The sequence below is a fragment of the Mesorhizobium sp. M1338 genome, assembly GCF_040318045.1.
Taxonomy (GTDB): Bacteria; Pseudomonadota; Alphaproteobacteria; order Rhizobiales; family Rhizobiaceae; genus Mesorhizobium.
Genome location: NZ_JAMYLL010000002.1, coordinates 169,874 through 225,946 on the forward strand (window position 1 = coordinate 169,874; position 56,073 = coordinate 225,946).

The window sequence follows — 56,073 nt, forward strand, 5'->3', positions numbered from 1 at the left end:
TCCTGACCCGCACAAGGCTTGGCCGCTCGATCCGCGCTACATCGGAGGACCCGGACACTGCCGGCCTGGTCGGCGTCGATGCACGCCGCGCCAATGCCATCGCCGCTGCCATCGCCATGGTCACGGTCGGCCTTGCCGGAGCGTTCCTTGGCATGCGCGCCACCTTCGATCCCTATGCCGGCGCGCCGCAATTGCTGTTCGCCTTCGAGGCCGCGGTGATCGGCGGCGCCGGTTCGCTGTGGGGAACGCTGATCGGCGGCATCGTGCTGGCGCTTGCCCAGACGCTCGGTGCGCAGGTGCATCCGCAAGGGTTTCTGATCGGCGGCCATGTCGCATTCCTGATCGTCCTGTTCGTGCGGCTCTCCACGTCGAGCCTCGGCCTGCGCGGCCTGTTACGCCTGCCATCCCGGAGCGCGTTATGAGCGCCGTCTCGGCCTCACCGGTCATCAAGCGCGGCACAGCGACGTCGCGGATCGCCGCGATTGCGGTCGCGCTGGTCATCGCGCTGCTAGCGATTGCACCACAGTTCCTGTCGAACGGCGCTGTCGACCGGATGACCGCGCTGTTCATCTATGTGATCCTGGCGGCTATGTGGAACGCGCTGGCCGGCTTCGGCGGCCTGGTCTCGGTCGGTCAGCAGGTGTTCTTCGGGCTCGGCGCCTATTTCGCCATCCGGCTCGCCGATGCCGGCCTCAACCCGTTCCTCGCGCTCTTCGCCTCTGGAATTGTCGTTGGCGCCGTCTCCTGGCCGCTCTCGCTGTTCATGCTGCGGCTGAGGAATGGCGAGTTCGCTATCGGCATGTGGGTGATCGCGGCGCTGACGCATCTTCTGGTCAATCTCGACCGGCTGGTGCAGGGCGAAACCGGCACATCGCTGATCTCGCTCAACGCCTACGACGCGGGTGCCAGGCGGGCAGCGATCTACTGGCTGGCGCTGGCCTCGATGACCGCCCTGCTCGCCATCCTGTTTGGCCTGCTGCGCGGCAGCACAGGTGCCGCCATCCGGGCGATCCGCGACAATGAGGATGCCGCCGCATCGGTCGGCGTGCGCGTCACCGGCACCAAGCGGCTGCTGTTCGTGCTTGCCGCCTTCGGCATCGGCATTGCCGGCGCGCTGTGGCTGGCGACCTCGATCACCTTCCAGCCGAAGACCTATTTCAACGTTCAGTGGACCGCCTACATGATTTTCATGGTGCTGGTCGGCGGCATCGGCACTTTCGAGGGCGCCATTTTAGGCGCGCTGCTGTTCTTCCTCATCGAGACCTGGTTCGGCGGCACCGGCGTCTGGTACCTGATCGGGCTTGGCGCCACCGCCGTGCTGTTCTCGCTTTTCCTGCCGCGCGGACTGTGGGGGACGATCGAGGAGCGCTTTGGGCTCCGCCTGCTGCCGGTCGGCTATCGCGTCAGGCTCTCAACCGATGGCGATGCGACGCCTGCGCCACAACAAGCCACGACACATCGGGAGAAGGCATGACCATGCTTTTCGGCAAGACGATCCTCATCACCGGCGTCGCCTCAGGCATCGGCGCGCGCACGGCGGAACTTGCCGGCCAGCTCGGCGCCGACGTGATCGGCGTCGATGTTCGAGAACCAGCCGCAGCGGTCGGCAGCTTCGTCAAGGCCGACATCTCGTCGAAGGCGGGCGTCGATGATCTCATCGCGCGTCTGCCGCAGCGCCTCGACGCGCTCTGCAATGTCGCCGGCCTCTCCGGCAACACTGGCGCGGCGTCGACGCTGGCCGTCAACTTCTTCGGGCTGCGGGCACTTTCGGAAGGCCTCGCGCCAAAAATCCGCGAGGGCGGTGCCATCGTCAACGTCGCCTCCATCGCCGGCTATGGCTGGCGCGCCAATCTCAATCGCGCCGCCTCGATGGTCGGCATCGAAGGCTTCCCTGATGTCGCCAAGGTCGTCGCCAACCACCAGGTGAAGAACGAGGAAGGCTATCCCGTTTCAAAGGAACTGCTCTTGCTGTGGACTTTCCGCGCCGCGCATCAGGATCTGTTCAAGAGCCGTGGCATCCGCGTCAATGCGGTGAGCCCGGGGCCTGTCGAAACGCCGATCCTGAAGCAGTTCCGCACCGTGCTCGGCGACGCCCGCGTCGACAGCGACATTGCAAGGGTCGGGCGCGCCGGCACATCGGGCGATATCGCCCCAGTGGTGCTGTTCCTGTGCTCGGACGGAGCGCGCTGGGTCAACGGCGCCAATGTGCCGGTCGATGGCGGCCTCGAAGCATCGATCAATGCCGAAGTGCTGGGCTTCTAAACCTCAATCAGCAGCTCCAATCGGAGCAGTGGAGACTCCAATGGATATCGGACTTCTGATCGACGGTGGCGAACGGGCAGCCTCGGGTGCGGCGTCCTACGAGCGCATGGACCCGTTCACCGGCAAACTGGCGACGCGTGCCGCGGCAGCGAGCATTGCCGATGCCAATGCCGCGGTCGAAGCCGCCGCGGCCGCCTTTCCGGCGTGGTCGAAAACCGGGCCCGGCGAGCGCCGCGCCTTGCTGTCGAAGGCTGCTGACGTCATGGCCTCCAAGGTCGGCGAGTTCACCCGGCTGATGATGGAAGAGACGGGAGCGACTGGTCCCTGGGCCGGATTCAACGTCATGCTGGCGGTCAACATGCTGCGTGAGGCGGCGGCGATGACGACGCAGATCTCGGGCGAGATCATTCCGTCCGACAAGCCGGGCACGCTGGCCATGGCGATCCGCCAGCCCGCCGGCGTGTGCCTCGGCATCGCGCCGTGGAACGCACCGGTCATACTCGGCACCCGCGCCATCGCGATGCCGATCGCCTGCGGCAACACCGTTGTGCTGAAAGCATCCGAAATGTGCCCCGGCACGCACCGGCTGATCGGCCAGGTGCTGGTCGAGGCCGGCCTGCCCAAGGGCGTCATCAATGTCGTCACCAACGATCCCAGGGATGCCGCCGGCATTGTCGAGGCGCTGGTCGCGCATCCCTCGGTCAAGCGTGTCAATTTCACCGGTTCGACCAAGGTAGGCAGGATCATCGCCGAACTCGCCGGCCGGCACCTGAAGCCGGCGCTGCTCGAACTCGGCGGCAAGGCACCGCTGCTGGTGCTGGACGATGCCGACATCGACGCCGCGGTCAACGCGGCCACCTTCGGCGCCTTCATGCATCAGGGTCAGATCTGCATGTCGACCGAGCGCCTGATCGTCGATGAGAAGGTCGCCGATGAATTCGTTTCCAAGCTGGCGGCCCGCGCCTCACAACTGCCGGCGGGTGACCCGCGCGGCCATGTCGTGCTGGGCTCGCTGATCAGCAGCCAGGCCGCCGACAAGATGGAGGAGTTGGTCGCCGACGCGGTCGGCAAAGGCGCCAAACTGGTGGCTGGCGGCAAGCGCACCGGCACCGTGGTCGAAGCGACGCTGCTCGACCACGTCACGCCGGCCATGCGCGTCTATTCGGAAGAGTCCTTCGGGCCGGTCAAGCCGGTGATCCGGGTCAAGAGCGAGGACGAAGCCGTGCGTGTCGCCAACGACACCGAGTACGGCCTGTCGTCAGCCGTGTTCAGCCGCGACATCAAGCGTGCCATGGCGGTTGCCGCGCGCATCGAGGCCGGCATCTGCCACATCAACGGTCCGACCGTCGGCGACGAGGCACAGATGCCGTTCGGCGGCGTCAAGGGTTCGGGCTATGGCCGCTTCGGCGGCAAGGCCTCGATCGCCGAATTCACCGATTTGCGCTGGGTGACGATCGAGGATCCGGGCCAGCACTACCCATTCTGATCCGGCCTCGCATTGGGCGGTTCGACATGGGCGATCAGACCGCCTGCGACGGCGTGAAGCGAACGCTTGCGGATCGCATCTGCCCGGGTGCCAGCACGATGCATCCGGTATCGATGCCCGCGTCACCCCTGCAGTTGAAGGCGTCGGTGATGTTGCTGACCGGCTCGGCGCAAAAGAACGGCTCGCCGGGCGGCGTAGAGGACGAGGAAATCGAGTGGGGCCTCGGCCTCGATGTCCAGCTGCCGCCCATGCTCCGGCCAGGAAATCCGAGCGTGGCGCGCCCATCCGGTGAAGACCGTGTCGAGGTCCGTCTCCGACACGCCGAAGCCCGTGGTCGGGTTGGAGCCAGCGGGAGGCAGGACGTGCCGGGTGGGCAGGATTTCCGCATCGGTCTCCCACATGCCGGACACCCGCGCCTGGACATGCGTCCACGGTGTCGACGGGAAATAGGGATGCAGCCCGAAGCCTGCCGGCATCGGCATGTCCGAGAGGTTGCGCAGCGAAAGGGCAATAACCAGCCCGCCATCGACCAGCGAGATCGCTTGCCTTGCTTCATAGCTCCACGGCCAGGAATCGGCGGCATGGCGATAGGATAGGACTGTGGTGCTGGCTTCGTGCCGCACGACCGTCCATGGCCGACGCCAGCCATGGCCATGCTCATGGTGCGGATCGTCGGAGCTGGTCGGCAGCTCGACGGTGCGGCCCGCGAATGCGAACCGGCCGCCCCTTATGCGATTGGAGTAGGGAACCAGCGGGAAGCAGGCCATGGCGCCGGCATCGCGGCTGTTGATCGCCGCCTGATCCGAGGGGCGCAGCCAGTCCACGACGGATCCTTTTTGCCGCCAGCGATAAAAATCTTTCAGCACAGCACGAACGTCAAGGGTCACGTCGGCGGCGCGATCCTGGCCTTCGCCCTGTCGTTCGACGATGATCACCATCCTGGTCACCGGCACCCAAAGCACATTGCCGGTCAGGCTGTGGGCGATGATGCGGCTTGGCTTCTCACCCGACATCAATGCGCTGGTGGCGCTGATCCTGATGTTCACCGTGCTGCTCTGCGTGCTTGCCGCCCGCTTTCTCATCCCCAGGCAAGTCGCGACGGAACGGACCTGAGTTACCGGGCAATCGTCATCGGGAGAAGGCGGTTGGGTTGAGGTCGAAGACCCGTCCCGGATTGAGGATGTTTCTGGGGTCGAGTGCTGCCTTCAGCCGCCGCATCGTGGCGATCTCGGCGTCACTTCGGACCAGATGCAGCCACTTCTTCTTGTCGAGACCGATACCATGTTCGGCCGAAACGCCGCCGCCGGCCGACGCGACGCCGCGATAGACGATCTCATATGCCGCCGCAGGATCGACCGTGCGGACCTGGTAGTGCAGATTGCCGTCGCCGAGATGGCCGAAGACATAGATATCGGCGTTGGGGTCGACGGCATGGATGGCGGCGTCCGCCGCTTGCAGGAACGCTCCCATGCGGGCCAGCGGGATGCTGATGTCGACGCCGATCAGACCCTTGATCGAGAACAGGATGCGATTGGCGTCTTCCCGCACGTCCCACAGCGCCCGGAATTCGCGCGGCGACTGCGAGACGACCACATCGTCGATGACACCGTCCTCGACCGCCTGCATCAACACCTCGGCGAAGCGCTCGCCGTCGCGCTCGGGCTCGCTGCCCTGGATTTCGGCCAGCACATAGACGGACGAGCCCACCGGCAGCGGCACCGGCATGGCCATGCTGGCGACCATGACGTCATAGAGCGGTGCGAAGTTGACTTCATAGGCGGACAGCAGTGGGCCGAGCTTTTGCCGCAGCAGGCCAAGCAGCGCGATCGCCGCATCGAGCGAGGAGAGCGCGCAGAAAGCGTTGACCTCGGACGCCGGTTTGGGATGCAGCCTGAGCGCGGCGCGCGTGACGACGCCGAGGGTTCCTTCCGAGCCGATGAAGAGCTGGCCGAGATCGTAGCCGGAATTGTCCTTGGGCAGGCCCTTGAGCGAAGTCAGCACGCTGCCATCGGCAAGCACGGCTTCCACGCCCAGAACCTGAGCGCGGTACATGCCATAACGCAGCACACGGATGCCGCCGGCATTGGTGGCGATGTTGCCGCCGATCGTCGCGGAGCCGCGCGCGCCGATATCGACGCCGAACATCAGCCCGGCGCCGTCGGCCGCCTCCTGCACCGCCTGCAGCGTCGCGCCCGCTTCGGCAACGATGCTGGCAGCCTGGCGATCCGGAACTGCGAGGCCGGTCATGCGCTCCAGCGACAGCACGACCTCGCTCGGCTGAACACGCGCGGCGCCCGCCAGGCTGGTGCGTCCGCCCTGCACCACAACCGGCTGGCCGAGATCGTTGCATGCGGCGAGTGCCGCCGCCACACCCTGGGTGTCGCGCGGGCGCAGCACCGCTTCGGGAAGCGTGCCGAGCTTGCCGTCGGGATCGTCGCGATAGCGCTGATCCACATCCGGGCCGGCGAGCACGCCGCCCGCACCCAGCCGGTCGCCGAGCGCAGATAGGAGCTGTTGGATTTCAGGCGACATCGGCCGATCCTATCCATGATCGCCTGCCGGTCAAACGCTCGCCCACGCAAAGCGACGTCGTCCGTATCCGTGGGTAATGCAGAACAGGACAATCGTCCGGTATCGATCACGATGAGGTCGTGATCGATACCGGAAAATAGGGTTGTCTTACTGAAGTTTCGCCTGCAGGGCGTTGACATCGTCGGTGGTCATTTCCCCGTCGGTCGTTACCTTGCCGTCGACGATCTTCCACAGCCGGAACGGGCCGGTGATGTCGCCATATTTGTCGAAGGCGACAGGGCCGATGACGCCTTCGTAGCGGATCGGCTTGCCGTCCTTGATCAGGCCGAGCGCCTTGGCGAACTCTTCCTTGCCTGCAAAGATCGGCGTGCCGGCCGGATCGACCGCCTTGTACATCGCGTCCTTGATCTTGGCCGGGTCCTCCGAGCCGGCAATGGCGATGGCAAGGCCAACGATGGCGCCCGCATCATAGGAACGGTCAGCCGCCGGATTGGACGGTTCGATGCCGGAGAATTCCTTGTAGTTCTTGGTGAAATACTCCGTCGAGGCGGTCGGGCTGGTGCCGGATGACGTGCCGTAAGCTTCCTTCAGATAATCGGCGCCTACCGACTCGATGAAGTCCGGGCTGTTCATGCCGTCATTGAGCAGGAACTTCTGCACGCCGCCTTGCGAAATCCAGGTGCGGGCAACCGTTGCGCCGTCGACCGGCGTGCTGACGAGATAGAGCCCGTCCGGTTCGCCTGCCATCGCCGCCGTGACTTCCGAGGCATAGCTCGACTGCTTCTCGTTGTAAGGCGTGTCGGAGACGATGGTGCCGCCGAGCGCTTTGTAGGCACGCGAGAATTCGGCCACCATGTTGACGCCGAAATCGTTGTTGACGTGGATGACCGACAGCTTCTTAAAACCCTTGTCGACGGCGTATTTGGCGGCGGCGACGCCCTGCAGCGCATCCGAGGTGATGGTGCGGAAGAAGATGCCGTTGGTCTTGCCATCGCGGCCGAGCGCCGTCAGCGTCGGCGAGGAGGACGCGGGCGACACCTGGACGATCTTGGCGGGTGCGGTCACAGAGGTCAGGATCGGGATCGACACCGACGAGATGATGCCGCCGATGATCACAGGCACTTTCTTGACCTGAACCAGCTGGGTGGCGGCGTCGACCGCGATGTTGCCCTGGCTCTGGCTGTCGCGCGTGTCGGTGACGAGATCGCAGCCGCGCACACCGCCGGCGTCGTTGATGTCGCGGAAGGCCATCTCGACCGACTTGGCGCCAGCCTGGCCGTATTCGCCGGCCGGGCCGGTCAGCTCCATGACGAGGCCGACGGTGATCTTGCAATCCGCGGCCTGTGCCGCACCCGCCATCGTCACGAGAGCAAGTGCCGTGGTGAGTTGAAGTATCGTCTTTGTCATTGTTGTTCCCCTTTCGTTACTCAACTGTATTTGATCTCTGGAGCCTGTTTCAGCGTTCCGGCACCTGCAGCCAGGTTTCATGCAGATGTCGCCATTCGACCCCGTTGGGCGCCGATGAACTGGTGGTGAAGACGGCACTCGACTGGCGGCGGCTGTGCTTGCCGCCGCGCAGCTGTGCCTCGACGTAAAGGACGACGATCGTGTCCGCGTCCTGCCAGCCGGGCCGGATGTCCTCGATCGAAATGGCAAAACCGTCGTCGCAAGAGGCGCGGCTTGAGCGGACATGGTCGACGATCGCTTCGCGATCGAGGACCTGCCCGTTCGGTGCCACCATGCTGAGGTCTTCGCCCATGGCGCGTTCGAAGCGGCCGAAGTCCACCGTGTTGGCTCGCGCGGCGACGAACCAGTCGACGAAGAAGCGATGCAGGTCGATGACCTCGGCGCTGGCGCGTGAAAACAGGGAGGGTTCGCCGCTCATTTCTTCCCCGCATTGAGGTTGTAGTGCATGATCGAGCCGTGGCGGCCGTGACGGTCGCGCTCCAGCGTGTAGACGTCTCCCTCGAGGCCGGTGCCTTGTGCGATGACGGTAGCAATCCGTGCCCGGTCATCGGCGTCGAGCGCAACGTCCATGATTTTCGCATTGGCCAGCGCATGCGCCTGGTTGCGGGCGCCGACGATGACAGCCGCCACTTGCGGCTGCTCCAGCACCCAGGCGCTGGCGATGGTGGCGATGTCAACGCCGTGGCGGTCGCCAACGGCCTTCAGCGCCTGAAGCAGGTGCTGGAATAGGTCCCAGCCGCCGAAATCGTCGATGATCAGCTTGTATTTGACCAGCGAACGGTTTTCGAGCGGCGTGGCGGGCTCGGCCGCACCGAGCCATTTGTCGCTGAGGAAGCCGCCGGCGACGGAGCCGTAGCAGAGGAAGCTGACGCCGTTCTGTTTTGCCAGTGCCGCCAGGCTGTTGCCCGGCCGCTGATCGAGCACAGAATATTGCAGTTGCTGGCTGACCAGCGGGATGCCGGCGGCGAGGATTTCGGCAAGCCGCGGCGTGTCGAAATTGGTGGTGCCGAGATTGCGCACCTTGCCTTCCAGCCGAAGCTCGTCGAGCCAGCCCATCGCCTCGACATAGCGGGGCTGGTCATAGTCCCACCAGTGGAACTGCACGAGATCGAGCCGCTCGGTCTTGAGCCGCCGCAGCGATTGGTCGACGATCCCCCTGATATAGTCTCGGCTGATGCTGGCCAGCCGTTCGAGGTCGGGCACCAGCTTGGTGTGCACCTTCATCCTGGCCGCGACGTCGAGGCCGCGCTCGCTGGCCAGCCGCAGGCGCGCCACGCCAATGAGCTCCTCGACACCGGTGTAGATGTCGGCGCAATCATAGGTCCAGATGCCGGCATCGAAGGTGGCGATCAGATCGGCAACTGCTTGGCCGCGGTCGATGGCGCCGTGGCCGCCGGCCAGCTGCCAGCCGCCGCGGATGACGCGCGAGATTGTATAGCCGGGGCCGAGTTCGAAGGACTTGGCGATCATGTCAGGTCATCCTCCTTCGGCAGCGGCACGGCCGTGGTCTCGGCATGGCTGAACCGCCGCTTGGCCACCCTGACGATCCGGAGCCGGCTGGCGCAATTGGGGTCGGGACAAGCGATCTCGGCGTCAGAGGTCATCCAGTCGTTCGCGTGGGTAGGGCGCTGCTTCGCCGCCAGCAGCGGCAGCACGGCGGCGAGCGAATAGATCGAAAATCCCTGCCCTGCCGGCATCGACAGCATCTCGCCCTTGAGCTCGAAATAGTCGCCGGCCTTGGCGCCGCAATAGATCGGTTTGCCCTCAGGAATGACCGCCTCGACGCGAAGGTCGAACAGCTCGAAACTGTCGTCGGCCATTTCAGGCCTCCACCAGGCTGAAGGTGACGTCGCAGGCGCCATTGCGCCGGATCACCCCACATGCGGCGGCGAACTGATCACGCTCTTCGGCGCGCACTTGCGCCACCACGCTGCCGGCGAGCCAGCCGATCGGAAACAGCAGCCGCGCGCCCTGCCCGTAGTAGAGGCCGATGTCGAAGATCGCGTTGGGGTTGCCGCCCCACATGCGCGGCGGCACATAGGACAACACGATGTCGCCGGGCTGCGGTGTCAGCGTGGCGTTCTCGGCCGGCAACGGCCTGGCATAGGCCTGGCCCTCGAGATCGGCCGCCGGAACCGGACAGGAGATTTCCGGCCCTGTCCACATCGCATGGATGCCAGGGACGACACGTGGCGTGCCGAGGTACGCCGAGAGGAAGGCGGCGTTCTCCGGCGCCTTCTCGGGCAGCAGGAGCGCAGTCACGGAAAGCTGCGAGCGCGGCTCGGTGATCCTGATGGAGGTCATGTCTGGTCTTTCGCGGCGACAGCCTGCAGCTTGCTGCGCAGGAAGGTGAAGGGTCGGCTGATGTCGGCGACCAGCGATTCACGCGCCGCCTGCGCATCCTGCGTGGACAGCGCCGTGACGATGCGGCGGTGATACTGGGCGGTGTCGACCTCGCCGGCTTCCGAGAAGGCGTAGATGGCGACACGGATGCAGGGGCCCGATTGCAGCCACAGGCTCTCGATCATCGGGATCAGCACGGCCGAGCCGCAGGAGCGGTAGATCTCGAAGTGAAAGCTCTGGTTGAGCGTCACTTCGCGATCGACGTCCTTCTTGTGTTTCAGCGCCCGCATCTCGTCCCATTCGCCGAGAATGGTTTCGATGGTGGCGATCTGGCGCGGACCCATGCGGGCGGCTGCCAGCGCGATCGCCTCGCCCTCGATCAGGATGCGGGCGCGCAAGAGATCGTCGAGGCGCTCCAGCGTGATCGGCGGCACGCGCACCGAGCGGTTGGGCAGCGCCTCCAGCGCCTTTTCCGTGATCAGCCGGCCGAGCGCCTCGCGCACCGGCATGGTCGAGGTGACCAGCGCATCGGCCAGGCCACGGATGGTCAGCACCTGGCTTGGTTCGAACAGGCCGCCAATCAGGGCACGGCGCAGTTCGGAATAGACACGATCCTGCACCGTTTCGCGGCCGACCGGCGCCAGTTGAGCCGCGATCGCCTCGTTGTTCTTTTCGGTGGCAGTCTTTTGCATGGAATCCCGTTTTTAGCCGGTTTTCGGCTTGCGGACGAAATTAAAGCCGAATAGCGTGATCAAAGCAAGTGTGATCACAAATCAATAATCAGGAGACGGCAACGATCGTCTTCGGCCAGAGGATTTGATGAGCGAGGCAACCAGACGGCAAGGGCAAGAAACCCGCGCTCCGGTTCTGACGGCAAGGAACGTCGTCAGGCGGTTCGGCGGCCTCGTCGCCGTCAACGATGTCTCGTTCGACGTCAGGGCTGGAGAAATCCTCGGTCTCATCGGCCCGAACGGCGCCGGCAAGACGACGATGTTCGATCTGCTCGCCGGCAGCATCCTGCCGACCGGCGGCGAGATCCTGCTCAATGGCACGCCTGTCTCGGGCGAAGCCGCGCATCTGCGCATCGGTCGAGGCCTTGGCCGCACATTTCAGATCCCGCGCCCGCTGCCCAACCTGACGCTGATCGAAAACATCATGCTGGCGGCACAGGGCCAGGCCGGCGAAAGGCTGCTCGCCAATTTCGTCACCCCATGGCGCGTGGCGGCGCAGGAACGGGCAGCCAGGACAAAGGCGCTCGAACTGCTGGAGCTCGTCACCCTCACCCATCTCGCGCATGAGCCGGCGCGCGTGCTTTCCGGCGGCCAGCGCAAGCTGCTCGAACTCGCCCGCGTCATGATGGCCGATCCGGCGATCATTCTGCTCGACGAACCGGCGGCGGGTGTCAACGCAACGCTGCTCGAAGTCATCATCGACCGCATCCGCGATATCAATGCGCGAGGCATCACCTTCCTACTCATCGAGCACAACATCGACATGGTGACACGGCTCTGCCATCGCGTCCTGGTCATGGCGAGCGGCCAGTTGCTCAGCGAAGGCACGGCGGAACAGGTCGCCCGCGACCCACGCGTCATCGAGGTCTATCTCGGAGGCACCGCATGAGCGCGACCGTCCTCGATGTCCGCGATCTCGAAGCCGGCTACGAGCCCGGCGTGCCGATCGTGCGCGGCGCCTCGATCACCGTCGGCAAGGGCGAGATCGTCGTCGTGCTCGGCCCCAACGGCGCCGGCAAGTCGAGCTTCATCAAGGCGATCGCCGGCCTCGTCCCGATCACTCGTGGCACCGTGCTTCTGGACGGCAAGGACATCACTGCCGCGCCGGCCCACACCATGGTGCGGCTCGGCCTGGCGTTCGTACCACAGACCGAAAACATCTTCCCGCTGATGTCGGTCGAGGACAATCTGAAAGTCGCCTGCGGCATCCTCGAGCGGCGCGAAATCCCCGCCCGCATCGAGGAGATGTATGCGGCCTTCCCTGACCTCATCCGCCAGCGGCGGACCGCCGCCGGCAACCTTTCAGGCGGGCAGCGGCAGATGCTCGCCGTCGCACGGGCGCTGATCGTCCACCCCAAGGTGCTGGTGCTGGACGAGCCGTCGGCCGGCCTGTCGCCGAAATTCGTCTCGATGGTGTTCGAGATGCTGGCCGGCATCCGTAAATCCGGCGTCACCATCCTTTTGGTCGAACAGAATGCAAAGGCAGCGCTTGCCATCGGCGACCGCGCCTATGTGCTGGTCGAGGGCAAGGACCGGCACGAGGGCGTCGCCTCCGAACTGTGGAACGATCCGGTCGTCGCCGAGCTCTATCTGGGCCAGCGCCCTCGCAAGTCCGATGCAGGAGGTGGGGAATGAGCCTGCAATTTGTCGTCGACGGACTTTTGACGGGCTCGATGATCGGCTTGGGCGCGATCGGCGTGACGCTCACCTATTCGATCCTGCGCTTCTCGAACTTCGCCCATGGCGATTTCATGGCCTGGGGCACCTATGCGACATTGGCCGTCGTCAGCGCCATCGGCGCGACCTTCGGCAAGGTGACGCCGATCGCGCCGTTGTCCTTCGGCTGGCCGCTCATTGTCGCGCTGATCGCCGGCATGGCCTTCACCGCCCTCCTGGCGCTGCTGCTCGACAAGGTGCTGTTCGCGCGGCTTCGCTCGCAAGGCCAGGCGATCATCGTGGTGATGGCGAGCTTCGGCGCCTCGATGGCGCTGAGAAGCCTGCTCGAATTCACCTTCAGCTCGCGGCCGACCTATTTCAGCCGGGCGATCCAGATCGCCATGCCGGTCGGATTCGGCATCCGCATCACGCCCGACCAGATCGCGCTTTTGCTGTTGACCGCCGTGTTGGTGCTCGGCGTGCATCTGTTGATGACGCGCACGCAGACCGGCCGCTCGATGCAGGCCCTGAGCCAGAACGCGGCACTGGCCCGCATCGTCGGCATCGACGTCGCCAGCGTGGTACGCGTCACCTGGGTCATCGGCGGCGCGCTCGCCTGCGTGGCCGGCGTGATGATCGGCATTCTGGTGCAGATCCGCCCGTTCATGGGTTTCGACATGCTGCTGCCGATGTTTGCCGCCGCCATTCTCGGCGGCATCGGCAGCATCCCGGGCGCGGTGCTCGGCGGTCTGATCATCGGGCTGGCCGAAGCCGGCGCGGTGCAATTGATCGGCGCCGAATGGCGCGCCGCGATCTCCTTCATCATCCTGATGGCGGTGCTGTTCGTGCGGCCGATCGGCCTGTTTGGTGTGAGGGAACGCTGATGGACCTGCTTGGCTACGGCGCCTTCTTCCTGACCACCGCGCTGATCTTTTCGCTGGTCACGCTGGGGCTCAATTTGCAATGGGGGCTGACCGGCCTGTTCAATGTCGGCCTCGCCGGCTTCGTCGCCATCGGCGCCTATACATCCGCGTTGCTGACGACACCGGACGACGCCGCACGGCTTGGCGGCTTCGGCCTGCCGATCCTTGCCGGCTGGGCGGGCGCCATGGTCGTCGGCGGCATCGCCGCGGCCCTTACCGGCATGGCGACGCTGCGGCTCAGGTCCGACTATCTGGCGATCACTACCTTTGGCGTTGCCGTCGTCGTGCAACTGGTCGCGCTCAACGCGCAGAAACTGACCGGCGGCCCATTCGGCATCGGCTTCATTCCGCGCCCCTTCGGCGGCCTGGCCGAGACGCCGCTGCTGTTCAACCTGTCGAACCTCGCCGTCGTCTCGGCCGTGACGCTGATCGCCTATCTCGCTTTGGAGCATCTGTCGCGCAGCCCATGGGGACGCGTGCTGAAGGCACTGCGCGAGGACGAGCGGGCGGCGATCTCACTTGGCAAAAGCGCTCGTTTCTACCGCGTCCAGGCCTTTGCCGTCGGTGGCGCGATCATGGCGCTGGCCGGCGCGCTGCAGGCGCATTTCACCGGCTTCATCGCGCCTGACAATTACCTGCCGATCCTGACCTTCCAGGTCTGGGTGATGCTGATCGTCGGCGGCTCGGGCAGCAATCTTGGCGCCGTCATCGGTAGCATCCTGGTCTGGGCGATATGGGCAGGATCGGGCACGTTGACCAGCGTGCTGTTCCCGCCCGAACAGCAGGCGCGCGCCGCCGCGCTGCAGATCGCCGCCATCGGCGTCATGCTCTGCGTCATCCTGCTGATCCGGCCAAACGGCCTGTTCGGCGACAGGCCGCGGCGGCCATGGTTCGGCAAGCGGGCGAAGATCGCTCAGGCCAAGAGCAGTTCCGGGTCATGAATGCCGTGGTCCGGCAGGAAGCCCATGACGCTTCGCTCTGGCATGCGGTCAGCCGCAATCGCCGCGAGCGGCCGGCGCTGCAAGGCGGGGTCGATGTCGATCTCGCCATCGTCGGCGGCGGCTTTTCCGGCCTTTCAACCGCGCTGCACGCCGCCGAGAAAGGCCTTTCCGTCGCCGTTCTCGAAGCCGAAATCATCGCCTGGGGCGCGACGGGCAGGAATGCCGGCTTCGTCGTGCCGAACTTCGCCAAGATGGACCCGGCCGACATACTGGCCCATCTCGGGCCTTCGCGCGGCGAAAGGCTGATCGATTTCGCCGCCGGCAGCGCCGATCTGGTGTTCCGCCTGATCCGGCAGCATGGCATCGACTGCGACGCGGTGCAGAGCGGATGGATCCAGCCGGCGCATTCGCCTGCGGCCTTCGAGAAGGTCAAGTCACGTGCCGGGCAATGGGCACGGCGTGGCCGGCCGGCAGTCACATTGGATCGGCAGGATGTCGAGGCACTGACGGGCGTGCCGGGCTATGCCGGCGGCTGGATGGATCATTCTGGCGGCGTGCTCAATCCGGTTGAGTACGCGCGCGGGCTCGCCGATGCGGCGGAGAAAGCCGGCGCGAATATCTTCGAGCGGACGCGCGTCACTTCGGTCGATCGCATCGCCGATGGTTGGATGCTGAAAACGCCGGCGGGATCGGTGCGCGCCGCCAAGGTGTTGATCGCCACCAACGCCTATGGCTGGTCCCTCGATCCGTCATTGCAGCGAACCTATTTCCCGCTGAAAGTCTTCCAGATCGCGACAGCGCCACTGCCTCGTGAAGTACGCAGCCGGTTGCTTCCCGGCGGGCAAGGCGTCGGCGACACCAGGCGCAATCTGTTCACCTTCCGCTTCGACGCCGAAAACCGGCTGATCAGCGGCGGCATGCATATACTCGGCGCCGGCGCCGACACGCGTGTACCGCAGACGATCTGGCGAAGGCTTGGCCGGCATCTCGGTCTGCCTGACCTGCCACCGCTCGCCTATAGCTGGTCGGGAATGGCCGCGGTCGAACCGGATTTCCTTCCGCATCTGATCGACCTCGGTCCCGGCCTGATCGCCGGTCGTGCCTGCAACGGCCGTGGCATCGCCATGACGACGGCAATGGGCAAGGTGCTGGCCGACTGGGCCTTTGGAACCGACGCCCGCGACCTGCCGCTGCCCTTCGCGCCGCCGGCGCCGATCCCGTTCCACGCCATGCTGCGGCATGCGCCCAACATGTTGCTCGGCTGGAGCATGCTGCGCGACCGGTTGGACAGGACGAGCTAGGCAGTCACTTCACCTTGCCAAGGTTTGCCGACAGAACCGCAGCCGCTATGGCGATGTCCTCTTCTATGAAAATCCGCACAGTGGAACCGCTGCGCTGCTCCAGTGCGGCAACGATCTTGCGATGCGCGTCATTCGGCTGCGGGATGTAGCGATCGGCCTGCATCAGCAGCTTGAGATAAGGCCCGACCCGTCCCCAGAGATCGCGGATCATGTTCAAAAGGATCGGCGCGTCGGCGTGCTGGTAGATGGCGAAGTGGAAGGCCTCGTTCAGCGTCAGCTAGGCCCTGGCGTCGCCGGCCTCGATGGCACGCTGCATGCCGGCAAGGGTCGCCTGTATGTCAGCCAGCCCGCTTTCGCTGATCCTGGTCGCCGCCATCTCGCCCGCCAGCCCCTCGACGGCGATGCGGATGCGCGTCAATTCCTCGAAGGCGGGCGCGGACAGCAAGGGGACGATGACCGAGCGGTTGTTCTGCATCTCCAGAAGCCGCTCGGCGACAAGCCGTTGCAGCGCCTCGCGGATCGGTGTCGTCGAGATGCCGAACGTCTCGGCGAGCTTGCGGATGACCAGTGTCTGGCCCGGGCTGAAGCCACCGGAAATCAGCTCCTGCTTGAGCGCGCCATAGGCGCGGTCATTCAGGGTTTGATGTTCGAGCTTCAGCATGCGTTCGGCCCGCTCACCAGTTCGACAGGGCGCGATCGAGCGTCTCGGCCAGCTGCTCGGCATTGTCCCTGGCAAACGGCAGAGGTGGCCTGATCTTCAGCACATTGCCGCGCGGACCGCAGGACGAGATCAGAACGCCGTCCTCGCGCATGGCTTCGACAACCGCTGATGTCTTGGTGGCAGCCAGAGCCTCGCCGTCCGCTGTCAGCTCGACACCGAAATAAAGGCCGTTGTGCCTGACATCGGCGACCGCGCCATGCCGGCTTTGCAGGGTGCGCAGCAGGTCAGCCGCATAGGCGCCAACATCGCGCGCATTCGCGATCAGCCCCTCGCCTTCGATCACGTCCAGCACGGCGAGGCCGACGGCCGCCGCGACCGGATTGCCGCCGAAAGTGTTGAAGTAGCCGGTGTTCGAGCCGAAGGAGGCGACAAGCCGCGGCCGCACGAGCACGGCGCCCATCGGATGCCCGTCGCCGATCGGCTTGCCCATCGTGACGATGTCCGGCTCGATGCCATAGTTGGCAAAACCCCACATGCCCTGGCCAAGCCGGCCGAAGCCGGACTGAACTTCATCGGCGATGACGATGCCGCCGGCCTTTTTGACTATATCGGCCGCCTCCCGCATCACCGCCGCATCGGGAAAGAAGATGCCGTCGCTGGAAAAGGCCGAGTCGAGAAGCAGCGCTGCCGGCTTGATACCTTTTGCGCGCATGTCCTCGATGGCCGTGGCGACGTTCTTGGCGAAATCATGCGCGGCACGGCCATGGTCGCGGAACGTGTCCGGCGCCGACACGGTCCGATGCTGCGCGGGCACGCCCTTTGCCCCGACCGCCGCGGGTGACAGTTGCGCCGTCGCGATCGTGGCGCCGTGATAGGCGAAATCGGTGATGATCACCCCGGTGCCGCCGCTGGAATTCTGGGCGATGCGGATGGCGAGGTCGTTGGCCTCGCTGCCGGTGCAGGTGAACATGGCGTGGCCGAGATGGGCCGGAACGGTGCCGAGCAGTTTCTCCGCGTAGTCGAGGATGATTTCGCTGAGATAGCGCGTGTGGGTGTTGAGCGTCGCGGCCTGCCCCGACAGCGCCTCGACCACGCGCGGATGGCAGTGCCCGACCGAGGCGACATTGTTGTAGGCATCGAGGAACTTGCGGCCCTGGGCGTCGTAGAGCCACACGCCGCTGCCGCGCACCAGATGGATCGGGTTGCGGTAGAAGGCGCGGTAGGTCGGCCCGAGCAGCCTGGCTCGGCGTTCGAGCAGCGCGCGCTCCGATGCCGTCGCGTCGGCATTTGCAGGATATGGCGAGGACTGGGACACGAGCATCTACTCCGGATTGGAATGGTCGAGGAAATAGCGGCGGGCGTCAGTGGACGAGAGTTCGTCCAGCCGTTCGAGCGAGGCCCACACTTCGGTGGCGAGACGCAGCACATAGTCGCGCTTGGCCGGGAAGCGCTCCGCCTGCCAGCTGGCGATGTTGGCGATGAGCGCAAGACGGGCCCGGATCAGATCGAAGAGAATGCCGATCTCTTCGGCCTCGAGCGGCTGCACGGATTGATAGCCGGCGACGAAGCGCGCGGCCGGCGCCAGCGGATGACCTTCCGCCGGCCAACGGTAGACGGCGCCGATGGCGAGGTCGCAGATCAGCGGCGAATGGATCATGTCGCCGAAATCGAGGATGCCGATCACGACTTCCGGCCGCGAAGCATCCATCACCACATTGTAGGAGTTCATGTCGTTGTGGACGATCTGGGCGCGCAGTTTCGGTATGACCGGCGCCGCATGCTCCTCGAAGGAGTCGATTGCGCGCTCGACCATGGCCCGCCGGCCAGCGTCAGGGATATGCGCCATCATCGGTCGCGTCTTGGCGACCTTGCGGATATCCCAAAGCAGGTCGCTGCCGGCGGCCGGATGGAAGAAACCGCGCAGCGCCCGGCCAAGGCGAGCGAGAAAAATACCGAGATTGCGGTCCTGCGCCGCTGACGGGGGTGAGCGCGACAGCAACTGGCCGGGCAGATAGGTGACCAGCCGGATGATGCGCGGCGCCGATCCACCGACGCTGACCGTGAATTGCGCCTCGCCCTCAAGGCTCTTGCGCACCGAGGGAACCGGCAAGGCCGGGTCGACCGCGAGGATGTGGTCGAGCGCCTTGTTCTGGAAGTCGGTGAAGCCGGCCTCTTCCGCCGGATGGGAGATCTTCAGGACGAACTCGCCCTCGCCGTCGGTCTGGATATGGAAGTTGTGGTCGCGTTCGCCAGGCAAAGGACGCGCGGCGCCGGTGAGCCCGTAGTGCCGGCGCAGGATGGCGAGCGCGTCGGTGGTCGAGACGTCAGGCGCGTCCTCGGCGAGTGTTTCGCCGAAAGCATCGGACATCGCGGCGCTCATGACCTGACCTCGGGATCGATGGGTTCGAGGCCGCACCAGTCGGCAATGAACAGGGCGATCGTCTGGGTGACCTTGCGCACCGAGTCGAGATCGACTGCCTCGTCATAGCCATGCGGCATGCGGCAGATCGGGCCGTAGACGATCGCCGGCGTGTCGGCGTAGAGGCCGAAGAAACGCGCATCGGTCGTCGCCGAGGTGACGTGTTCCGTCAGCGGCTCGCCCCAGACGGCGGTGTGGCTGCGGCGCAGCACAGCCTCCATCTTGTCGGCGCCCTCCAGCACATAGCCCTCGGCCATGAAGCCATTGTAGGTGAGGGTCGGCGGGCGATTGGCCAGGAACGGGTCGGCGCGGGCCGCATCGGCGATGCAAGCCTCGAGCTCGGCTCTCGCATCTTCGAGCTTCTGGCCGGGATAGGTGGCGACGCGCATCTCGAAGACACAGCGCGCCGGAACGCTCGACGTCCACTCGCCGCCTTCGATCTTTCCGAGGTTGAAGCGGATCGGATGCGGGTGGCCGTGGAAATGCTTGTCATCGACCTTGCGCGCGTTCCAGACGATTTCGAGCTGCTTCAGCGCCTGGATGATGACGAAGGCCTTTTCGATGGCATTGGCGCCGGCGGAGAAAGCCCCGGATGCATGCCGCGGATCGCCGTCGACCTCGACCCGGAACCAGATCGGACCGACCTGTGCACGCATCAGTCGCGGTTCCAGCGGTTCGGGAATGAAAGCGGCGTCGGCGCGGTAGCCGCGCTGCAGACAGGCGAGCGCGCCATTGCCGGTGCACTCGACCACCGACTGCAGGTAAACGTTCGCGGCCGGCTGGTAGCCGAGACTGCGCAAGGCGGTCAGCGCATAGCGGCAGGCGGACAGGCCGGCCTTCATGTCGCCGGCGCCGCGGCCATGCATCCAGCCATCTTCGATCGCCGGATCGTAGGGGTCGCGCACCCAGCGGTCGAGCGGCCCCGTCGGCACGACGTCGATATGGCCGTTGAGGATCAGCGAGCGGCCCAATGCGTTTCGCGGCGTATGCGTGGCAACGACATTGAAGGCATCGTCATAGGAGACTGCCACGGGTGAAAAACCCGGCAGGTCGCGAATCGCATCGACATCGACGCGCCACATGTCGACCGCATAGCCATCCGCTTCGTACGCGGCGGCCATAAAGGATTGTGCGGCATGTTCCTCGCCACGCTGTGAGGGAAAACGCACGAGGTCTTGCAGAAACGCGACCTGTCGCGCGAAGCCGTCATCGACCGCGCTGAGAATGGCCTCGTCCGCAACCCGCTTAGGCATCATATTTCACTTTCACTTGTCGGCAAGGCGGCGGCCGACGGCATCGGCTACGAGATCGCTAGGGATTTCGGCACCATCGTACCGGTGACGCCTTACTGCAAGGTCTAGGAACTTCGGCTGCGCGGCACATCGAGCCTTGTCCATGCCACGCAGCCATCCGGCGGCCGATCTGGATAGGTCGACAATCCTGGTGGCGGCGTTGCCGCCGCCGTCAGGGCGCCTGTGTCGTCGGCAGCCGCTCGCGCAACTCGTCGACAAGCACCCTTATGTTTTCGGAATAGTCGATAGGCACGACGACGAGATGCACGCCGCCGCCGGCGAAGGCCTGTTCCAGCGCTGGCCGCAATTCGGCGATCGCGCCAACCCTGGTCCCCTTGGCGCCATAGGCCTCGGCGTATTTCACGAAGTCGGGATTGCCGAAGGTCATGCCAAAGTCCGGAAACTCGTCGACCGCCTGCTTCCAGCGGATCATGCCGTAGGCGTGATCCTCGAGCAGCAGGACGACGAGATTGAGCTCGAGCCTGACGGCGGTCTCCATTTCCTGGCTGTTCATCATGAAGCCACCGTCGCCGCAGATGGCCATGACGCGGCGCTGTGGATAGAGCAGTGCCGCCATCATCGCCGACGGCAAGCCCGCGCCCATGGTGGCCAGCGCATTGTCGAGCAGCAGCGTGTTTGCCATCCGCGTCCGGTAGTTGCGCGCGAACCAGATCTTGTACATGCCATTGTCGAGGGAGAGTATGCCGTCCGCCGGCATCACGGCGCGAACGTCATGCACGATGCGCTGCGGTGTGAAGCGATCTTCGGTAGCGCGCGCGGCGATCCGGCTCAAAATACCCTCACGCAGCGGCAGAAGGGCCTGCGCGTTGGGGATATTGCCCTCGATGCGGTCGGCCAGCAGCGCCAGCGAAGGCCCGAGGTCGCCGACGATTTCGGCCTGTGGGAAATAGACCTGCTCGACATCGGCCGTTTGATAGCCGACATGAATCACCTTCGGCCCCTTCGCCCCCATGATGAAGGGCGGCTTCTCGACCGTGTCGTGACCGATGGTGATGATCAGATCGGCCTGTTCGATGGCCTCGTGCACATAGTCGCGCTCCGAAAGGGCTGCTGTTCCCATATAGAGCTCGGTGCCGCCGGGCACGGTGCCCTTGCCCATCTGCGTGGTGAAATAGGGAATTTGCGTGCGCAACACGAACTGCGCGAGATCGGAGGTCAAGCGCGGCCGCGACGCCGCCGCGCCGAACATCAACAGCGGACGCCTGGCTTCCATGATCATACGGGCGGCGCGATCAAGCGCGCCCGGGCTGGCCAGCGGCAGTTCGACCGGGTGCGTCGGCACCAGTGCGATCGGCTCGCACTCCGCCGCTGCGATGTCTTCCGGCAGTTCCAGATGCACGGGCCCCGGTCGCTCTTCCTGGGCGACACGGAAAGCTTCGCGCACCAGCGACGGGATCATCTTCGGCGAGACGATCTGGCGCGACAGCTTGGTCAGCGGCTTCATCGCCGCGATGATGTCGACGATCTGGAAGCGCGCCTGCCGGGATGACAGGATGCCTTTCTGGCCGGTGATCATGATCATCGGCATCGCGCCGAGCAGCGCATAGGCCGAACCGGTAGAAAGATTGAGCGCACCTGGGCCAAGCGTGGTGATGCAGACTCCGGGCTTGCCGGTCAGCCTGCCATAGGTGGCGGCCATGAAGGCAGCCGCCTGCTCGTGGCGGGTCAGGATCAGCTGGATCGAGGAGCGGCGGATGGATTCGACGATATCGAGATTTTCTTCGCCCGGAATGCCGAAAATCCGTTCGACCCCTTCGTTCTCGAGGGCCGCGACGAACAAATCCGAACCTTTGGTCATAAACCGTCCCTCCCGCAATGCGCTCATTCAGTCGGCCACTTTCATATGGCACTGGAACGCGACGCCTCAAAGACCCAGAGCGTGCACTCTTTCATCGGCTTTGCAGAAGCAACCTGAGGTGTGTCCTTGTTGTCGACGCGTGGCGGCGACGAACTGATCGTCGACCGTGCCGAGGTCAAGGAACATCGGCGCGATCTTAACCGAGAGGCGGACGCTACGGCCAGGCCATCATTTTCGGCAGGGCGGCGGCCAGCGCATCGACGGCAAGCCGCACCTTCAGCGGCAGATGCGGCGTCTGCGGCCAAAGGGCGTGGCAGTCGTAGAGGTACCGCGGCTGGTCCGGCAGCAGCGCGACCAGCGCGCCGGTCTGAATGCGGTCACGCACCAGCCAGTAGGGCAGCCAGGCGACCCCCATGCCCTCGGCAGCCGCGTCGCCTATGGCATCGAGATCGTCGAGCCGCAACCGGCCGGTCGGCATGATCTCCTGCGTCGGTTGCGCCTCGCGCGCAAACAGCCAAGGCTGAACGATCTGGCCGAGCCGGCGGTAGACGATGGCATGATGGTCAGCGAGATCCTCGATCCGCAGGGGTTCGCCGTGACTTTGGAGATAGGCGGGCGCGGCGCAGACGACCATATCCTGGCGAGCGACGCGACGGGCGATCACCCCCGCCTTGTCGTCCAGGGTACCGGTACGGATGGCAAGGTCGTAGCCGTCTTCGGCGAAATCGGCGAAGCGGTCGCTGAGCGACAGGTCGAGTTCCAGCATCGGATATTGCCGCGCCAGCCGCAGCAGCACCGGCGTCACGCAGTGACGGCCGAAATGCGCCGGCATGGTGACGCGCAGCTTGCCACGCGGCTCCGAGAACTGGTCGGCGACGAGCGCATCGGCGGCCTCGGCCTCGGCCAGCACCACCCGGCAGCGTTCATAGTAGGCGCGTCCGAAGTCGGTCAGGCTCTGCCGGCGTGTGGTCCGGTTGAGCAGCCGCACACCCAGCCGCTCCTCGAGAAACCGGACATGCTTGCCAACCATCGGTCCGGACAGGTCCAGCGCGATCGCCGCGGCCGCGAACGAGCCGAGGTCGACGGCTTTGACGAACACGGCCATGCTCTCAAGCCGATCCATATTCGAAACTCCTGGTTCCTACTGTTCTCCCTTACAGCCATTTATCCCCGACAAGCCTAGCTGCATAGCTCATTCGGTTCAGATAATTTGGAGTCTCCCGAATGGTACGTGTGGTTCGCTTTCACCAGCATGGTGGTCCCGAGGTTCTGCGCATCGAGGATGTCGAATTGCCCCGACCGGGTCCGGGCGAAGTCCAAATCCGCGTCAAGGCGCTCGGCCTCAATCGCGCCGAGGCGCTGCTGCGCGCGGGCGCCTATATCGAGACGCCCACCCTGCCTTCCGAGCTTGGCCTGGAGGCGGCGGGTATTATCGAGGCCGTGGGCGAAGGCGTGAACGACTTTGCACCGGGGGACGCGGTCAGTGTCATCCCGCCGCGATCGATGGTTCGCTGGCCAGCTTATGGCGAGGTGGTCACCTATCCCTCTAGGCTCATCGTCAAGCATCCGCCGTCGCTTGACTGGCAAACGGCGGCGGCCGTCTGGATGCAGTATCTCACCGCCTATGGCGCGCTAATCGATATTGCCAGGCTTAGCGGTGGGGATGCCGTTGTCATCACCGCGGCCTCAAGCAGTGTCGGGCTTGCCGCCGTCCAGATAGCAAATAGTGTAGGCGCGACAACGATCGCGGTGACGCGAACGTCAGCCAAGAAGCAGGCGCTGCTCAACGCCGGTGCGGCGCATGTCGTGGTCTCGGCCGACGAGAATCTGGCGGCGCGATTGAGCGAGATTGCCGGACCGCAAGGTGTGCGCGTCGTCTTCGATGCGATCGGCGGCCCGATCTTCGAGCCGTTGACGGCGGCAATGGCGCGTGGCGGCATCCTGATCGAATATGGTGGCCTCAGCCGCGAGCCGACGCCGTTCCCACTGTCCGCCGTGCTGGGCAAGACACTGACGCTGCGCGGCTACCTCGTCCACGAGATCACCGGCAACCCGGCGAAACTGGAGGCCGCCAAGGCGTTTATCCTCGAAGGACTTGGGACTGGGGCTCTAAAGCCGATCATCGACCGGACCTTTCCGTTCGACCAGATCGTCGAGGCGCACCGCTACCTGGAGTCGAACGAGCAGTTCGGCAAGATCGTGGTGACGATCTGAGATCGTGGTGACGGTTTGAGCAGAGATGGCGAACAAATCAACATTGCCGGCAACATCGCCCTTGAAGGCACGGCTCCGCACTCCTAACTGTCCCGTGCGGGCCGGGCCCCTCTGACACTCGCTTTTGGCGATTGTGATGTCGGACCGCTTTAACGGGCCCGTTTCCACCCTTTTCGGTCAAGCGGGCTCAAATCGTTTTTGGTTTGGAGCCCCACATGACATCTTCCCTCCTTGGTATGGTTTGCCCCTCCTGCCGCGTCGCGCTCGTGATGAGCGAACGCCAGGGTATCGAGATCGATTACTGCCCGCAGTGCCGCGGCGTCTGGCTTGATCGAGGCGAACTCGACAAGATCATCGAGCGTTCCGGCAGGGAGGCGTCGCCAGCACCGCAGCCGGCAGCATTCTCCCAGCCGCAACAGGGCCATGGCCGCGATGACGATTATTCCCGCTCGCAGGGCCACCGCTATCCGAAGCGGAAGAAATCATTCTTCGAAGAGTTATTCGATTGACCGCATGACGCCCGGCACCCGGGCCGGCGTTTGCTGAAAACTTCAAAACCGCATCGATAAAGGCCCATCCCGATGATTTCCCGCACAAGCCGATTTGCAGCTCTCTTTGCAGGACTGTTCCTCGCATTCTCCATGGTCGCGATGGATCATGCCGAGGCCCGTCGCGGCGGCAGTTTCGGCAGTCGTGGCATGCGTACGTTCCAATCGGCACCGCCGACCAGAACCGCGCCAGCGCCGACCGCTCCCGTCGAGCGTTCGATGACGCCCACCACCGGTGTGAACCCGGCGGCACGGCAGCCGCAGGCCGGTCTGCAGCGGCCGGGCTTCATGAGTGGCTTCGGTGGAACGATGATGCGCGGTCTGCTGCTCGGCGGCCTGATCGGCCTGCTCGTCGGCCAAGGCTTCGGCGGCCTCGCCGGCATGTTCGGTTTCCTGCTTCAGGCCCTGCTTATCGGTGGCGCAATCATGCTGGCCATCAGGTTCTTCCGCTCGCAATCCGCGCGCGGTCCCGCCCCTGCGCTGGCCGGCGTCGGCAATGCCCAAGCGTCGAGATTTGAGAACCGTGCGACGACACAGCAGCAGACGAGCACTGCACGCCCTTTCACGATTCCCGGCTTTGGCGGCGGTTCGGGAGGCTCTCCGGACACCGGTTCCGAGGAGATCACGCTGGCCCAGACCGACCTCGACGCATTCCAGCAGTTGCTGACTGATGTCCAGGAAGCATTCGGCCGCGAAGACCATGCCGCTCTGCGCCGCGCAACGACCCCCGAGATGGTGTCCTATCTGTCGGAGGAGTTGGCCGACAATGCCCAGAAAGGTCTTAGGAACGAGGTAACGGACATCACCTTGCTGCAGGCCGACATCGCGGAAAGCTGGCGCGAGGATGACCGCGACTACGCCACGGCCGCATTGCGCTACGAGTCTCGTGACGTGACGCGCGAACGGTCCAGCGGCAGGGTCGTCGAAGGCGGCGATGATCGCCCGACCGAGACGACCGAGCTGTGGACATTCGTGCGTGAGAATGGCTCGAACTGGAAGCTCTCGGCAATACAACAGGCTTGAGCTGAGTGCGAGGCTCGATGCGGCTGCTTGCCGGCGCTCAGCGCACCAACGGACAGCCGCGTGCCGATCTCGCTGGCGTGCCCGGTATCGCGGTCCAGGCTGCTGACAAATACCAGACAATCTTTGCGCATGAATTCCTCCCCTCCCCGCCGCCTCTTCGGCGCGCGGGAGCGGCTGAAATTTCGCCTCTTCGTGCTTGCATCGTAATCCCATATGTGAAAAGAATATTTACAAGAGAAGATTGACGGGAGGAGACGTCGTGCATTCAGGCGCCTTGACGCGTATTCAAATGGCTGCGCGGAACCTCCTGCAGGACTGGCGGAGCCAGCCATGAACGATTTCGCTCCCACGGTCGGCGTCGCCTCGACGCACCCTCGCAACATGCCGGCGGATCATGCCGCGCTGCCGGTGTGGAATGCCGAAAACTGGTTCTACGAGGACTGGCCGGTCGGCCAGAAGATCCGTTCGCTACGGCGCACGATGGCCGAGGGCGACAGCCATTTGTTCAACACGCTGGTGCTCGACATCCACCCTTATGTGCAGGACCAGATGTTTGCCGAGAATGAAGGGATTTTCGGCAAGCGGCTGATCGCCGGCGCTTTCGTCTTCTCGGCCGGCCTCGGGCTGGTCGCCACCAATTGCATCAATGCCTTTTCCTATGGCTACGACAAGCTGCGTTTCATAAAGCCTGTCTTCATCGGCGATACGATCTATTCGATCCGCTCCAACCTCGACAAGAAGCCCCGCTACAAGGAGATGGGGCTGATCCGCGCCAGCTATGAGGTGTTCAAGGGCGAAGGCGAGCTCGTTCTCTACTGCGAGCACCTGCAGACGGTGAAGTACCGCAACCCTGCCGACTTCGTCGGCAAGACGGAGAAATAACGATGCCGGCTGCAGCCGAATTGCCGCTCGCCGGCCTTGTCGTCGTCGACATGAGCCAGTTCCTGTCAGGCCCGTACTGCTCGCTCAGGCTGCTCGATCTCGGCGCCCGCGTGATCAAGATCGAGCGCCCCGACGGCGGCGACCTGTCGCGCCGGCTCTATCTCAGCGACACCGAGATCGGCGGCGATTCCACCATCTTCCATGCCATCAACCGGGCGAAGGAAAGTCTTGCTATCGACCTCAAGAACGACGCCGATCTCAAGGTGTTGCGCGGGCTGCTGGCCAAGGCCGATGTGCTGATCCAGAATTTCCGACCGGGCGTCATCGAGCGGCTCGGCTTCGACTATGAGGCGGTCCGCAAGATCAATCCGCGGCTGGTCTACGCCTCGATCAGCGGCTATGGCGAGGACGGCCCTTGGGTCAAGCGGCCGGGCCAGGACCTTCTGGCGCAGGCGCGTTCCGGCGTGATGTGGCTGAACGGCGACGAGGACCAGGGACCGGTGCCCTTCGGCCTTGCCATTGGCGACATACTGGCCGGTGCTGCCTGCGCGCAAGGCATTCTGGCGGCACTGGTGAGGCGCGGCATCACCGGCCAGGGCAGCCATATCGAAACCAGCCTGCTGGAAGCGCTGGTCGATTTCCAGTTCGAGGTATTGACCACGCATCTCAATGATGGCCGCCGCTTGCCCAGGCGCTCCAGTTTCCGCAGCGCGCACGCCTATCTGTCGGCGCCTTACGGTGTCTACCCGGCCAAGGACGGCTATCTCGCCATCGCCATGACGCCGATACCCAAGTTGGCCGATCTGCTGTCGCTTAATGAGTTGGCACCCTATCGCGACAAGCCGGCATCCTGGTTCACCGCCCGCGACGACATCAAGGCGATTATTGCACAACGGATCGCCACTAAAACCATCGACGAATGGCTTGATATCCTCGAGCCAGCCGACATCTGGTGCGCCAAGGTGCTGACCTGGCCGGAGGTGCTGGCGAGCGAAGGGTTCCAGTCGCTCGATATGCTGCAGACGGTGACGCGCGAGGACGATGTTTCGATCCTGACCACCAGTTCGCCGCTCCGGGTCGATGGTGTCAGAGCCAAGGTCGACCGGGCGGCACCGCGCATCGGCGAGCATAGCGCTGCAATCCGCGAGGAGTTCGGCCTGTGAGCGTGCCCACACTCAAGGGCATGACCTGGAGCCATCCGCGCGGCTACGACCCGATGGTCGCTTGCTCATCCCTGTGGAAGCAAAAGACCGGCATCACCATCGAATGGGACAAGCGCTCACTGCAGGATTTCGAATCCTTCCCGGTCGAGGAACTGGCGCGCGCCTATGATCTTATCGTCATCGATCATCCGCATGTCGGCCAGATCACGGCGGAGCGCTGCCTCGAGCCGCTGGATGTCGCTGGCCGCGAGGCGGAACTTGCAGCGCTAGCCACCGGCAGCGTGGGCCAGTCCTATCCGAGCTACAACTGGCAGGGGCGGCAATGGGCCTTCCCGATCGACGCGGCCAGCCAAGTCCAGGCGTGGCGGCCGGACGCGCTCGATGCGCCGCCGGCGCGCTGGAGCGATGTGCTCGATCTCGCCCGCAAAGGCCGAGTGCTGCTGCCTTTGCGCCCGCCTCACGTGCTGATGGCGCTCTACACGCTGGCCGGCAATCTCGGCCATGCCTGCACAACCGATCCGTCCCACGATCTGATCGATGTGGAGATCGGCAGCGACGTCTTCGAGACAATGCGCGAGATTGCGGCGCTGGTCGAGCCGGCCTGTTTCGAGATGGATCCGATTGCCGTCTCGGAGCGCATGGCGGAGGCCGATTCCAGGATCGTCTGCGCGCCGCTGATCTATGGCTATGTCTCCTATGCGGCGGCTGGTTTTCGTCAGAACCGGCTGGCTTTTGCGGACATTCCGGTGATCGGTTCCGCCGGCCCGATCGGTTCGGCGCTCGGTGGCACCGGCATAGCCATTTCAGCCTTCTCCAAGGCCAGGAATGCCGCGATCGACTTCGCCTATTGGGTCGCCAGCGGCGATGTCCAGCGCGGTCCCTATGCCGCCGCCGGCGGCCAGCCCGGCCATGCCGCGGCCTGGGAGGACCAGACCGTCAACGACGCGACCGGCAATTTCTATCGGAATACGCGCGCGACGCTGGAAGGCGCATTGGTGCGGCCACGCCATGACGGCTACATGGCGTTCCAGCAAGCGGCGTCCGACCGCATCCTTTTCGGCATGACCTCCGGGCATCAGGCACGGCAGGTCGTTGCCGATCTAAATCGCCTGTTTCGGGAAAGTTCCCCGGCGCCCGGCGCTGCCCGTAAAGCATGAACGAGCCCGCCTAGACAAGCCGCCACAGCTTGCGGGCATTCGCGGACAACAGCCCGTCGCGCTCCGCAATGCTGCAGCCGGAAAGCAGCGCATGGGTCGCCGCCACCCAGGTCGACAAGCCGCCGCCGAGCGTGCAGACTGGCCAATCGCTGCCCCAGACGACACGATCCCAGCCGAATGAATTGATGGTGTGCTCGACATAGGGGCGCAGCGTCTCGGCCGTCCAGCTGCCGGGATCGGCATAGGCGACGACACCGGAAATCTTGGCCATGATATTCGGGCGCCGCGCGATCTCGCTCATGTGCTCGCGCCACGGATGCTCGGCTCCGCCCTTGATGTCGGGCACGCTGCAATGGTCGAGGACGAACGTCACATCGGGCGCCAGGTCAGCAAGCGCGATCGCCTTCGGGATCTGGTGCGGCAGCACGACAAGATCGAAGGTCAGGCCGGTGCCGCCAAGCCGCTTGATGTTGTCGCGAAACAGCGCGCCTTCCGAGAGATCGTCGGGCATGACGTGGAGAACACGGCGGAAGCCTTTGACGAACGGGTTTGCTTGCTGCCGTTCGAGATAGGCCGGAAAATCCGCCTCTTCGGGCCGGCAGGACGCGATCACCCCGGCCAGCATGCTGCCGGGTTGCCGTGACAGCCCTTCGACACGAGCGGTCTCGGCCTCGATGTCGGCCGGATCGACATCGACCTCCATATGCAGCACGCGCTCGACGCCGACGCGCTGCGCCTCCACGGCGTAATCCTCGTAGGAGAAATCGAGGTTGAGCGCCGGCACGCCTGACAGCCAGGGATAGCGCAGGGCCGAGCGATCGATGAGATGCAGATGGGTGTCGATGATCATGGCTGGCTCCTCCTCGCGGCTGTTTCAGATCATCTCACGGAGGAATTCTTCATTCAAATAAGAATTCACGCCGATGAGCCGACGGCAGAGCCGGCGAGGTGCGACAGCTTTTCACAAGTTGCCAGCAACAGCTCGATCGTCCGGGTGATGTCGGGTGCCGACGGCGCGTTGACCACGGTGATGTAGGGAATCGATAGCGCGGCGATCGCCTTGCCATCGGAACCGCGGACCGGAGCGGACAGGTTGAAGACCCCGGCGGTCTGCATCGAGGCCATCATCTCGTAACCGCGGTCGCGGATCTGGTCGAGCCGGGTGAAGAACTCGGCCGACTGCGCCGTCTTGTCGGTGCTGCGGACGTGTTCCGAGATCATCATCCGACGCTCTTCCGGTGAACGAAAGGCGAGCAGCACATGTCCCGAACCGGTGTCGAACAGGCTGATGTGCGAGCCGACCCGGATCGAAATCCCCCAGTAGTTCGGTGCCTCCTGCTGGGCGATGACCACGGCGGAACCGCGATCAAAAACAACAAGTTGGTTGGCCTGCTGCGAAGTCTCGGCCAGCTCGCGCATCAGCGGCGTCGCGTAGGAAACCAGCCGCCGTACCGGAGCGTGCAATTGCGCCAGGCCGAACAGCTTCAGCGTCAGCGAATAGCGGTCGCCGTCGAGCCTGGTGACGTAACCGCGCCTCACCAGCCGGTCGAGCATGCGGTAGAATTCGTTGGGGCTGCGGTCGAGCTTCTTGGCGATTTCAGCCTGCGTCAGGCCACCGTCGACGCCAGCCAGCAGTTCGAGGATATCGAGCCCCTTGTCGAGCGCCGGCGCGCGGTAGCGCTCGTCTTCGCCGTCGTCCATGGCTCGTCCCTCCAGTGAATTTCACCCTTCATATACGCAGGAACACGCTTGGCGGAAACAATTTTCGTCTTGACGTATCCGTGAATGTTTTGTTTGTATATGAATGTAGCACTTCTTGTCATCAGACGAGTTGCGGTCGCCGCCGAGGCGGCACCAAGGGAGGATACCAATGAACAGACTGCTTTCCGGCGTGTCCGCCGGCGCATTGATGCTTGCATTAAGTGCAGGCGCTGCCCTTGCCGGCGACCTGCCCGGCAAATTCGAAGGTGTGACTGTCGACGTGAAGCTGATCGGCGGCCAGCAATATGAAAAACTCTACGAGCGCATTCCCGAATGGGAGAAGGCGACCGGCGCCAAGGTCAACATCCTGACCAAGAAGAACGGCTTCGACATCGACAAGGAGCTCAAGTCCGACATCGCTTCGGGCAGCACCAATTGGTGCGTCGGCTGGAACCATTCGTCCTTCGCGCCGCAATATACGAGCCTCTACACCGACCTCGGCAAATTGCTGCCCAAGGAAGAGATCGACGCCTTCGTGCCTTCGACGATCACGTCGGCAACCATCGACGGCAAGCTGGAGATGCTACCGCGCGCGCAATTCGACGTTTCGGCGCTCTACTACCAGAAGAGCCTCTACGAGAACGCCGACAACAAGACCAAGTTCAAGGCGAAATACGGCTATGACCTGGTGCCGCCGGACACCTGGAAGGAAGTCACCGACCAGGCCGAGTTCTTCGCCAACCCGCCCAATTTCTACGGCACCCAGTTCGCGGGCAAGGAAGAGGCTATCAACGGCCGCTTCTACGAGATGGTTATCGCCGAAGGTGGCGAATATCTCGACAAGGACGGCAAGCCGGTCTTCAATTCCGAGGCCGGCATCCGGGCGCTCGACTGGTTCGTCAACCTCTACAAGGCGAAGGCCGTGCCTGCCGGAACCACCAACTACCTGTGGGACGATCTCGGCCAGGGCTTTGCCTCGGGCACCGTCGCCATCAACCTCGACTGGCCGGGCTGGGCTGGCTTCTTCAACGATCCGAAATCGTCGAAGGTCGCCGGCAATGTCGGCGTCAAGGTCGCGCCGAAGGGTTCCTCGGGCAAGCGCACCGGCTGGTCCGGTTTCCATGGCTTCTCGGTGACCGAGAACTGCCCCAACAAGGAGGCTGCGGCTTCGCTGGTGTGGTGGCTGACCAACGAGGACAGCCAGAAGCTCGAGGCCGCCGCCGGTCCGTTGCCGACCCGCACCGCGGTCTGGGACTGGGACCTGAAGCAGGCCGAAAGCGATCCCTACAAGAAGGAGGTTCTTACCGCCTTCCAGGAAGAGGCCAAGCACGCCTTTGCCGTGCCGCAGACGCCTGAGTGGATCGAGATTTCCAACGCCGTCTATCCCGAACTGCAGGCGGCGATCCTCGGCGACAAGACGTCCAAGCAGGCACTGGATGAAGCCGCCGCCAAGGCGACGCAAATCCTCCAGGACGCAGGCAAGCTCTAGTAACGGCTCCCAAGGCTGCCTCCCCCATCAGCATGGGGGAGGCGATCGCGCCTTTACCGGGCAAGAGCGCTGGCCGACCTATGGTGACCCTTAGCTGCTCTTGGCTCCGTTGATACTTCAGTTCACCTCAAGGATTCCGATGAAGGGCTTCAAGCCATCCGCGCCATTCCTGCTGCTGCTTCCGGCTGGCATCGTGCTGGCGGCGGTCGTCGTCGTGCCGTTGCTGTTGTCCCTCTACTCCAGCTTCACGCCTTTTCGCTTGATCAAGCCCGAGACATTCTACGTCTTCATCGGCTTCAGGAACTATCTCTCGATCCTGTCCAACACCGATTTCTGGTGGGCGTTCGGCCGCACGGTGCTGCTACTGACCATCGCGCTCAATCTCGAAATGCTGCTTGGCCTCGGCCTTGCGATGCTGGTCGAAAAGGCAACGCGCGGCCAGCGTATCCTGCGCACGCTGATGATGTTCCCGATGATGTTCTCGCCGATCCTCGTCGGCTTCCAGTTCAAGTTCATGTTCAACGACAATATCGGCCTCGTGAACAACGCCCTGCAGTCGCTCGGCATCACGCAGGACGCCATACCCTGGCTGATCGAGGGCCATCTCGCCTTCATCGCCATTTCGATCGCCGAGATCTGGTCGTCGACCGCGATCTTCGCCATCCTGATTCTCGCCGGGCTGCTCGCCATGCCCAAGGAGCCGATCGAGGCGGCGCGGGTCGACGGCTGCACGCCGTGGCAAACTTTCCGCTATGTGACGTGGCCGTTCATCATGCCCTTCGCCTACATCGCCATGACCATCCGTTCGCTCGACGTCGCGCGCGCCTATGACATCGTCAAGATCATGACCGACGGCGGACCGGCGGGCCGCACCGAACTGCTTTGGACGCTGGTCGCGCGCACCGCCTACAGCGACGGGCGCATGGGCATGGCCAACGCCATGGCCTATTTCTCGATCCTGCTGTCGATCGCCTTCACCGTCTATTTCTTCAACAAGCTCGCCGCGGCGCGCACGCAGATCGGTGCTGAGTGGTGAGAATGGACGAGAATTCTTCCGCCCGCCTCAAGCGACGGCTGTTGGGCATCATCTATCGCATCGGCCTGTTCCTGGCGATGCTGACCATCTGCCTGCCTGGCATGTGGATCGTCCTCTCGTCGCTGCGGCCGGCGGTCGAGATCATGGCCAAGCCACCGGTGTGGATCCCGCGGGAGATTTCATTCGATGCCTATGTCGCGATGTTCTCGGGCATCGGCAAGGGCGGCATCCCTGTCATCGAATATTTCCGCAACTCGCTGATCATCTCGGTGACCTCGACCATCATAGCGGTCGCCATCGGCATGGCCGGCGGCTATGCCTTCGCGCGCTACCGCTTCCGCGGAAAGTCGAGCGTCTTCCTCGGTCTGATGCTGACCCGCACGGTCCCCGGCATCGCGCTGTCGCTGCCGCTGTTCTTCCTCTATGTGCGGCTTGGCATCATCGACACGCATTTCGGGCTGATCCTAGCCTATGTCGCGCTCAACGTGCCGTTCACCATCTGGCTGATCGACGGTTTCTTCCGCCAGGTGCCCAAGGACCTCGCGGAGGCGGCACAGATCGATGGCTGTACGCGCTGGCAAGCCTTCTGGCAGGTCGAATTCCCGCTCGCCGGACCGGGCATCGCGTCGGCCGCGATCTTCGCCTTCCTGACCTGCTGGAACGAGTTCGCGCTGGCCTCGCAGCTGACCCGCTCGGTAAGCGCCAAGACGCTGCCAGTCGGCCTGCTCGATTACACCGCCGAGTTCACCATCGACTGGCGCGGCATGTGCGCGCTGGCCGTGGTGATGATCATTCCGGCGCTCACCCTCACCTACATCGTCCAGAAACACCTTGTCGGCGGCCTGACCTCCGGCGCGGTGAAAGGCTGATCCAATGGCAACCGTTACCCTCACCAAGCTGACCAAGCGCTACGGCAATATCGGGATCGTGCACGGCATCGATCTCGATATCGCCGACCGCGAATTCATCGCGCTGGTCGGCCCATCCGGCTGCGGCAAATCGACGACGCTGCGCATGATCGCCGGACTGGAGGAGATCAGCGCCGGCTCGATCGAGATCGGCGGGCGCGTCGTCAACGATCTGCCGCCGCGCTCGCGCAACATCTCGATGGTGTTCCAGTCCTACGCGCTCTATCCGCACATGACGGTGCGCGAGAATCTCGGCTTCTCCCTGAAGATCGCGAATGCGGCCAAGGAAGACATGGAGCGCCGCGTCGCCGAGGCCTCTGCCATCCTCGGCCTCGACACGCTACTCGACCGACGCCCGTCGCAACTGTCCGGTGGCCAGCGCCAGCGCGTCGCCATGGGCCGCGCCATCGTGCGCGACCCCGATGTGTTCCTGTTCGATGAGCCGCTTTCCAACCTCGACGCCAAATTGCGCACGCAGATGCGCACCGAGATCAAGAAGCTGCATGCCAAGGTGCGGTCGACGGTGATCTACGTCACCCACGACCAGGTCGAGGCAATGACGCTTGCCGACCGCATCGTCATCATGCGCGACGGCCATATCGAACAGGTCGGCACGCCCGACGAAGTGTTCCGGCGCCCGGCGACGCGCTTTGTCGCCGGCTTCATCGGCTCGCCGCCGATGAACCTGCACGAGGCGACGATCGATGACGGCCAGATGGTTTTCGCCAGCGGCGAAAAGCTCCCGCTACCCGGCCAGTTCAAGGCCAATGTCGCGGCCGGCGACAGGGTCGTGTTCGGATTGCGGCCGGACGACATCTATCCGACCGGACACGGCATCAGCTCCGGGGGTGCGGCCGACGTCCACCAGATCGAACTGCCGATCACGGTCACCGAACCGCTCGGCAACGAGACGCTGGTGTTCGTCGAATTCAACGGCACCGACTGGGTTTCGCGCATGCTGAACCCGAGGCCATTGAGGCCGGGCGAGCGGGTGGCCATGAGCCTCGACATGTCGCAGGCGCATCTGTTTGCCACCGAGACCGGAAAGACATTGCGGAGCTGATCGGCATGGCCAAGATCGAGAGAGTCGAACTGCGAATGGTGGACCTTGTGCCCAAGGTCAAGCGCACCGACGCCATCCAGAACTTCGTCAGCCAGGAAACGCCGATCGTCACGATCACCGATTCCGACGGCGCGGTCGGCACCGGCTACAGCTACACGATCGGCACCGGCGGCTCGTCGGTGATGCGGCTCCTCTCCGACCATCTGGTGCCACGCCTGATCGGCCGCGACCCCGACATGATTGAGGCGATCTGGCACGATCTCGAATTCGCCACCCATGCCACCACCATCGGGGCGATCACGGCCATCGCCATCGCGGCGATCGATACCGCTCTGTGGGATCTGCGGGCCAAGAAGCAGAACCTGCCGCTGTGGAAGCTGGCTGGCGGCGCCAAGGACCGCTGCCCGCTCTACACGACCGAAGGCGGGTGGCTGCACATCGAGACGCAGGCGCTGGTCGACGACGCGCTGGCCGCCAAGGCCAAGGGATTTCGCGGCTCGAAAGTGAAGATCGGCAGGCCGCACGGTTCGGAGGATCTTGCCCGCCTGTCGGCGGTGCGCAAGGCGGTCGGCGATGGCTACGAGATCATGACCGACGCCAATCAGGGTTTCTCGGTCGACGAGGCGATCCGGCGAGCGGCGAGGCTGCGCGAACTCGACCTCGCCTGGATCGAGGAGCCGCTGCCGGCCGACGACATCGATGGGCATGTGCGGCTGTCGAACTCGACGCCGACGCCGATCGCCATCGGAGAGTCGCTCTATTCCATCCGCCATTTCCGCGAATATATGCAGAAAGGCGCCTGTTCGATCGTGCAGGTCGATGTCGGCCGCATCGGTGGCATTACGCCCTGGCTCAAGATTGCGCACGCGGCGGAGGCCTTCGACATTCCGGTCTGCCCGCATTTCCTGATGGAACTGCATGTCAGCCTGACCTGCGCTGTTCAGAACGGCAGATATGTCGAGTACATTCCGCAGCTCGACCAGTTGACCGGCAAGCACATGCGCATCGAAGATGGCCAGGCGGTGGCGCCGGACGAGCCGGGCATCGGCATCGACTGGGACTGGGACGCGGTCAAGGCCATGAGCATCGCCGAATTCACCACGGTGATCACGAAATAGGAGACGGGCATGCAGCGGATGGGGATGGTTCTGGGGCTGAAGCCGGAAAAAGTCGAGGAGTATGTCCGCCTGCACGCCGCCGTCTGGCCCGACGTGCTGACCATGATCTCGGCCTGCAGCATCAAGAACTATTCGATCTACCTGAAGCGGCCGGAGAACCTGCTGTTCAGCACCTTCGAGTACCATGGCACCGACTACGAAGCCGACATGGCCAAAATGGCGGCCGACCCCAGGACACAGGAATGGTGGGCGGTCTGCATGCCTTGCCAGGAACCGCTGGCGACGCGCAAGCAAGGCGAATGGTGGGCTGAGATGGACGAGGTCTTCCATCATGACTGAAAGCGGTTTCGACCCTGCCTCACTCGTCCAATCCTGGCCCAACCCCTCGAAGCCCCGGCCGATCGTCACTTTCGGCGCCGGGTCGATCGTCGGTGACGCGCATTTTCCCGCCTACCGTAAAGCCGGCTTCCCGGTCGCCGGGCTTTACGATCCCGATCACGCCAAAGCGGAAAAGCTTGCCAGCCAATGGGGCGTGACGGCCTTTCGCACACCCGAGGAAGCGGCCGCCGTCGAGGGTGCGATCTTCGACCTAGCGACGCCGCCCACCCGCCATGCCGATGTGCTGAAAGCATTACCCGACGGCGCCGTGGCGCTGATCCAGAAGCCGATGGGCAGCAGCCTTGCCGAGGCAACCGCAATCCTCGAGATCTGCCGTTCCAAGAAGCTGCAGGCCGCAGTGAATTTCCAGGGGCGCTTCGCACCGATGATGCTGGCGCTGAAGGATGCCATCGCCAAGGGCTGGCTCGGCGAGATCGTCGACTTCGATGCCTGGCTGGCGCTGGCGACACCGTGGGAGCTGTGGGAGTTCCTGCTCAAGGCACCGCGCGTCGAGATCGCCATGCACTCGATCCACTATCTCGACCTGATCCGGCAGCTGCTCGGCGACCCGCGCGGCGTGCACGCCAAGACGCTCGGCCACCCCAACCATAAGGTGGCGCAGACGCGCACCAGCGCCATTCTCGACTATGGCGACACCGTGCGCTGCGCGCTGTCGATCAACCACGACCACAAGTTTGGTCGCCGGCACCAAGCCTCCGAGTTCCGCATCTGCGGCACCGAGGGCGCGGCCTATCTCAAGCTTGGCCTCAACCTCGACTATCCGCGCGGCGAAGCGGAGGTGCTGGAGATCTACCCGAAGGGCGGAACGGATTGGGTCGCGGTGCCATTGGCCGGAGCATGGTTCCCCGACGCCTTCGTCGGCCGCATGGCCAATGTCCAGCGCTATGCAGCGGGCGAGGACGCAACGCTGATCAGCCCGGTCGAAGATGCCTGGAGCACCATGGCGCTGGTCGAGGCCGCGTATCAGTCGAGTGCGGCACCGGCGACGCCGATCGCGGAAAGGCCCTGATGGAACAGATCCAGTATTTCGAGGACTATGAGATCGGCTCGTCCCGCCTTACCAGCGGCCGCACCATCACCGAAACCGACTTCATCGTCCATGCCGGCCACACCGGCGATTTCTTCCCGCATCATATGGACGCGGAGTTCATGAAGACGACGCCGTTCGGCCAGCGCATCGCCCACGGCACGCTCGTGTTCTCGGTCGGCATCGGCCTGACGGCAACCATCGTCAACCCTGTCGCCTTTTCATACGGCTATGACCGGCTGCGCTTCATCAAGCCGGTGTTCATCGGCGACACGATCCGCACGCGCACCACCATCGCGGCCAAGGAAGACGATCCGAAGCGGCCAGGTTCAGGACGGGTGATCGAGCGCTGCGAGGTGATCAACCAGCGCGGCGAAGTGGTGCTCGCGGCCGACCACATCTACATCGTCGAACGCAGGCCAGCGCGGGGCTGAGACTCTCGAATCAAGCCAGAGTGCCAGATCGAGATCGCTGCATTCATGCCAGACCTCGATCCGTTCGCGCCGGAATTCGCTGAAGCGTGGCACCTCTTTCCAAAGCGGCTTCGCGACGGAGCCGATAACGGCCACCGCGCGCCGCATGTCAGGCCAACAGTTTCATGAAATTGCGCTTGCGGCCGAAGCGGGCCTTCACATCCGCCAGATACGCGGCATGTTCGGACGCGTCGCGCAGACCGGCCATACGGCCGATCAGGGCCGCCGCTTCGGCATAGGCGCCGTTACCGCCAAACTGGGCCAGTTGGTTGACGCGTTCCGCATAGATCTCCAGCGCCTCGCGCGGATGCGTGGCTTCACTGGCCTTGGCGAGCTTTTCCTTCAGCCCCTCGGAAGCGCCATGTGCGCGCGTGTTCGCCCACGCCAAATCAAACTGCTTCTCCTCAATCAGGATGCTGATGAGCAGATCGGCCGGATAATGCCAAGCGGATGGCTTCTCGCGCGCCAGTCTGGATTGGAGACGCTCGATTGCGCGATCGCGCGCCTCTTTGCCACCCGAATTGCACAGCCGTTGATACAGGTCCAGGCCCGGCGCCTTCTCAAATGCGCGCCACAGATGCGCTTCAGCGTCCGCATCGCGACCGGCTGCGGTCAGCAGGTCGACTGCAAAGAAAACGAGCCGCTCGTCGGGCCGATCGTCCTCGAACATCCACAGGCCATCCTCGGCCCAGCGCAAAGCCTCTTCCGCACGACCTTGCGAGAGGCAGAATTTGGCGATTTGCAGATAGGCTTGCTGAGAGGACAGGTGTTTGGCGCGAAGCGCGATGCGCGCCTCGACGTCACCATCGCGTTCGGCAAAGAAGTCGAGGATTTCCTGGAGCCTGAAATGGTCCCCAGACAGTACGTGACCCGCCCGGTTCTTGCCGGCGGTTGCGGGCAGTTCATTCCAGGCTTCGGTGGCCAGGCGGCGGTATTCGGCCAATCCTTCCTCGCCGAGGATATCGCCATAGCGCCCAGCCGCGCCAGCAAAGGTGTCGTAGTCACCGTTCATCTCGCGTGCGAACAGGTCACGCGCCAGGGACAAGGGTTCGCAAGTCGCCTCCAAGGCAGCGTTGCAGTGAATTTCGCATGCCCGGTCGAGAAGTGGGGCGCAACGGCCGTCGGAATCGTCCATGTCCTCAATGGCGCCCTCGATCCGATCGATGGCTCGCATAGCGAGCCGCATAACGACGCCCGCATGCTTGCTCGAGACCGAAGCGATCACATCGAGCGCCTCGTCCACGCCTTGGGCCCAGTCGGGCGCCTCGCGGTAATCTATGAAACCCTTCGTGGCGGTTGCTTCGTCGATCATCTTGCCGAGGCGCGCCTCGATGGTCGCCTCGTCGCCGTCTTGTGTAGCCAGCGTGGTCATTTCCAGCCTACGCAACAGGATAGGATCGCGCTCGACGACATCCATGATCATATCGACAAGCTCGACCTTGTCCTTGCCTTCCAGATGTTTGCGTATACGCGTGAACACATCGATGCTTTGCGCTTCCGTGTCGCTGCCCATCGCGTTTGCCGCCAGCGCTGTTGCCACCAAATGCTTGCAATAGCCCCAATCCCCGAAGGCGCGGCAGGAACATGTGCCGTCGACAGACTCTGCACGCCCCATCAGCTCAACGCGATAGTCCTCCGTGCCGGCAACCTGCGCCAGCACGCGCTTCGGCCCGACGGTGAGCAGTTGCACCAGCCCGTCACGCCAGTAGGCCTCGCCGCGCAAGTACACCTTGGTGCCGACAAGGTCGCGCAGGGCATCGACATCGAAACGGGGTCGACTGTTCTTGCGGTTCATAGTGGCGGCTGGAGCCTCGAGTCAGCCGAAATGAGACGCAGGGCCTCGTCCAACGCAACGGTCGCATGCAGCCGCCACCATGCTCCGGTGTGCCTGTGCCACATGAGGTCGAACCGGGTCTCGGCGAGATGCTCCTCCACATGGTCGAGCCGGGCGAAGGGAGCGTTGAATTCTTCACCGTCATCCGAACGGTAGCGCGCGGAGAAACCGTATTTGCTTCCTCGCCACTTGCCGAAAATGTCTAGCGGATGGTCGAGCCGATTCGGCCGGCCGTGGATGAACCGTGGCTTCAGAACATCGGCGATGAAACGCTCGCAGTCGGCGGCGATGGCCAGCTTCTCGCCAGATGAAAGCTCTTTGACCCACACCCGTCGTGTTTCCAGCTTCGCCATCGCAATCTTTCCGCGCCCTCTGCCGCCAAGAGCGCTGCGGAGCAGCCCTTAGCCATTTGGCTATCGCCGTTCATGATAATCGACCGATCCGGTGAGGCAATCCTTTCGAACGCAAAACGCCTCCGGATTTGCGGGAACCGCCCGATGGCAAGCGCAATATGTCTTCTCGCATTCGGCGGTTGCGGATCTTTCAGCCGCCACCGTCACGCCAGCCACTCTTTCACCGCCGGGCGGGCGAGAACCGCGCGCATCCGGTCCTCGGCGTCGGCGACGGCCAGTGCCATCGGCGCGCGGGTCGCGCCGCATTCGACACCAATGACGCGGAAGGCCGCTTTCATGCCCGGCAGGACGCCGGTTTCCAGCAGCACCTCGACGAAGTCCCGCGACACCATCTGCAGCATTTTCGCCCGTGCCAAATCGCCGACGCGGATCGCCTGATCTACTGCCACGTACAGCCGGCCGAGCAGATTGTAGGTGGTGCCGATGCCGCCATCGGTGCCGAGCATGCCGGCGGCGGCATAGATCTCGTCGAAGCCGTAGTAGAACAGTTTTTGCGGCTGCCGCTTGCGCAGCAGCGAATATTTGAACAGGTCGGTGGAGGTGTATTTGATGCCGATGACATTGCGCAGATCGAGCAGCCGGACCAGCAGGTTGAGCGGCAGCGGCCGGCCGGTGCGCAAAGGGATTTCGTAGACGATCAGCGGCAGGTCCGTCGCCGCCGCCAGCGCCTGGTAGTAGCCAAAGATCTCCTCGTCGGAGAATGGATAGGAATGCGGCGGCAGCGCCGACAGTGCGTGATAGCCAAGCTTTTGCGCCTGCCGCGCCAGCCGGATGGAATCGCGCAGGTTCGGCATGCCGACATGGGCGATCAGCCTGGTGCCGGTGCCTGCCGCGCCGGCGAAGACAACTTCTTGCTGGGCCAGCAATTCATCCACCGTCAGCAGGCCGGATTCGCCGCTGCTGCCGCCGACATAAAGCCCGGTCAGACCCTGGCGCAGGACATAGTCGGTGATGTTGCGCTGGCGCTGCGGATCGAACTCGCCGGCGTCGCTCAGTCCGGTCATCAAGGCAGCATACATGCCCGCCAATTCCTTGGTCATTTAGGGATCCTCGGTCTTTCCAGGGGAGTCATTGGGTGGCCTCGCCTGCATGATGGCAGGCGACGAGATGCTGGCCAGAAATGGATGAGCCGAAATCGCGCACCTGCGGCTCCATCTTGGTGCAGATGTCGCTCGCCAGGGGACAGCGCGGATGGAAATGGCAGCCGGCCGGCGGCTTCGACGGATCGGGCACGCCGCCGCCCAGCACGATACGCCGGCGTGTGCCGCCGGCTTTGGGGTCCGGCACCGGGATCGCGGACAGCAACGCTCTTGTGTAGGGATGCAGCGGACTGCCGAACACCACTGCCGTGGTGCCGATCTCGACGATCCGGCCCAGATACATCACCGCGACGCGGTCGCTGAGATAGCGGATCATCGACAAATCATGGCCGATGAACAGATAGGTCAGGCCGAGGCGCGCCTTGAGGTCATCGAGCAGATTGACAATCTGCGCCTGGATGGAGACGTCGAGGGCCGAGATCGGCTCGTCGGCGATGATGAACTTCGGATTAGCCGCCAGCGCACGGGCAATGCCGACGCGCTGGCGCTGGCCGCCGGAGAGTTCGAACGGGTAGCGGTTGCGCAGCACCTCCCGCAAGCCGACCAGCGCCAGCAATTCACTGACGCGAGCGTCGCGCGTCGCCCGGGTGCCGATCTTCTGCGCGCGCAGCCCCTCGCCGATGATGCGCCCGACGGTCATGCGTGGATTGAGCGAGCCGAAAGGGTTCTGGAAAACCATCTGCATATCGCGGCGGCGCTGCTTGAGCTGTTCGCCTGTCGCGCCGGCATAGTCCCTGCCCTCGAAGACGATGCTGCCGGCGCTCGGGCGCTCGAGCCCCAGCACGGCGCGGCCGGTCGTCGACTTGCCGCAGCCGCTTTCACCGACCAGCGCCAGAGTCTCGCCGCGCAGCACCGCGAAGCTCACCCCGTCGACAGCATGCACCGCGCCGACTTGCCGCCTGAGAACACCGCGCCGGATGGGGAAATGCACCTTGAGATCGGAGACGATAAGCAGCGGTTCTTGCTTGGGCGCCGCAGAGGATGCCACGCTTGGTGCGGCCATCGGCGCACGCTGCAATCGCGCCACCTCCCGCCAGCGCCAGCAAGCGGTGGCATGGCCGGCGCTAACCGCTTCCAGCGGCGGCTTCTGTTCGCGGCAGCGCGCCTCGGCATGATCGCAGCGCGGCGCGAAGGCGCAGAAGGTCGGCGGCAGCGTGACGTTGGGTGGCGCGCCCTTGATCGGCACCAGCCTGGTGTTTGCCGCCGTCAGCGACGGAATCGAATTCAACAGGCCGATCGTGTAGGGATGCGTCGTCGCCGAAAACAGCTCATCGACCGGCGCGCATTCGACGATCGAGCCCGCATACATCACCGCGACGCGGTCGACGAAACCGGCGACCAGGCTGAGGTCATGGCTGATCCAGACGATCGCCATGCCGAGCTGCTTTTGCAGGCGCACGACCAACTCGACGATCTGTGCCTGAATGGTCACATCGAGGGCCGTGGTCGGCTCGTCGGCGATCAGGATCGACGGCTTGCAGACCAGCGCCATGGCGATGCCGACGCGCTGCAATTGCCCGCCGGAGAACTGGTGCGGAAAGGCGCGCATGCGTTGCGGCCCGTTGGCGATGCCGACCAGCGCCAGCATGTCGAGCGCCTGGCGCTCCGCCTCGGCCTCATTCAACCCCTGGTGTTCGCGCAGCGCCTCGGTCAGTTGCAGGCCGATGGTCAGCACCGGGTTCAGAGACGACATCGGGTCTTGGAAGATCATCGCGATGTCGCGGCCGCGGATCTGGCGCAGCTCGCTGTCGGGCATGGCCAGAAGATCGCGGCCACGAAACAGCGCGCGACCTTGGGTGACGCGGCCGGGCGGCTTGCGGATCAGCCCCATCAGGGTCTGCACGGTGACCGACTTGCCGGAGCCGCTCTCGCCGACGATCGCCAGCGACTCGCCTTCGGCAAGCTCGAAGGAGACGTCGTTGACGGCATAGACGGAATTGCCTTTGGGACCGAACTCGACGCTCAGCCCTTGTACGGAAAGCACTGCTTGCCGCCCGATCCCCTTTGCTGCCCTGCCAACGTTAAGTGTGTCGGTGCCCGTCATTTGGCGCCCCCGCCCATGATGTGCTGCGGGTCGAGCGCGTCACGCAGGCCGTCGCCGACGAAGTTGATGCTGAGCACGGCCATCGCGATCATCGCGCCGGGCGGGACCCACATCCAGGGCTGGCTCTCCAGGATCGACAGTGTGCGGGCATCGCGCAGCATGTTGCCCCAGCTGGCCGCCGGCGCCTGCGCACCGAGGCCAAGGAAGGACAGCGAGGCTTCGAGCAGGATGACGGTGGCGACGTCGAGCGTGATCGCCACCAGGATGGGGCTGAGCACATTGGGCAGGATGTGTTCGAGGATGATAACCGACGGCGAGGTGCCGAGCGAGCGCGCGGCGAGGACGAATTCCTGGTTGCGCAGCGCCAGGATTTCGCCGCGCGTCAGCCGGGCGATGGACGGCCAGCTGAGCAGGCCGATCACCACCATCGTATTGAAGATACTGGGGCCGACCACTGCGACGAAGGCGATGATGATGACGAGGCGGGGGAAGGTCAGCACCATGTCGATCAGGCCCATCAGCAACAGGTCGACCTTGCCGCCGAAATAGCCGGCAACGCAGCCGATGAAGATGCCTATTGCCGCTGAGATCGCGACGGCGACGAAGCCGACCGTCAGCGAGATGCGGCCGCCATAGAGGATGCGGGCAAAGATATCGCGGCCGGTACCGTCGGTGCCCAGCCAATGGATGCCACCCGGCGGCTGGTTGCGGCCGCGCAGGTCGATGTCGTTGGGGCCGTAGTGCGCGATCAGCGGTGCCAGCACGCAGGCGAGCACGATGACGGCAAGCATGATCAGTCCGAGCGTCGCCAGACGGTGGTTGAGGAAACGGCGCGCCGCCTCGGCCCACAGGCCGCGCGAGGCGCCGGAGGCAATCGTCATGTCGGCGGCGGTGACTTCAGTCATAGCTCACCCGCGGGTCGAGCACGCTGTAGGCAAGGTCGGTCGCAAGGTTGGCCAGCATGACGATGATGGCGGTTATAAGCACATAGCCCATGATGACCGGGCTATCCCTGTTGACCACCGCATCGATAAACATCAGGCCGATGCCCGGCCACTGGAAGATCGTCTCGATCACCACCGAGCCGCCGAACAACGTCGGCAAAGTGAGGCCGAAGACAGTGACCAGCGGGATCAACGCGTTGCGCAGACCGTGGCGCATCGTGATCGTGCTTGGCCGCAGGCCCTTGGCCTTGGCGGTGCGCATATAGTCCTGGTTCAGCACTTCGAGCATGCCGGCGCGGGCATAGCGCATGAAGATTGCGGCGCGGAACAAGGCGAGTGCCGCTGCCGGCAGGACCAGGTGCCTGAGATTGTCGAGGAGCGAGAAGCTGTCGCCCGCCGTCGAAATGCCCGACGACGGCAGCCAGCGCAATTCAAGCGCAAAGACGTAGACGAGCAGCAGCCCCATGAAGAAATCCGGAATCGAGACGCCGACAAAGCCGCCCAGCGTCAGCGAATAATCGGTCAGCCTGTATTGCCTGAGCGCCGAGATCACACCCAGCGTGGTGCCGATGAGGAAGGCGACGAGCAGTGCCACACCCATCAGCTCCAGCGTCATCGGCAGGCGCTCGCCGATGATCTCGCCGACGCCGCGACCGTTGACGAAGGAGCGGCCGAGATTGCCGTGCAGGATCTGGCCAATCCAGTTGAGGTATTGGACGTAAAGCGGCTGGTCGAGGCCGAGCTCGCCGCGCCGCATCGCGATCAGCGCCTCGCTCGACGGCGCCTCCGCCGTGATCATCGCCAGCACGGCATCGCCCGGCATGGCGTGCGCGATGGCGAACACGATCACGGTGACGCCGAACAGGACCGGGATGCTGAGCAGCAGTTTGCGCAGGAGATAGCTGAGCACCGGCCTCTCCTATTGCTGAAGGCGGCTGTTGAGGCGGTTGGTCATGAGGGTTCCAGTGCCTCATGACCAACCGATGAGGGCGTCTACGCAGCAGCCTATTTGGCCACTTCCCACTTCTCGACTTCGTTGTAGACCGGGTGGTTGAAGATCACGAGCGGCTGGTCCTTGAAGTGCTGCGCCAGGCCGACGATGCGGTTGTTGAAAGCCAGCGGCCGCACCTCGTTCCACAGCCAGGCCTTGGGCAGCTCCTGGTTGAGGATGCGTGACGCCTCCTGGTAGCTCGCGGCGCGCACCGCGCGGTCGGCCGATTCCAGCCCCTTGTTGAACAGTTCATCGACCTTGGGATTGCAATAGCCCATGCTGAGCGGTTTGGCGCCGCAGACGACGACCGGCGAACCGAGCGAGGGATCGAGCCCCATGCCATTGGCGAAAAAGCCCATCTGGAAGCTGCCGTCGGCGTAGGTCTGGTTGATCGCCGCCGGATCAAGCAGGCGCGGCTGGATGTTGACGCCGACCGCGGCCAGATAGCTCTGGATGGCGGTGACGGTGTCGACGTTCATCTGGTCGGAATAGTAGTAGATGAAATCGACCGGCTGGCTGCCGTCCCAGCCCGCTTCGGTGAGCAATTGCTTGGCCTTGTCGGGATTGTAGTCGTAGGGCTCGAGGTCCTTGGCGCGCGCCCAATCCTGCGGGAACAGTGTGTTCGACAGTTCGCCGGCGCCCTGCTTGACCGTCTCGATGATGGCCTTTCGGTCGAGGGCGTAAAGCATCGCTTGACGCACCCGCACGTCGGCAAAGCGCTTGTTCTCCAGATTGAACTGCAGGTAGGTCGGCAGGCCGGCGGAGAATTTCGGCAGCACCGTCAGATAGTCGAGCTTCTGCAGCCGGGCGAGCTCGGAGATCGGCACGCCACCGCCCTCAAAGGACATGGCGTCGACCTCCTGCGTCTCGAGTGCGGCGATGATCGGCGGCACGTCCTTGTAGATCTGGTAGATGATGCGCTCGAGTTTCGGCGCGCCGAGGAAATAGTCGGGATTGCGGTCGACCTCGACATACTGGTCGCTCTCGTATTTCTTCCAGACGAACGGGCCGGTGCCGACGCGGTTGACCCAGAAAGCGTTGCCCTTGATGTCGCCGGGCGCGACCTTGCCGAGGATGTGTTCGGGAAAGATGCTGATGGCGATAAGCTGCAACTCGACCCAGAGCGGCTTGGCGCTGTCGAGTTCGATCTGGACGGTCGTGTCGTCAAGCGCCTTGACCCCGGCAAGCGAGGAGGCCGAGCCATCCTGGAAAGCCTTGTACCCGGCCACCGCGCCGAGCTTCTGCGCCCAAGGCGAGCCAACCTTGGGATTGGCATAGAGGTTGAGGCTGAACACCACGTCCTTGGCGGTGAAGGGCGATCCGTCATGCCATTTGACGCCGTGGCGCAGGCTGAAGATATAGGTCTTGCCGCTATCGGGCGTCTTCCAGCTTTCGGCCAGCATCGGCTGCACGCCATCGCCCGTCCATTTGATGTGGACCAGTCCCTGCAGCACGGTCTCGTCGAGCCGGTGGCCGCATGTGGTGTGCAGCGTTCCCATCTCGATGCAGCCGGTGCGCATGGCGGAACGGAAGGTGCCGCCTCCCTCGGCCTTGGCGATCACCGCGGCAAACATCAGCGCCAGCGCCGGCACAAGGCTCATCAGCAGTCGTCTCATGGAATTCTCCTCCCGTTGTTTTTCGCCGGCCGAAATCGGGCAATGCCCTGCTCCAGGCCGATTTGCGCGCCAAGCCTCGCCTGTCGCCGACCGCCGCGCCATCGGCCGGCGGCGGCCCTCCAACCCTTCGGTTCCGCAAGTCCTCGCTTGCGGCGACTGGTCTAATAGCTTAAAAGGTAGACCATGCACAATATGCCGGTTCGAAAAAAATTATCCGATGAAGTCCGCTTCCGCCTGGAGGAGATGATCCGCGACGAGGTCTATCCGGTCGGCGCCTCGCTGCCGTCCGAGCGCGACCTGATGTCGATGTTCGATGTCGGCCGTCCCTCGGTGCGCGAAGCTCTGTTTGCGCTGGAGAAAATGGGGCTGGTGCGCATCAACAGCGGCGAGCGGCCGAAGGTGACGCGGCCAACGCCGAAGAACATGCTGGAGCAGTTGACCGGGACGGCGCATCTGTTGATGGACCAGCCCGACGGCATCGGCCATTTCGAGCAGCTGCGACTGTTCCTCGAAGTCTCGATCGCGCGCCATGCCGCCGAGGTGGCGACGCGCGAACAGGTCGATGCGCTTGCGGCGGCACTTGCCGAGAACGAGCGCGCCATCCCGCGCGCCCGCGCCTTCGCCGTCACCGATGTGGCGTTTCACCGGGTGCTGACCGCAATTCCCGGCAACCCGATCTTCCTCGCCGCGCATGAAGCGCTGGTGGAATGGCTGATCAACCAGCGTATCCACATGGCCAACACCGAGATCGAAAACCGCAGGAGCTTTGCCGGCCATAAAGCCGTGTTCGAGGCCATCGAGCGGCACGATCCGGAAGCTGCCGGCCGAGCGATGCGCGAGCATCTGGAGAACGCCCGGCGCAAGTTCAAATCGGGCTAGGCGAAACTGGATTAGGCTCGACCGCCTTCACCCTCAGCTAGCGTCCGTGCTTGACCGCTGGGCCAACAAGCCCGTTGCCCTGATCGACCAACTTCGGCCGCTGGCTCAATCCTTCCTCCCGTAACCGCGTCAGGGCTGCATGCAAGAGACCCAGCGATTGCTCGCCGTGGGTACACGATCCGCACAGCTGAGAGCCGACCGAGCCACAAGCGCGCCGGGGATGCAGCAGTCACGAGAGATCGGCAGTCATACCTGCGCCATTCACCGTTATCGGATTGCCAAGGCATGGTAGTGTGATTATACCAGTTGATAAGTTGACGACGGGCGATACCGTCGGCCGAGATCAGGAGTAGTGACCAGATGACAACGATTGCGCTGTTCGGTGCCGGCGGAAAAATGGGCTACCGCCTGTCGACCAATTTTCGCGGATCGCCCTACACGATACGCCACGTCGAGGTCAGCGAGGCAGGCCGCGAACGGCTGAAGACCGGACTGGGTTTCGATACGGTCAGCGCCGACGAGGCGCTCAAGGGCGCCGATGTCGTGATCCTGGCCGTTCCGGACACGCATATCGGCAAGGTAGCGACCAGCATCGAGAGCAAGCTGGCGCCGGGCACGATGGTAGTGGTGCTCGACGCGGCGGCACCTTTCGCCGGTCACCTGCCGAACCGGCCGGACCTCACCTATTTCGTCACCCACCCCTGCCATCCGCCGATCTTCAATGACGAGACCGACATGGCGGCCAAGAAGGATTATTTCGGCGGCGTCAAGGCCAAGCAGCATATGGTCAGCGCCTTGATGCAGGGACCGGAAGAAGATTACGCCAAGGGCGAGGCGATCGCGAAAATCATCTGGGCGCCGGTCATGCGCTCGCATCGCGTCACCGTCGAACAGATGGCGCTGCTGGAGCCCGGCCTTTCGGAGACGGTATGCGCCTCGCTGTTGGTGGTCATGAAGGAGGCCGTCGACGAGGTCGTGGCACGCGGCGTCGACAAGCAGGCGGCGCTCGACTTCCTGCTCGGCCATATGAACGTGCTCGGCGCCGTCATCTTCGGCGAGACCAAGGGCGTTTTCTCGGACGCCTGCAACAAGGCGATCGAATTCGGCAAGCCGGTGCTGATGCGTGACGACTGGAAACGCGTGTTCGAGCCGGAAGAGATCGCCGCCAGCATTCAGCGCATCACCTGAAAGAGCGTTCACTTCTTGCCGCTCATCAGGTACATATCACCTGAATTAGTGATTGACTCATCATACCAGTTGGCTTAGCTGTTAATGGCTTGGATCGACAAGGCTCCGCAGGGAGTACGAAGCCTGGGCGAGTGGAGGATGGCTGGGGAGCAACGATCCATGGAGGGGAAGCCGGCAAACGGCTCTTTAGCCCGAAAGCGATCCGCCGCCCGCGCTGCCTGACGAATTCGGATGCCGACAGAGGCCTTGGTTGACCAAGGCAATTTTTCAAACGGGAGGACTTCATGAAACTCACACGCAGAATGACGCTTGCGGCTTTCGCCGGCATGCTGGCGCTAGGCACGGCAGTTCCCGCCTACGCGGCGGATCTCATCGCCATCATCACGCCCTCGCACGACAATCCGTTCTTCAAGGCGGAAGCCGTCGGCGCCGAGGCCAAGGCCAAGGAACTCGGCTACGAGGCGCTGGTGCTGGTCCATGACGATGACGCCAACAAGCAGTCCCAGCTGATCGACACCGCGATCGGCCGCGGCGCCAAGGCGATCATCCTCGACAATGCCGGCGCCGACGCCACGGTCGCCGCCGTGCAGAAGGCCAAGGACGCGGGCATTCCGTCCTTCCTGATCGACCGCGAGATCAACGCCACCGGCGTCGCCGTGGCGCAGATCGTCTCCAACAACTACCAGGGCGCCCAACTCGGCGCGCAGGAGTTCGTCAAGCTGATGGGCGAGAAGGGCAATTTCGTCGAACTGGTCGGCAAGGAATCCGATACCAATGCCGGCATTCGCTCCAAGGGCTATCACGACGTCATCGACGACTATCCGGATCTGAAGATGGTCGCCCAGCAGTCGGCCAACTGGAGCCAGACGGAAGCCTATTCCAAGATGGAATCGATCCTTCAGGCCAACCCCGACATCAAGGGCGTCATCTCCGGCAACGACACGATGGCGATGGGCGCCTATGCGGCACTTGCCGCCGCGAACCGCAAGGATGTCATCGTCGTCGGCTTCGACGGATCGAACGACGTGCGTGACTCCATCACCTCCGGCGGCATCAAGGCAACCGTGCTGCAGCCGGCCTTCGCGCAGGCGCAGATGGCGGTCGAGCAGGCCAACGACTTCATCAAGAACAAGAAGTCGCCGGCAAAGGAAAAGCAGCTGATGGACTGCGTTCTGGTCAATGGCGACAATGCCGCCAAGCTGGAAACCTTCGCGCTGACCAACTGAGCCAGCGTGATTTGAATAGCGAGGGGCGAATTTCGGTTCGCCCCTCGCCGCCATTTTCCGTGGGCCGACCACGATGCTGAACAACAGGCCACTATGCTGAACACCAAGCCGAACTGGCCGATCCTTGCCGTGATGGTCGGCATCAGCCTGACCGCCTGCAAGATCCTGCCGACGAAATCGGCAGACGGCGGCAATGCCCCCGGCTTCAATCCGGACAAGACGGTCGAAGAGATATGGGCGGCAAAGGTCGTGCCCTACCTCCGGCAGAAAGCCGGACCGTTTCCGCAGGTTCACACCCTGGCGACTACCGATGCCGCGGCGGCCGGCGCCAAATACGGCAATCCGAACAAACAGGCGAACGCGCCGTGGACCTTCGCGGTTCGCCTGGAAGGCAAGATCGTCGCGGCGAACACGCAGTCGCGTGCGGCGACGGCCGACATCGATGTCGACGGCGACGGCAAGGCCGATGCGCGGGTGCAGATCGGACCGGCGGTGCGGGGTACCGCACTGCGCGACAGCCTGGACTTCATCCAGTTCAACGACTTCACCAACCAGATCGACTTCGCCCAGTTCGGCAAGGCGTTCAACAGCTACGCCGACAAGACGGTGCTATCCAAGCTGCCGCGCGAAGCGCTGGAGGGCCACGGCGCCAAGGTGTTGGGCGCCTATACGCTGGGCAGTGGCCAGGACCTGCCGCTGGTGACGCCGGCGGAGGCAGAGATCGGGCCGAAGCCATGAGTGCTGCCGCAGAGCGCGACATCATCCTGAAGCTGGAGGACGTCTCCAAGGTCTATTCCGGCACCGTTGCGGTCAAGCGCGCCAATTTCGAGGTGCGCAGGGGAGCGGTCAACGTGCTGGTCGGCGAAAACGGTGCCGGCAAATCGACGCTGATGAAGATCATCGCCGGTGTCGAACGACCGACAGTCGGCCGTATTCTGCTGGAGGGCGAAGAGGTGTCCTTCTCGTCGTCCGGCGATGCGGTGAACCGCGGCATCGGCATGGTGTTCCAGGAACTCAACTTGTTCGGCAATATGAGCGTCGCCGAGAACATTTTCGCCACCCGCGAAATCACCAACCGGTTCGGCAAGATCGACCGCAAGGAACAAGAAAACCGCGCGGCGGAATTTCTAGAACGCCTGCAAGCCGGTATACGGCCCGACATGCTGGTCGAGGATCTGCGCATCGGCCAGCAGCAGTTGGTCGAGATCGCCAAGGCGGTCTCGCTCGACGCGCGCATCCTGATTATGGACGAGCCGACCTCGGCGCTGAGTGCCGCGGAGGTCGAGATCCTGTTCAAGGTGATCGCCGACCTCAAGGCGCGCGGTGTCGCCATCGTCTACATCTCGCACCGGCTCGAGGAGCTGATCCGCATCGGCGACTATATCACCGTGCTGCGCGACGGCCGCATCACCGGCCAGGAAGAGATGAAGAACGTCGACACGCAGTGGATCGTTCGCCAGATGATCGGCTCCGACGCCAAGGACTTCGCCAAGGCCGACGGCCATCTTCCGGGCGAGGAGATCTTCCGCGCCGAGGAGATCTGCCTGCCGCGCGCGACGGGCGGGCTTGCCGTCGACCATGTCTCGCTATCACTGCGTGCCGGCGAGATCCTCGGCATCTACGGCCTGATGGGCGCCGGCCGCAGCGAACTGTTCGACTGCATCATGGGCCGCCACGGCCATTCGACGGGCGAGATCTTCATTGGCGGCAAACAGGTCAAGGAGCGCGACACGACGCGGCGCATCCGGCGCGGGCTGGCGCTCATCCCCGAGGATCGCCAGCGCGAAGGGCTGGTGTCGATCCTCTCGGTCGCCAGCAATCTGACGCTGGCCAGCCTGTCGCGATTTGCCCGCCTGTTCCACATCCGTGGCGCCGACGAAAGGCAGGCGGTGACACAGATGGTGCGGGAACTGGCGATCAAGGTCGCCGATCCGGCGCAGGAAGTGTCGTCGCTGTCGGGCGGCAATCAGCAGAAAGTGGTGATCGGCAAGGCGCTGCTCACCGGACCCAAGGTGCTGTTGATGGACGAGCCCAGCCGAGGCATCGATGTCGGCGCCAAGGCAGACGTCTTCCGCACCATGCGCAAACTGTCCCGCGACGGATTGGGGATTTTGTTCGCCACTTCGGATCTCGATGAGGTGATGGCGCTGTCCGACCGCATCGCGGTGATGAGCAACGGAAAACTGACCGGCATGTTCGATCGCGCCGAGGCGACGGAGGCGGTACTCGTCGCCGCGTCGGCGCTTGGCCATGGACCGGTTCGACAGATGGAGAGCACCGCGCATGACTGACATCCCAGCCAAGGCGGCCGCTCCCTCCGCTTCGAGCGGCTCCGTGCTGTTGACGTTGATGAAGCTCAGGACCTTCATCGCGCTCATCGCGGTCCTGATCTTCTTCTCGATCGCGGCGCCGAATTTCCTGTCGACCGCCAATTTGATCCTGATGTCGAAACACGTGGCGCTGAACGCGTTCCTGGCGATGGGCATGACCTTCGTCATCATCACCGGCGGCATCGACCTTTCGGTCGGCTCGATCGTCGGCCTGTGCGGTATGGTGGCCGGCTATCTCGTGCTCAACGGCATCGACCTGCAAATCGGCTACACCATCTATTTCAACGTCTTCGAGATCGCGCTGATCACCCTGGCCGTCGGCATCCTGATCGGCGCCGTCAACGGGCTGCTGATCACCAGGCTGAACGTCGCGCCATTCATCGCCACGCTCGGCGTGCTCTATGTCGCGCGCGGCCTGGCGCTGCTGTCGTCGGATGGCCGCACCTTCCCAAATCTCATCGGCAAGCCGGAACTGGGCACCACCGGCTTCGGTTTCCTCGGTGCCGGCCGGCTGCTTGGCCTGCCGGTGGCGATCTGGATCCTGATCGTCGTTGCACTGGGAGCCGCCTATCTCGCCAAGTACACGCCGCTCGGCCGCCATATCTTCGCCGTCGGTGGCAACGAGCGGGCGTCGCGAATTTCGGGCGTCCGTGTCAACATGGTGAAGATGTTCGTCTACATGTTCTCGGGTTTCTGCGCGGGGATCGTCGGCCTGATCATCTCGTCCGAGCTGATGGCCTCGCATCCGGCGACAGGCGAAAGCTTCGAGCTCAACGCCATCGCGGCGGCGGTGCTCGGCGGCACCTCGATGTCGGGAGGTCGTGGCACGATCGGCGGCACCATCGTCGGCGCCTTCGTCATCGGCATTCTTTCGGACGGATTGGTGATGATGGGTGTGAGTTCGTTCTGGCAGATGGTGATCAAGGGTCTCGTCATCATCGTCGCCGTCGTCGTCGACCAGGCGCAGCGCCGGCTGCAGAGCCGGGTAACGCTGATGCAGATGGCGAAGGCGGGCTGAGCATGGCGGAGTTGCGTGGAGCGCTGATCGGCTGCGGCTTCTTTGCCGTCAACCAGATGCATGCCTGGCGCGACATAGCCGGTGCCTCGATCGTCGCCATCTGCGACCGTGATCCGGAACGGTTGCGGATCGTCGGCGACCAGTTCGGTATCGCCCGGCGCTATATCGACGCGGCGGAGATGTTTGCCGGCGAAAGCCTCGACTTCGTCGATATCGCCACCACCGCGCCCAGCCATCGCCCGTTGGTCGAAATGGCGGCACAACACCACGTGCCTGTGATCTGCCAAAAGCCGTTCGCGCCGACGCTTGCCGACGCCAAGGCGATGGTCAGGGCCTGCGCGGAAGCCGGCGTGCCGCTGATGGTGCATGAGAATTTTCGCTGGCAGTCGCCGATCCAGGCGGTACGCTCCGTGCTCGACAGTGGCGAGATCGGCACGCCCTTTTTCGGGCGCATCTCCTTCCGCTCGGCCTATGATGTGTTTTCCGGCCAGCCTTATCTAGCGACGGGAAAGCGCTTCATCATCGAGGACCTCGGCATCCACATCCTCGATATCGCCCGCTTCCTGCTGGGCGACGTGTCTGTCATCACCACGCGAACAGTGCGCATCAACCCCGCCATATCAGGCGAGGATGTCGCGACCATGCTGATGGACCACAAGAGCGGGGCGACGTCCGTGGTCGATTGCAGTTACGCGACGAAGCTTGCCACCGAGCCGTTTCCCGAAACGCTGATCGAGATCGACGGCAGCGACGGCACGATTCGGCTGGCGCAGGGATACCGGCTCACCGTCACCGGCAAGAGCGGCACGGCCGTCACCGACGTTTCGCCGCCGCTGCTGCCGTGGGCGTCGCGGCCTTGGCACAACATCCAGGAAAGCGTCGTCGCCATCCAGCAGCATTGGGTAGACTGCCTGGCAAAGGGAACCGTGCCGGCGACCTCTGGCGCAGACAATCTTAAAACGTTTGCGCTGGTCGAGGCCGCCTATGCCGGTGCCGCGAGCCGGCAACCGGTGCAGCTCGACGCCTTGCTGAAATGACCGCCGACGCCTTCCTGCTCTATGGCACGCGCGAGGTCGAAGCCGAGCCGGTCAGGCTCTGCGCCGGCGCGCTCAGCGCGGACTTCGTCAACGGCAATCTGCGCACCATTCGCCATGGCGGGACCGAAGTGCTGCGCGCCATCGTCTATATCGTGAGGGATCGCGACTGGGGCACCTATGAACCGGCGCTGACGGACCTTGTCATCGACCAGAACGAAGAGGCGTTCTCCGTCAGCTACTCCGCAAGCTGCATCGGACCCGACGGAAGCCGCCTCGGCTTCCGTGCCACCATCAAAGGCTCCGCCGATGGCCGTCTGATCTTCGATGTCAGCGCCCTCCCCGAGAGCGATTTCGAGACCAATCGCTGCGGCTTCTGCATCCTGCATCCGATCGCCGACCTCGCCGGCAGCCCGGTCACGGTAGAGCATACGGACGGCCACGTGGTGGCGACAAAGCTTCCCGAACTGATCGACCCCTGGCAGCCTTTCAAGGATATCCGCGCCATCACCCATCAGGTTCGGCCTGGTGTCACCGCCGAATGCCGGATGGAAGGCGATACTTTCGAGATGGAAGACCAGCGCAATTGGTCGGACGCCTCCTACAAGACCTATGTGCGGCCGCTGGCACTGCCATGGCCCTATGTGCTGCCTGCCAGCGAACCCAATCGCCAGACGATCAGCCTGCGCATCGCTGGTGCAGGCAAAGCGCCGTCTGCCGCCATGGCCAGCGAACCGGTCCGCATTGAACTTGGCGAAGCCGGGCCGAGGCTGCCCGATGTCGGCGTGGTCATCTATCCCGAAGATGTCGAGACGGCACTGCCGAACCTGGCCTTGCTGACGACACTGGGTCCACAACAGCTGCTGTTTCACTACGACCCGACGCGCGGCCATGAGCTGGGCGCATTGCAGTCTTTTGCAAAACTTGCCTCCGCCTATCCGGTGCAGACGACCCTCGAATGCGTCGCTGCTTGCACAGGCGATCTCGACGCCGAGTTGTCGGGCGTCGCCGATCTGGTGCGTAAGGCCGGGCTGAGCCTCTCGGCCATTGCCGTTTCGCCTTCGGTCGACCGGCAGTCGACGCCTCCGGGCAGCGCTTGGCCGGACTGCCCGCCGCTCGAAGAGGTCTATGCCGCGGCGCGGCGCGCCTTTCCCGATATCCGCCTCGGCGGCGGCATGTTCAGCTATTTCACCGAGCTCAACCGCAAGCGCGTGCCGGCGAACCGGCTCGATTTCGTCACCCATTGCACCTGTCCGATCGTGCACGCCGCCGATGATCTCAGCATCATGCAGTCGCTGGAGGCGCTGCCTTTCATCACCCAAACGGCACGGGCGATCTTCGGGGCAAAACCCTACCGGATCGGTCCGTCGACGATTGCCATGCGCCAGAACCCCTATGGCGGCGCGACCAAGGCCAACCCGC

55 protein-coding genes and 1 pseudogene (2 of these 56 only partly in view) are annotated in these 56,073 nt (G+C 64.1%); 33 read left to right on the forward strand and 23 right to left on the reverse strand.

The window, feature by feature from the left end; translation table 11 throughout:
* The 4 genes in view from NKH19_RS02770 to NKH19_RS02785 are tightly spaced (at most 40 nt apart) and all read left to right on the forward strand, a layout consistent with a single transcriptional unit that may run on beyond the window.
* Window positions 1-422: the final stretch of a branched-chain amino acid ABC transporter permease gene (locus NKH19_RS02770; RefSeq protein WP_352981709.1), read on the forward strand. 475 nt of this gene lie to the left of the window's left edge; 422 of the gene's 897 nt are visible here — the last part of the coding sequence; its start codon lies beyond the left edge, outside the window; its stop codon occupies window positions 420-422.
* Complete coding sequence (locus NKH19_RS02775) at window positions 419-1,474, forward strand: branched-chain amino acid ABC transporter permease (RefSeq protein WP_352981710.1); 1,056 nt, start codon at window positions 419-421, stop codon at window positions 1,472-1,474. Before NKH19_RS02770 ends, NKH19_RS02775 begins: the two co-directional genes overlap by 4 nt.
* A gap of 2 nt (window positions 1,475-1,476) precedes the next feature.
* Window positions 1,477-2,262, forward strand: coding sequence for a coniferyl-alcohol dehydrogenase (locus NKH19_RS02780; RefSeq protein ID WP_352981870.1), 786 nt, complete (start codon window positions 1,477-1,479; stop codon window positions 2,260-2,262).
* A 40-nt stretch (window positions 2,263-2,302) separates the two neighbouring features.
* Window positions 2,303-3,748 carry an aldehyde dehydrogenase gene (locus NKH19_RS02785; RefSeq protein ID WP_352981711.1) on the forward strand — a complete coding sequence of 482 codons (1,446 nt, stop codon included), beginning with the start codon at window positions 2,303-2,305 and terminating at the stop codon, window positions 3,746-3,748.
* Between the two features lie 122 nt (window positions 3,749-3,870).
* Here the strand turns inward: NKH19_RS02785 and NKH19_RS02790 are convergent, their stop codons facing one another.
* Window positions 3,871-4,686 carry an aldose 1-epimerase gene (locus NKH19_RS02790; protein ID WP_352981712.1) on the reverse strand — a complete coding sequence of 272 codons (816 nt, stop codon included), beginning with the start codon at window positions 4,684-4,686 and terminating at the stop codon, window positions 3,871-3,873.
* On the opposite strand from NKH19_RS02790, the gene NKH19_RS02795 reads away from it, so the two are divergent.
* Window positions 4,676-4,861, forward strand: a complete 186-nt coding sequence (locus NKH19_RS02795; protein WP_352981713.1) for a hypothetical protein — start codon at window positions 4,676-4,678, stop codon at window positions 4,859-4,861. The two genes, NKH19_RS02790 and NKH19_RS02795, sit on opposite strands and share 11 nt — an antisense overlap.
* Window positions 4,862-4,876: 15 nt before the next feature.
* Here NKH19_RS02795 and NKH19_RS02800 read toward each other — a convergent pair whose 3' ends face one another.
* The 7 genes from NKH19_RS02800 to NKH19_RS02830 all read right to left on the reverse strand — a co-directional run bounded on the left by NKH19_RS02800 (window position 4,877) and on the right by NKH19_RS02830 (window position 10,782).
* Window positions 4,877-6,280: an FAD-binding oxidoreductase gene (locus NKH19_RS02800; RefSeq protein ID WP_352981714.1), complete on the reverse strand. Its 1,404-nt coding sequence runs from the start codon at window positions 6,278-6,280 to the stop codon at window positions 4,877-4,879.
* A 147-nt stretch (window positions 6,281-6,427) separates the two neighbouring features.
* Complete coding sequence (locus NKH19_RS02805; protein ID WP_352981715.1) at window positions 6,428-7,687, reverse strand: ABC transporter substrate-binding protein; 1,260 nt, start codon at window positions 7,685-7,687, stop codon at window positions 6,428-6,430.
* Between the two features lie 49 nt (window positions 7,688-7,736).
* The gene (locus NKH19_RS02810; RefSeq protein WP_352968101.1) at window positions 7,737-8,165 is read right to left on the reverse strand and encodes a DUF4440 domain-containing protein; all 429 of its coding nucleotides are present in this window, start codon (window positions 8,163-8,165) and stop codon (window positions 7,737-7,739) included.
* The gene (locus tag NKH19_RS02815; protein WP_352981716.1) at window positions 8,162-9,217 is read right to left on the reverse strand and encodes an aldo/keto reductase; all 1,056 of its coding nucleotides are present in this window, start codon (window positions 9,215-9,217) and stop codon (window positions 8,162-8,164) included. Before NKH19_RS02815 ends, NKH19_RS02810 begins: the two co-directional genes overlap by 4 nt.
* On the reverse strand, window positions 9,214-9,567 hold the full coding sequence (locus NKH19_RS02820) for a TIGR04076 family protein (protein ID WP_352875647.1): 354 nt from the start codon (window positions 9,565-9,567) through the stop codon (window positions 9,214-9,216). The genes NKH19_RS02815 and NKH19_RS02820 overlap by 4 nt, the downstream gene beginning before the upstream one ends.
* Window position 9,568: 1 nt before the next feature.
* Window positions 9,569-10,051: a DUF3830 family protein gene (locus NKH19_RS02825; protein ID WP_352981717.1), complete on the reverse strand. Its 483-nt coding sequence runs from the start codon at window positions 10,049-10,051 to the stop codon at window positions 9,569-9,571.
* On the reverse strand, window positions 10,048-10,782 hold the full coding sequence (locus tag NKH19_RS02830; RefSeq protein ID WP_352981718.1) for a GntR family transcriptional regulator: 735 nt from the start codon (window positions 10,780-10,782) through the stop codon (window positions 10,048-10,050). The genes NKH19_RS02825 and NKH19_RS02830 overlap by 4 nt, the downstream gene beginning before the upstream one ends.
* A gap of 127 nt (window positions 10,783-10,909) precedes the next feature.
* Between NKH19_RS02830 and NKH19_RS02835 the strand changes: the two genes are divergently transcribed.
* The 5 genes from NKH19_RS02835 to NKH19_RS02855 are packed head-to-tail and all read left to right on the forward strand — an operon-like array spanning window position 10,910 to window position 15,642.
* Complete coding sequence (locus tag NKH19_RS02835) at window positions 10,910-11,710, forward strand: ABC transporter ATP-binding protein (RefSeq protein WP_352981719.1); 801 nt, start codon at window positions 10,910-10,912, stop codon at window positions 11,708-11,710.
* Window positions 11,707-12,456 (forward strand): ABC transporter ATP-binding protein, encoded by a 750-nt coding sequence (locus NKH19_RS02840; RefSeq protein WP_352981720.1) that lies wholly within the window; start codon window positions 11,707-11,709, stop codon window positions 12,454-12,456. Before NKH19_RS02835 ends, NKH19_RS02840 begins: the two co-directional genes overlap by 4 nt.
* Window positions 12,453-13,361 carry a branched-chain amino acid ABC transporter permease gene (locus tag NKH19_RS02845; RefSeq protein WP_352981721.1) on the forward strand — a complete coding sequence of 303 codons (909 nt, stop codon included), beginning with the start codon at window positions 12,453-12,455 and terminating at the stop codon, window positions 13,359-13,361. The genes NKH19_RS02840 and NKH19_RS02845 overlap by 4 nt, the downstream gene beginning before the upstream one ends.
* A complete protein-coding gene (locus NKH19_RS02850; protein ID WP_352981871.1) occupies window positions 13,358-14,341 on the forward strand; it encodes a branched-chain amino acid ABC transporter permease in 984 nt (327 codons plus the stop codon). Before NKH19_RS02845 ends, NKH19_RS02850 begins: the two co-directional genes overlap by 4 nt.
* Complete coding sequence (locus NKH19_RS02855) at window positions 14,338-15,642, forward strand: NAD(P)/FAD-dependent oxidoreductase (RefSeq protein ID WP_352981722.1); 1,305 nt, start codon at window positions 14,338-14,340, stop codon at window positions 15,640-15,642. Before NKH19_RS02850 ends, NKH19_RS02855 begins: the two co-directional genes overlap by 4 nt.
* A 4-nt stretch (window positions 15,643-15,646) precedes the next feature.
* Here NKH19_RS02855 and NKH19_RS02860 read toward each other — a convergent pair.
* From NKH19_RS02860 to NKH19_RS02875, 4 genes and pseudogenes are all read right to left on the reverse strand, one after another.
* Window positions 15,647-16,366, reverse strand: a pseudogene (locus NKH19_RS02860) (GntR family transcriptional regulator).
* The gene (locus tag NKH19_RS02865) at window positions 16,317-17,624 is read right to left on the reverse strand and encodes an aspartate aminotransferase family protein (protein WP_352981723.1); all 1,308 of its coding nucleotides are present in this window, start codon (window positions 17,622-17,624) and stop codon (window positions 16,317-16,319) included. The pseudogene NKH19_RS02860 and the gene NKH19_RS02865 overlap by 50 nt, the downstream one beginning before the upstream one ends.
* Entirely contained in the window at window positions 17,625-18,683 is a 1,059-nt protein-coding gene (locus NKH19_RS02870; protein ID WP_352875656.1) for a phosphotransferase, read from the reverse strand.
* Window positions 18,680-19,975 carry an ArgE/DapE family deacylase gene (locus NKH19_RS02875; protein WP_352981872.1) on the reverse strand — a complete coding sequence of 432 codons (1,296 nt, stop codon included), beginning with the start codon at window positions 19,973-19,975 and terminating at the stop codon, window positions 18,680-18,682. Before NKH19_RS02875 ends, NKH19_RS02870 begins: the two co-directional genes overlap by 4 nt.
* Here NKH19_RS02875 and NKH19_RS02880 point away from each other — a divergent pair.
* Window positions 19,898-20,083, forward strand: coding sequence for a hypothetical protein (locus NKH19_RS02880; RefSeq protein WP_352866918.1), 186 nt, complete (start codon window positions 19,898-19,900; stop codon window positions 20,081-20,083). The two genes, NKH19_RS02875 and NKH19_RS02880, sit on opposite strands and share 78 nt — an antisense overlap.
* A 103-nt stretch (window positions 20,084-20,186) precedes the next feature.
* Here the strand turns inward: NKH19_RS02880 and NKH19_RS02885 are convergent, their stop codons facing one another.
* The gene (locus tag NKH19_RS02885; RefSeq protein WP_352866882.1) at window positions 20,187-21,833 is read right to left on the reverse strand and encodes an acetolactate synthase large subunit; all 1,647 of its coding nucleotides are present in this window, start codon (window positions 21,831-21,833) and stop codon (window positions 20,187-20,189) included.
* A gap of 214 nt (window positions 21,834-22,047) precedes the next feature.
* The gene (locus tag NKH19_RS02890) at window positions 22,048-22,956 is read right to left on the reverse strand and encodes a LysR family transcriptional regulator (RefSeq protein ID WP_352981724.1); all 909 of its coding nucleotides are present in this window, start codon (window positions 22,954-22,956) and stop codon (window positions 22,048-22,050) included.
* Between the two features lie 101 nt (window positions 22,957-23,057).
* On the opposite strand from NKH19_RS02890, the gene NKH19_RS02895 reads away from it, so the two are divergent.
* The 6 genes from NKH19_RS02895 (at window position 23,058) to NKH19_RS02920 (ending at window position 28,820) form a co-directional block, all read left to right on the forward strand.
* Window positions 23,058-24,047: a zinc-dependent alcohol dehydrogenase family protein gene (locus NKH19_RS02895; protein ID WP_352981725.1), complete on the forward strand. Its 990-nt coding sequence runs from the start codon at window positions 23,058-23,060 to the stop codon at window positions 24,045-24,047.
* 215 nt (window positions 24,048-24,262) lie between these two features.
* A complete protein-coding gene (locus NKH19_RS02900) occupies window positions 24,263-24,556 on the forward strand; it encodes a TFIIB-type zinc ribbon-containing protein (RefSeq protein ID WP_352981726.1) in 294 nt (97 codons plus the stop codon).
* Between the two features lie 72 nt (window positions 24,557-24,628).
* A complete protein-coding gene (locus NKH19_RS02905; RefSeq protein WP_352981727.1) occupies window positions 24,629-25,618 on the forward strand; it encodes a Tim44 domain-containing protein in 990 nt (329 codons plus the stop codon).
* A gap of 330 nt (window positions 25,619-25,948) precedes the next feature.
* Window positions 25,949-26,500 (forward strand): MaoC family dehydratase, encoded by a 552-nt coding sequence (locus NKH19_RS02910; protein ID WP_352981728.1) that lies wholly within the window; start codon window positions 25,949-25,951, stop codon window positions 26,498-26,500.
* 2 nt (window positions 26,501-26,502) lie between these two features.
* Window positions 26,503-27,663, forward strand: a complete 1,161-nt coding sequence (locus NKH19_RS02915; RefSeq protein ID WP_352981729.1) for a CaiB/BaiF CoA transferase family protein — start codon at window positions 26,503-26,505, stop codon at window positions 27,661-27,663.
* Window positions 27,660-28,820: an extracellular solute-binding protein gene (locus tag NKH19_RS02920; protein ID WP_352981730.1), complete on the forward strand. Its 1,161-nt coding sequence runs from the start codon at window positions 27,660-27,662 to the stop codon at window positions 28,818-28,820. Before NKH19_RS02915 ends, NKH19_RS02920 begins: the two co-directional genes overlap by 4 nt.
* Window positions 28,821-28,830: 10 nt before the next feature.
* Here the strand turns inward: NKH19_RS02920 and NKH19_RS02925 are convergent, their stop codons facing one another.
* Both NKH19_RS02925 and NKH19_RS02930 read right to left on the reverse strand, forming a co-directional pair.
* Window positions 28,831-29,670 (reverse strand): amidohydrolase family protein, encoded by an 840-nt coding sequence (locus NKH19_RS02925; protein ID WP_352981731.1) that lies wholly within the window; start codon window positions 29,668-29,670, stop codon window positions 28,831-28,833.
* A gap of 65 nt (window positions 29,671-29,735) precedes the next feature.
* Window positions 29,736-30,521 (reverse strand): IclR family transcriptional regulator, encoded by a 786-nt coding sequence (locus tag NKH19_RS02930; protein WP_352981732.1) that lies wholly within the window; start codon window positions 30,519-30,521, stop codon window positions 29,736-29,738.
* Between the two features lie 169 nt (window positions 30,522-30,690).
* Here NKH19_RS02930 and NKH19_RS02935 point away from each other — a divergent pair, with 169 nt between their 5' ends.
* The 8 genes from NKH19_RS02935 to NKH19_RS02970 all read left to right on the forward strand — a co-directional run bounded on the left by NKH19_RS02935 (window position 30,691) and on the right by NKH19_RS02970 (window position 37,995).
* Complete coding sequence (locus tag NKH19_RS02935; RefSeq protein ID WP_352968646.1) at window positions 30,691-32,010, forward strand: ABC transporter substrate-binding protein; 1,320 nt, start codon at window positions 30,691-30,693, stop codon at window positions 32,008-32,010.
* Window positions 32,011-32,149: 139 nt separating this feature from the next.
* Entirely contained in the window at window positions 32,150-33,046 is an 897-nt protein-coding gene (locus tag NKH19_RS02940) for a carbohydrate ABC transporter permease (protein ID WP_352981733.1), read from the forward strand.
* A gap of 2 nt (window positions 33,047-33,048) precedes the next feature.
* Complete coding sequence (locus tag NKH19_RS02945; protein ID WP_352981734.1) at window positions 33,049-33,915, forward strand: carbohydrate ABC transporter permease; 867 nt, start codon at window positions 33,049-33,051, stop codon at window positions 33,913-33,915.
* 4 nt (window positions 33,916-33,919) lie between these two features.
* Window positions 33,920-35,017: an ABC transporter ATP-binding protein gene (locus NKH19_RS02950; RefSeq protein ID WP_352981735.1), complete on the forward strand. Its 1,098-nt coding sequence runs from the start codon at window positions 33,920-33,922 to the stop codon at window positions 35,015-35,017.
* 5 nt (window positions 35,018-35,022) lie between these two features.
* Entirely contained in the window at window positions 35,023-36,135 is a 1,113-nt protein-coding gene (locus NKH19_RS02955; protein WP_352981736.1) for a mandelate racemase/muconate lactonizing enzyme family protein, read from the forward strand.
* 9 nt (window positions 36,136-36,144) lie between these two features.
* The gene (locus tag NKH19_RS02960; RefSeq protein ID WP_352981737.1) at window positions 36,145-36,474 is read left to right on the forward strand and encodes an L-rhamnose mutarotase; all 330 of its coding nucleotides are present in this window, start codon (window positions 36,145-36,147) and stop codon (window positions 36,472-36,474) included.
* Window positions 36,467-37,543, forward strand: a complete 1,077-nt coding sequence (locus NKH19_RS02965; protein WP_352981738.1) for a Gfo/Idh/MocA family protein — start codon at window positions 36,467-36,469, stop codon at window positions 37,541-37,543. Before NKH19_RS02960 ends, NKH19_RS02965 begins: the two co-directional genes overlap by 8 nt.
* Window positions 37,540-37,995 carry a MaoC/PaaZ C-terminal domain-containing protein gene (locus NKH19_RS02970; RefSeq protein WP_352981873.1) on the forward strand — a complete coding sequence of 152 codons (456 nt, stop codon included), beginning with the start codon at window positions 37,540-37,542 and terminating at the stop codon, window positions 37,993-37,995. The genes NKH19_RS02965 and NKH19_RS02970 overlap by 4 nt, the downstream gene beginning before the upstream one ends.
* 148 nt (window positions 37,996-38,143) lie before the next feature.
* Here the strand turns inward: NKH19_RS02970 and NKH19_RS02975 are convergent, their stop codons facing one another.
* The 7 genes from NKH19_RS02975 to NKH19_RS03005 form a co-directional block, all read right to left on the reverse strand.
* Window positions 38,144-39,829, reverse strand: a complete 1,686-nt coding sequence (locus NKH19_RS02975) for an SWIM zinc finger family protein (RefSeq protein WP_352981739.1) — start codon at window positions 39,827-39,829, stop codon at window positions 38,144-38,146.
* Window positions 39,826-40,221, reverse strand: coding sequence for a DUF3024 domain-containing protein (locus NKH19_RS02980; RefSeq protein ID WP_352981740.1), 396 nt, complete (start codon window positions 40,219-40,221; stop codon window positions 39,826-39,828). The genes NKH19_RS02975 and NKH19_RS02980 overlap by 4 nt, the downstream gene beginning before the upstream one ends.
* A 203-nt stretch (window positions 40,222-40,424) precedes the next feature.
* Window positions 40,425-41,321 (reverse strand): dihydrodipicolinate synthase family protein, encoded by an 897-nt coding sequence (locus tag NKH19_RS02985; RefSeq protein ID WP_352981741.1) that lies wholly within the window; start codon window positions 41,319-41,321, stop codon window positions 40,425-40,427.
* A 28-nt stretch (window positions 41,322-41,349) separates the two neighbouring features.
* Window positions 41,350-43,425, reverse strand: coding sequence for a dipeptide ABC transporter ATP-binding protein (locus NKH19_RS02990; RefSeq protein ID WP_352981742.1), 2,076 nt, complete (start codon window positions 43,423-43,425; stop codon window positions 41,350-41,352).
* On the reverse strand, window positions 43,422-44,330 hold the full coding sequence (opp4C, locus tag NKH19_RS02995; protein WP_352981743.1) for an oligopeptide ABC transporter permease: 909 nt from the start codon (window positions 44,328-44,330) through the stop codon (window positions 43,422-43,424). The genes NKH19_RS02990 and opp4C overlap by 4 nt, the downstream gene beginning before the upstream one ends.
* Window positions 44,323-45,279 (reverse strand): ABC transporter permease, encoded by a 957-nt coding sequence (locus tag NKH19_RS03000; protein WP_352981744.1) that lies wholly within the window; start codon window positions 45,277-45,279, stop codon window positions 44,323-44,325. Before NKH19_RS03000 ends, opp4C begins: the two co-directional genes overlap by 8 nt.
* A gap of 95 nt (window positions 45,280-45,374) precedes the next feature.
* Window positions 45,375-46,976 (reverse strand): ABC transporter substrate-binding protein, encoded by a 1,602-nt coding sequence (locus NKH19_RS03005; RefSeq protein ID WP_352981745.1) that lies wholly within the window; start codon window positions 46,974-46,976, stop codon window positions 45,375-45,377.
* Window positions 46,977-47,168: 192 nt separating this feature from the next.
* Between NKH19_RS03005 and nanR the strand changes: the two genes are divergently transcribed.
* The 8 genes from nanR to apnL all read left to right on the forward strand — a co-directional run.
* Window positions 47,169-47,855, forward strand: coding sequence for a transcriptional regulator NanR (gene nanR / locus NKH19_RS03010; protein ID WP_352981874.1), 687 nt, complete (start codon window positions 47,169-47,171; stop codon window positions 47,853-47,855).
* Window positions 47,856-48,215: 360 nt separating this feature from the next.
* A complete protein-coding gene (locus tag NKH19_RS03015) occupies window positions 48,216-49,043 on the forward strand; it encodes a phosphogluconate dehydrogenase C-terminal domain-containing protein (protein WP_352655965.1) in 828 nt (275 codons plus the stop codon).
* A 284-nt stretch (window positions 49,044-49,327) separates the two neighbouring features.
* Complete coding sequence (locus NKH19_RS03020) at window positions 49,328-50,269, forward strand: D-ribose ABC transporter substrate-binding protein (RefSeq protein WP_352866833.1); 942 nt, start codon at window positions 49,328-49,330, stop codon at window positions 50,267-50,269.
* 93 nt (window positions 50,270-50,362) lie between these two features.
* Window positions 50,363-51,007, forward strand: coding sequence for a DUF2291 family protein (locus NKH19_RS03025; RefSeq protein WP_352981746.1), 645 nt, complete (start codon window positions 50,363-50,365; stop codon window positions 51,005-51,007).
* On the forward strand, window positions 51,004-52,560 hold the full coding sequence (locus tag NKH19_RS03030; RefSeq protein ID WP_352981747.1) for a sugar ABC transporter ATP-binding protein: 1,557 nt from the start codon (window positions 51,004-51,006) through the stop codon (window positions 52,558-52,560). The genes NKH19_RS03025 and NKH19_RS03030 overlap by 4 nt, the downstream gene beginning before the upstream one ends.
* Window positions 52,553-53,617, forward strand: a complete 1,065-nt coding sequence (locus NKH19_RS03035; RefSeq protein WP_352981748.1) for an ABC transporter permease — start codon at window positions 52,553-52,555, stop codon at window positions 53,615-53,617. The genes NKH19_RS03030 and NKH19_RS03035 overlap by 8 nt, the downstream gene beginning before the upstream one ends.
* A 2-nt stretch (window positions 53,618-53,619) precedes the next feature.
* Window positions 53,620-54,654, forward strand: a complete 1,035-nt coding sequence (locus tag NKH19_RS03040; RefSeq protein WP_352981749.1) for a Gfo/Idh/MocA family protein — start codon at window positions 53,620-53,622, stop codon at window positions 54,652-54,654.
* A protein-coding gene (apnL, locus tag NKH19_RS03045; protein WP_352981750.1) for a D-apionate lactonase crosses the window boundary here: on the forward strand, window positions 54,651-56,073 show its 5' portion. Its footprint extends 416 nt past the window's final position; the window shows 1,423 of its 1,839 coding nt (coding positions 1-1,423); the start codon lies at window positions 54,651-54,653; its stop codon lies off the right edge, out of view. The genes NKH19_RS03040 and apnL overlap by 4 nt, the downstream gene beginning before the upstream one ends.

Coding starts and splice junctions, on each gene's coding strand:
- NKH19_RS02775 (WP_352981710.1), top strand. CDS start 419: ATGAGCGCCGTCTCGGCCTCACCGGTCATCAAGCGCGGCACAGCGACG.
- NKH19_RS02780 (WP_352981870.1), top strand. CDS start 1,477: ATGCTTTTCGGCAAGACGATCCTCATCACCGGCGTCGCCTCAGGCATC.
- NKH19_RS02785 (WP_352981711.1), top strand. CDS start 2,303: ATGGATATCGGACTTCTGATCGACGGTGGCGAACGGGCAGCCTCGGGT.
- NKH19_RS02795 (WP_352981713.1), top strand. CDS start 4,676: ATGATCACCATCCTGGTCACCGGCACCCAAAGCACATTGCCGGTCAGG.
- NKH19_RS02790 (WP_352981712.1), bottom strand. CDS start 4,686: ATGGTGATCATCGTCGAACGACAGGGCGAAGGCCAGGATCGCGCCGCC.
- NKH19_RS02800 (WP_352981714.1), bottom strand. CDS start 6,280: ATGTCGCCTGAAATCCAACAGCTCCTATCTGCGCTCGGCGACCGGCTG.
- NKH19_RS02805 (WP_352981715.1), bottom strand. CDS start 7,687: ATGACAAAGACGATACTTCAACTCACCACGGCACTTGCTCTCGTGACG.
- NKH19_RS02810 (WP_352968101.1), bottom strand. CDS start 8,165: ATGAGCGGCGAACCCTCCCTGTTTTCACGCGCCAGCGCCGAGGTCATC.
- NKH19_RS02815 (WP_352981716.1), bottom strand. CDS start 9,217: ATGATCGCCAAGTCCTTCGAACTCGGCCCCGGCTATACAATCTCGCGC.
- NKH19_RS02820 (WP_352875647.1), bottom strand. CDS start 9,567: ATGGCCGACGACAGTTTCGAGCTGTTCGACCTTCGCGTCGAGGCGGTC.
- NKH19_RS02825 (WP_352981717.1), bottom strand. CDS start 10,051: ATGACCTCCATCAGGATCACCGAGCCGCGCTCGCAGCTTTCCGTGACT.
- NKH19_RS02830 (WP_352981718.1), bottom strand. CDS start 10,782: ATGCAAAAGACTGCCACCGAAAAGAACAACGAGGCGATCGCGGCTCAA.
- NKH19_RS02835 (WP_352981719.1), top strand. CDS start 10,910: ATGAGCGAGGCAACCAGACGGCAAGGGCAAGAAACCCGCGCTCCGGTT.
- NKH19_RS02840 (WP_352981720.1), top strand. CDS start 11,707: ATGAGCGCGACCGTCCTCGATGTCCGCGATCTCGAAGCCGGCTACGAG.
- NKH19_RS02845 (WP_352981721.1), top strand. CDS start 12,453: ATGAGCCTGCAATTTGTCGTCGACGGACTTTTGACGGGCTCGATGATC.
- NKH19_RS02855 (WP_352981722.1), top strand. CDS start 14,338: ATGAATGCCGTGGTCCGGCAGGAAGCCCATGACGCTTCGCTCTGGCAT.
- NKH19_RS02865 (WP_352981723.1), bottom strand. CDS start 17,624: ATGCTCGTGTCCCAGTCCTCGCCATATCCTGCAAATGCCGACGCGACG.
- NKH19_RS02870 (WP_352875656.1), bottom strand. CDS start 18,683: ATGAGCGCCGCGATGTCCGATGCTTTCGGCGAAACACTCGCCGAGGAC.
- NKH19_RS02875 (WP_352981872.1), bottom strand. CDS start 19,975: ATGCCTAAGCGGGTTGCGGACGAGGCCATTCTCAGCGCGGTCGATGAC.
- NKH19_RS02885 (WP_352866882.1), bottom strand. CDS start 21,833: ATGACCAAAGGTTCGGATTTGTTCGTCGCGGCCCTCGAGAACGAAGGG.
- NKH19_RS02890 (WP_352981724.1), bottom strand. CDS start 22,956: ATGGATCGGCTTGAGAGCATGGCCGTGTTCGTCAAAGCCGTCGACCTC.
- NKH19_RS02895 (WP_352981725.1), top strand. CDS start 23,058: ATGGTACGTGTGGTTCGCTTTCACCAGCATGGTGGTCCCGAGGTTCTG.
- NKH19_RS02900 (WP_352981726.1), top strand. CDS start 24,263: ATGACATCTTCCCTCCTTGGTATGGTTTGCCCCTCCTGCCGCGTCGCG.
- NKH19_RS02905 (WP_352981727.1), top strand. CDS start 24,629: ATGATTTCCCGCACAAGCCGATTTGCAGCTCTCTTTGCAGGACTGTTC.
- NKH19_RS02910 (WP_352981728.1), top strand. CDS start 25,949: ATGAACGATTTCGCTCCCACGGTCGGCGTCGCCTCGACGCACCCTCGC.
- NKH19_RS02915 (WP_352981729.1), top strand. CDS start 26,503: ATGCCGGCTGCAGCCGAATTGCCGCTCGCCGGCCTTGTCGTCGTCGAC.
- NKH19_RS02925 (WP_352981731.1), bottom strand. CDS start 29,670: ATGATCATCGACACCCATCTGCATCTCATCGATCGCTCGGCCCTGCGC.
- NKH19_RS02930 (WP_352981732.1), bottom strand. CDS start 30,521: ATGGACGACGGCGAAGACGAGCGCTACCGCGCGCCGGCGCTCGACAAG.
- NKH19_RS02935 (WP_352968646.1), top strand. CDS start 30,691: ATGAACAGACTGCTTTCCGGCGTGTCCGCCGGCGCATTGATGCTTGCA.
- NKH19_RS02940 (WP_352981733.1), top strand. CDS start 32,150: ATGAAGGGCTTCAAGCCATCCGCGCCATTCCTGCTGCTGCTTCCGGCT.
- NKH19_RS02945 (WP_352981734.1), top strand. CDS start 33,049: ATGGACGAGAATTCTTCCGCCCGCCTCAAGCGACGGCTGTTGGGCATC.
- NKH19_RS02950 (WP_352981735.1), top strand. CDS start 33,920: ATGGCAACCGTTACCCTCACCAAGCTGACCAAGCGCTACGGCAATATC.
- NKH19_RS02955 (WP_352981736.1), top strand. CDS start 35,023: ATGGCCAAGATCGAGAGAGTCGAACTGCGAATGGTGGACCTTGTGCCC.
- NKH19_RS02960 (WP_352981737.1), top strand. CDS start 36,145: ATGCAGCGGATGGGGATGGTTCTGGGGCTGAAGCCGGAAAAAGTCGAG.
- NKH19_RS02965 (WP_352981738.1), top strand. CDS start 36,467: ATGACTGAAAGCGGTTTCGACCCTGCCTCACTCGTCCAATCCTGGCCC.
- NKH19_RS02975 (WP_352981739.1), bottom strand. CDS start 39,829: ATGAACCGCAAGAACAGTCGACCCCGTTTCGATGTCGATGCCCTGCGC.
- NKH19_RS02980 (WP_352981740.1), bottom strand. CDS start 40,221: ATGGCGAAGCTGGAAACACGACGGGTGTGGGTCAAAGAGCTTTCATCT.
- NKH19_RS02985 (WP_352981741.1), bottom strand. CDS start 41,321: ATGACCAAGGAATTGGCGGGCATGTATGCTGCCTTGATGACCGGACTG.
- NKH19_RS02990 (WP_352981742.1), bottom strand. CDS start 43,425: ATGACGGGCACCGACACACTTAACGTTGGCAGGGCAGCAAAGGGGATC.
- opp4C (WP_352981743.1), bottom strand. CDS start 44,330: ATGACTGAAGTCACCGCCGCCGACATGACGATTGCCTCCGGCGCCTCG.
- NKH19_RS03005 (WP_352981745.1), bottom strand. CDS start 46,976: ATGAGACGACTGCTGATGAGCCTTGTGCCGGCGCTGGCGCTGATGTTT.
- nanR (WP_352981874.1), top strand. CDS start 47,169: ATGCCGGTTCGAAAAAAATTATCCGATGAAGTCCGCTTCCGCCTGGAG.
- NKH19_RS03015 (WP_352655965.1), top strand. CDS start 48,216: ATGACAACGATTGCGCTGTTCGGTGCCGGCGGAAAAATGGGCTACCGC.
- NKH19_RS03020 (WP_352866833.1), top strand. CDS start 49,328: ATGAAACTCACACGCAGAATGACGCTTGCGGCTTTCGCCGGCATGCTG.
- NKH19_RS03025 (WP_352981746.1), top strand. CDS start 50,363: ATGCTGAACACCAAGCCGAACTGGCCGATCCTTGCCGTGATGGTCGGC.
- NKH19_RS03030 (WP_352981747.1), top strand. CDS start 51,004: ATGAGTGCTGCCGCAGAGCGCGACATCATCCTGAAGCTGGAGGACGTC.
- NKH19_RS03035 (WP_352981748.1), top strand. CDS start 52,553: ATGACTGACATCCCAGCCAAGGCGGCCGCTCCCTCCGCTTCGAGCGGC.
- NKH19_RS03040 (WP_352981749.1), top strand. CDS start 53,620: ATGGCGGAGTTGCGTGGAGCGCTGATCGGCTGCGGCTTCTTTGCCGTC.